At 48.1% G+C, this 57671-nt stretch carries 41 protein-coding genes and 2 CRISPR repeat arrays (1 of these 43 cut by a window edge); of the genes, 32 read left to right on the forward strand and 9 right to left on the reverse strand.

The window, feature by feature from the left end:
- The first annotated feature begins 167 nt into the window (after positions 1–167).
- The 14 genes from DCC85_RS02125 (at position 168) to DCC85_RS02190 (ending at position 15422) form a co-directional block, all read left to right on the forward strand.
- Positions 168–2321 carry a hypothetical protein gene (locus DCC85_RS02125; protein WP_159081752.1) on the forward strand — a complete coding sequence of 718 codons (2154 nt, stop codon included), beginning with the start codon at positions 168–170 and terminating at the stop codon, positions 2319–2321.
- A gap of 163 nt (positions 2322–2484) precedes the next feature.
- Positions 2485–4428, forward strand: a complete 1944-nt coding sequence (locus tag DCC85_RS02130) for a glycoside hydrolase family protein (RefSeq protein WP_159081753.1) — start codon at positions 2485–2487, stop codon at positions 4426–4428.
- Positions 4388–5425, forward strand: a complete 1038-nt coding sequence (locus DCC85_RS02135) for a hypothetical protein (protein WP_108464095.1) — start codon at positions 4388–4390, stop codon at positions 5423–5425. Before DCC85_RS02130 ends, DCC85_RS02135 begins: the two co-directional genes overlap by 41 nt.
- Positions 5426–5537: 112 nt before the next feature.
- Positions 5538–6716 carry a hypothetical protein gene (locus DCC85_RS02140; protein WP_234414302.1) on the forward strand — a complete coding sequence of 393 codons (1179 nt, stop codon included), beginning with the start codon at positions 5538–5540 and terminating at the stop codon, positions 6714–6716.
- 49 nt (positions 6717–6765) lie between these two features.
- The gene (locus DCC85_RS22830; RefSeq protein WP_159081754.1) at positions 6766–6930 is read left to right on the forward strand and encodes a hypothetical protein; all 165 of its coding nucleotides are present in this window, start codon (positions 6766–6768) and stop codon (positions 6928–6930) included.
- A gap of 99 nt (positions 6931–7029) precedes the next feature.
- Positions 7030–8883: a WXG100 family type VII secretion target gene (locus DCC85_RS23250; RefSeq protein WP_234414303.1), complete on the forward strand. Its 1854-nt coding sequence runs from the start codon at positions 7030–7032 to the stop codon at positions 8881–8883.
- Between the two features lie 2 nt (positions 8884–8885).
- Positions 8886–9137 (forward strand): hypothetical protein, encoded by a 252-nt coding sequence (locus DCC85_RS02150; RefSeq protein WP_108464097.1) that lies wholly within the window; start codon positions 8886–8888, stop codon positions 9135–9137.
- 842 nt (positions 9138–9979) lie between these two features.
- Positions 9980–10387 carry an SUKH-3 domain-containing protein gene (locus DCC85_RS02155; RefSeq protein WP_108467667.1) on the forward strand — a complete coding sequence of 136 codons (408 nt, stop codon included), beginning with the start codon at positions 9980–9982 and terminating at the stop codon, positions 10385–10387.
- Positions 10388–10713: 326 nt separating this feature from the next.
- The gene (locus DCC85_RS23255; protein WP_234414304.1) at positions 10714–11691 is read left to right on the forward strand and encodes an EndoU domain-containing protein; all 978 of its coding nucleotides are present in this window, start codon (positions 10714–10716) and stop codon (positions 11689–11691) included.
- A 23-nt stretch (positions 11692–11714) separates the two neighbouring features.
- Complete coding sequence (locus DCC85_RS02165; RefSeq protein ID WP_108464098.1) at positions 11715–12017, forward strand: hypothetical protein; 303 nt, start codon at positions 11715–11717, stop codon at positions 12015–12017.
- 285 nt (positions 12018–12302) lie between these two features.
- Positions 12303–12488 (forward strand): hypothetical protein, encoded by a 186-nt coding sequence (locus tag DCC85_RS02170; RefSeq protein WP_234414305.1) that lies wholly within the window; start codon positions 12303–12305, stop codon positions 12486–12488.
- 21 nt (positions 12489–12509) lie between these two features.
- A complete protein-coding gene (locus tag DCC85_RS02175) occupies positions 12510–13064 on the forward strand; it encodes a hypothetical protein (RefSeq protein WP_108464100.1) in 555 nt (184 codons plus the stop codon).
- 380 nt (positions 13065–13444) lie between these two features.
- A complete protein-coding gene (locus DCC85_RS02180; RefSeq protein WP_108464101.1) occupies positions 13445–13951 on the forward strand; it encodes an SUKH-4 family immunity protein in 507 nt (168 codons plus the stop codon).
- 931 nt (positions 13952–14882) lie between these two features.
- Positions 14883–15422 (forward strand): hypothetical protein, encoded by a 540-nt coding sequence (locus DCC85_RS02190; RefSeq protein ID WP_234414306.1) that lies wholly within the window; start codon positions 14883–14885, stop codon positions 15420–15422.
- Positions 15423–15734: 312 nt separating this feature from the next.
- On the opposite strand, the gene nfi is transcribed toward DCC85_RS02190, so the two are convergent.
- Positions 15735–16418 carry a deoxyribonuclease V gene (gene nfi / locus DCC85_RS02195; RefSeq protein ID WP_108464104.1) on the reverse strand — a complete coding sequence of 228 codons (684 nt, stop codon included), beginning with the start codon at positions 16416–16418 and terminating at the stop codon, positions 15735–15737.
- 148 nt (positions 16419–16566) lie between these two features.
- Positions 16567–17857: direct repeats of the CRISPR family, unit length 32 nt; unit sequence ATTTCAATCCACGCACCCATATAGGGTGCGAC.
- 424 nt (positions 17858–18281) lie between these two features.
- Here nfi and DCC85_RS02200 point away from each other — a divergent pair.
- From DCC85_RS02200 to DCC85_RS02245, 10 genes are all read left to right on the forward strand, one after another.
- A complete protein-coding gene (locus DCC85_RS02200) occupies positions 18282–20708 on the forward strand; it encodes a CRISPR-associated helicase/endonuclease Cas3 (protein ID WP_108464105.1) in 2427 nt (808 codons plus the stop codon).
- A 32-nt stretch (positions 20709–20740) separates the two neighbouring features.
- The gene (gene cas5c, locus DCC85_RS02205) at positions 20741–21460 is read left to right on the forward strand and encodes a type I-C CRISPR-associated protein Cas5c (protein WP_108464106.1); all 720 of its coding nucleotides are present in this window, start codon (positions 20741–20743) and stop codon (positions 21458–21460) included.
- Complete coding sequence (gene cas8c, locus DCC85_RS02210) at positions 21461–23389, forward strand: type I-C CRISPR-associated protein Cas8c/Csd1 (protein WP_108464107.1); 1929 nt, start codon at positions 21461–21463, stop codon at positions 23387–23389.
- Positions 23390–24256, forward strand: coding sequence for a type I-C CRISPR-associated protein Cas7/Csd2 (gene cas7c / locus DCC85_RS02215; RefSeq protein ID WP_108464108.1), 867 nt, complete (start codon positions 23390–23392; stop codon positions 24254–24256).
- Entirely contained in the window at positions 24243–24902 is a 660-nt protein-coding gene (gene cas4, locus DCC85_RS02220; protein WP_108464109.1) for a CRISPR-associated protein Cas4, read from the forward strand. The genes cas7c and cas4 overlap by 14 nt, the downstream gene beginning before the upstream one ends.
- Positions 24899–25930 (forward strand): type I-C CRISPR-associated endonuclease Cas1c, encoded by a 1032-nt coding sequence (cas1c, locus tag DCC85_RS02225; RefSeq protein ID WP_108464110.1) that lies wholly within the window; start codon positions 24899–24901, stop codon positions 25928–25930. The genes cas4 and cas1c overlap by 4 nt, the downstream gene beginning before the upstream one ends.
- A gap of 9 nt (positions 25931–25939) precedes the next feature.
- Positions 25940–26230: a CRISPR-associated endonuclease Cas2 gene (gene cas2 / locus DCC85_RS02230; RefSeq protein ID WP_108467669.1), complete on the forward strand. Its 291-nt coding sequence runs from the start codon at positions 25940–25942 to the stop codon at positions 26228–26230.
- A gap of 187 nt (positions 26231–26417) precedes the next feature.
- Positions 26418–28397: a CRISPR direct-repeat array (repeat unit 32 nt; unit sequence GTCGCACCCCGAGTGGGTGCGTGGATTGAAAT).
- 255 nt (positions 28398–28652) lie between these two features.
- Positions 28653–29579 (forward strand): ABC transporter ATP-binding protein, encoded by a 927-nt coding sequence (locus tag DCC85_RS02235; protein ID WP_108464111.1) that lies wholly within the window; start codon positions 28653–28655, stop codon positions 29577–29579.
- On the forward strand, positions 29572–30282 hold the full coding sequence (locus DCC85_RS02240; RefSeq protein ID WP_108464112.1) for an ABC transporter permease: 711 nt from the start codon (positions 29572–29574) through the stop codon (positions 30280–30282). Before DCC85_RS02235 ends, DCC85_RS02240 begins: the two co-directional genes overlap by 8 nt.
- Before the next feature lie 30 nt (positions 30283–30312).
- The gene (locus DCC85_RS02245) at positions 30313–31047 is read left to right on the forward strand and encodes an ABC transporter permease (protein WP_108464113.1); all 735 of its coding nucleotides are present in this window, start codon (positions 30313–30315) and stop codon (positions 31045–31047) included.
- A gap of 279 nt (positions 31048–31326) precedes the next feature.
- On the opposite strand, the gene DCC85_RS02250 is transcribed toward DCC85_RS02245, so the two are convergent.
- The 3 genes from DCC85_RS02250 to DCC85_RS02260 form a co-directional block, all read right to left on the reverse strand.
- Positions 31327–33645 carry a glycoside hydrolase family 65 protein gene (locus tag DCC85_RS02250; protein WP_108464114.1) on the reverse strand — a complete coding sequence of 773 codons (2319 nt, stop codon included), beginning with the start codon at positions 33643–33645 and terminating at the stop codon, positions 31327–31329.
- 94 nt (positions 33646–33739) lie between these two features.
- Positions 33740–34393 carry a beta-phosphoglucomutase gene (pgmB, locus tag DCC85_RS02255; protein ID WP_108464115.1) on the reverse strand — a complete coding sequence of 218 codons (654 nt, stop codon included), beginning with the start codon at positions 34391–34393 and terminating at the stop codon, positions 33740–33742.
- Positions 34394–34521: 128 nt separating this feature from the next.
- Positions 34522–35559 carry a LacI family DNA-binding transcriptional regulator gene (locus DCC85_RS02260; protein ID WP_108464116.1) on the reverse strand — a complete coding sequence of 346 codons (1038 nt, stop codon included), beginning with the start codon at positions 35557–35559 and terminating at the stop codon, positions 34522–34524.
- Positions 35560–36036: 477 nt separating this feature from the next.
- Between DCC85_RS02260 and pulA the strand changes: the two genes are divergently transcribed.
- Positions 36037–43506, forward strand: coding sequence for a type I pullulanase (gene pulA / locus DCC85_RS02265; protein WP_159081755.1), 7470 nt, complete (start codon positions 36037–36039; stop codon positions 43504–43506).
- Positions 43507–43513: 7 nt separating this feature from the next.
- Here the strand turns inward: pulA and DCC85_RS02270 are convergent, their stop codons facing one another.
- From DCC85_RS02270 to DCC85_RS02280, 3 genes are all read right to left on the reverse strand, one after another.
- Positions 43514–43858, reverse strand: coding sequence for a hypothetical protein (locus DCC85_RS02270; protein ID WP_108464118.1), 345 nt, complete (start codon positions 43856–43858; stop codon positions 43514–43516).
- A gap of 190 nt (positions 43859–44048) precedes the next feature.
- Positions 44049–45797 (reverse strand): methyl-accepting chemotaxis protein, encoded by a 1749-nt coding sequence (locus tag DCC85_RS02275; protein WP_108464119.1) that lies wholly within the window; start codon positions 45795–45797, stop codon positions 44049–44051.
- 275 nt (positions 45798–46072) lie between these two features.
- Complete coding sequence (locus DCC85_RS02280; RefSeq protein WP_108464120.1) at positions 46073–47818, reverse strand: alpha-glycosidase; 1746 nt, start codon at positions 47816–47818, stop codon at positions 46073–46075.
- A 586-nt stretch (positions 47819–48404) separates the two neighbouring features.
- Between DCC85_RS02280 and DCC85_RS02285 the strand changes: the two genes are divergently transcribed.
- From DCC85_RS02285 to DCC85_RS02315, 7 genes are all read left to right on the forward strand, one after another.
- Positions 48405–49712, forward strand: a complete 1308-nt coding sequence (locus DCC85_RS02285) for a sugar ABC transporter substrate-binding protein (protein ID WP_108464121.1) — start codon at positions 48405–48407, stop codon at positions 49710–49712.
- Between the two features lie 104 nt (positions 49713–49816).
- Positions 49817–51109 (forward strand): carbohydrate ABC transporter permease, encoded by a 1293-nt coding sequence (locus DCC85_RS02290; protein WP_108464122.1) that lies wholly within the window; start codon positions 49817–49819, stop codon positions 51107–51109.
- Positions 51106–51951 (forward strand): sugar ABC transporter permease, encoded by an 846-nt coding sequence (locus DCC85_RS02295; RefSeq protein ID WP_108464123.1) that lies wholly within the window; start codon positions 51106–51108, stop codon positions 51949–51951. The genes DCC85_RS02290 and DCC85_RS02295 overlap by 4 nt, the downstream gene beginning before the upstream one ends.
- A gap of 167 nt (positions 51952–52118) precedes the next feature.
- Entirely contained in the window at positions 52119–54176 is a 2058-nt protein-coding gene (locus DCC85_RS02300; RefSeq protein ID WP_108464124.1) for a methyl-accepting chemotaxis protein, read from the forward strand.
- A gap of 141 nt (positions 54177–54317) precedes the next feature.
- Entirely contained in the window at positions 54318–55118 is an 801-nt protein-coding gene (locus DCC85_RS02305) for a prepilin peptidase (protein WP_108464125.1), read from the forward strand.
- Between the two features lie 149 nt (positions 55119–55267).
- Entirely contained in the window at positions 55268–55702 is a 435-nt protein-coding gene (locus DCC85_RS02310; protein ID WP_108464126.1) for an NfeD family protein, read from the forward strand.
- The gene (locus tag DCC85_RS02315; protein ID WP_108464127.1) at positions 55702–56643 is read left to right on the forward strand and encodes an SPFH domain-containing protein; all 942 of its coding nucleotides are present in this window, start codon (positions 55702–55704) and stop codon (positions 56641–56643) included. The genes DCC85_RS02310 and DCC85_RS02315 overlap by 1 nt, the downstream gene beginning before the upstream one ends.
- A gap of 83 nt (positions 56644–56726) precedes the next feature.
- On the opposite strand, the gene DCC85_RS02320 is transcribed toward DCC85_RS02315, so the two are convergent.
- Together DCC85_RS02320 and DCC85_RS02325 are read right to left on the reverse strand one after the other, a co-directional pair.
- Entirely contained in the window at positions 56727–57404 is a 678-nt protein-coding gene (locus tag DCC85_RS02320; RefSeq protein ID WP_108464128.1) for a PspA/IM30 family protein, read from the reverse strand.
- Positions 57405–57447: 43 nt separating this feature from the next.
- A protein-coding gene (locus DCC85_RS02325) for a PspC domain-containing protein (RefSeq protein ID WP_108464129.1) crosses the window boundary here: on the reverse strand, positions 57448–57671 show its 3' portion. The gene runs 1 nt beyond the window's last position; only the last 224 of its 225 coding nucleotides appear in the window; its start codon straddles the right edge of the window (only 2 of its three bases are visible, at positions 57670–57671); the stop codon is at positions 57448–57450.

Consider the following 57671-nt stretch of genomic DNA (forward strand, 5'->3'; position numbering starts at 1 on the left):
GGACCAAGTCATATTTAGATATTCAAGACCGTACCTTCGATAGCTACGGTGATAAAACCCCTATTCCCGAAACTCTAAAAGAATACCTCCCTGGTGGTACTTTTGAGGAATTAATTAAAAATGCGTTAACCAGAGAGTACGGTAACAAACGTCCCTACCGAGACTTTATGTACAACAATCAGAACTCTGAACTGGCGGATAAACCAGTGTACAGCAATAACGCTGTTCCTCCTAAGGGCAGATGGATCGACTATGTTCATGTTATCCAGCCCCCTACCTTCCTTTCTCAAGGGCTTGGAAGGGTCTACTTAAAGGGTGGGACTTATAAGGATATTCCCATCGCGGCGTTTGTCACGTTGACTCAGGACATCTCAGCCTCCTTTGACAGTATCCCTATCAATGCAGTAGAAGGCCAAGAGGTGAATATCGCGGTTAACGTGAACTCGAGCTTTAACAAAGATATCACTACCAACTATGAGTGGACTGTGACGCGTAAGAATAGTGGCAAGGCCCTTACTACAAATGACGGACTGAAGTTTAGCGGAGACGCCGGAGCCCGTAAGGGCCAGATCAAACTCACCAAGACAGCCAATAAGAAGACACTGTATGTCTCCTTCAGGATGCCGAATGAAGCCGTCAGGATTCAGTTCAAAGTGAATGACAAGGGCGAGCAGCCGAAGGAAAACGAATTGAGTAACAACAAGCTGGATTCTTATGTGAAGTTCGTTACTCCTAAGCCGCTTCCATACGATGTCTTGTCGATGCGGATCAAATACCCGCTTCCGCCCAATACAGCTACGCTATTCTTGCCAAATGAAAATGGCGCTGCATGGAACGGAAATGCAACCGGGGCTTTGAATGTATATAACGGAGCACCGGACTTGTACAGAAATTATGAGGTGACCAATAATCCGCCTGTGAATGAACCTAAGGAGAAGATTACCCGTAAGGCTGTTCCAAAGTACACGATTAAACGCGAGGATTTCGGCGACTTGCCGCTTAATAATGGCTGGCTGAACCCCCTTGATCCCCGTAAGCCCATTGTGAGGGACGGTTATATCAAATATAGTGGTACGGTTAAAAGACCGTATAAGTATAAGGAACAGGTGTGCCGTACCAATGCCAAGGGAGAAGAAAAGTGCCACTACGTGGATAGGCCTGGAGTGCAGTCTGCGGATTTTAGCGAAAATATCGTGAAACAAGCCTATGAGATGTACTCATACAACGGCATGGAGACAGTCCCGCCCCTCCCTTACAAAAATACCATTAACCCCACCGCAGGCGGCAAAGCAGGCGACAAGTGGTGGAAATGGAATCTGCTCTGGACGAACGAGTCTTATGAATATTCAGTGCTTCGCTGGATGCACCACTTGGATGAGAATGGGAAGCCGTTCAACTACACGGAGGTGCCTGGTCAGTACAAGCGGACATTCATTCAGCAGGCCAGCGGCAGTGTGCAGTGGCAGCAGGGGGACACCCAGGCTGAAGAATACGGACCGTCTAGACAGGCCGCGAAGCAGCAGTCCACGAAGAAGGATGTCTATGACAAGGCCGTCTTTGCGACAGACCGGCAGCTTCAGAAGTATGCGTATCCGATTAAATCAGGCTATTATTTCAACCCGACAGGAACGTATAGGGTGAAGATCACGACCGTCACTTATAAGCCAACGAAGGATGACACCAAGGATCACAAGGACCTGGTCAAGGCGGTGATCAATTCGTTCAAGTACCAGTCCGACCTGATCTATATTAATGCCAAGAAGAAGCCAGTCAACATTAGCAATGTGGAGCTGAACAAGCAGGGTGTCGGATTCAAGAAGGTGATGGGCGAGATTACCGCCAAGAAGCCGAAGGGCGTGAACGCCATCAAGATGCTGGAAGTGCGGGATCGCAGCTTTGACGAAAAACGATATACCAAGAAGGTAGAAGAGATCCAGCACAGTCAATTGTCGGATGGGGACACCCATAAATACTGGAAGATGGTGCTTGAAGGGTATGATGAGTCGAATACCATTTACAGTCACAATGCGTACAAATACCGCGAATACGTAAGGGATCAAGACGAGAAAGGGAAAGAGCAGCATATTTACAAAATTACAGAGACGACGGATGTATCATTTATCATCAATCCGAAGGGTCTCCCGCTCTATACCCATGCTAATATGCAGAACGGAAATTATACGATCAAGGTATCGATTGATCCGACCAAGCTTCCGTCACAATATGCCTACCATGTGCTGAAGCAGTTGAATGGAATTTCCGTCATGGACTCTATTCCGGTTACTGTAGTTGGCTCGATTTTTGACGATTTGAACAACTAAACATGCAGTATGCTCTTACTGCCCCCATCACACCCTAGACTAGTTTGCTTAGCTGGTCTGGCAGGCAAGTCCAGGTGGAGATGGGGGTACTTTTTTTACTGATTCAAGACAGACCCAAGATTGATGCTATGGCTCGAAGCATAAGATGAAAGGGGAGAAACGAGTGCAGCAAAAGGTAGATCCCAGCCGGATTGATGACCTGGCCGAAGGGATGAAGAAGTTGACCAGCTTCATAGAGACGGAAGTGAGGAGTTCCACCAATGGGGTTCTGACGGTCGCCTCGGCGGCAAAAAATGATTACACCAAGGAAGCTTATGTCGGATCCGCAGCAGGGCTTGCCGAGGAATTAGTCCGGGATATCCGGGCTATGGCCAGCAAGCTGGAGGAGAAGATGAAGGCCAAGGCCAAAGCCTTGAATAGTGTGGCAGAGCAGTATAGGAAGACAGAACGCCTGGCGGGGCTCAAGCTCAGGAAGGGTACGAAGCAGCTTGCCTACAACCTGTCATATAACCCTAAGGTGTATAGCGAATATGTCAAGACCTTGCAGAAACGCTTGAGGGAAATGGGCTATGACATCGAGGTGGATGGCAAGTTCGGGAAGGAAACCAAAGCAGCGGTCAGTGCCTTTAAGAAGAAATATGGGCTTGGTGACAAAGGCAAAGACGAAGGCGTGGTCGGCGAGCAAACCTGGCTGTACTTGTTCGGAACTGTGGACGGTGCGCTAAAGTATGATCCGCATACCTTCAACGAGCAGGTGCGCATGGCACAGATCCGGCTCAAGGAGCTGGGATATGACGTGGAAGTGACAGGGTATTTTGACAAGAAGACGAAGGCAGCGGTCAGTGCATTCAAGAACAAGAACCATCTCGGCAATAAAGGCACGGTTGAGGGCGTCATCGGCACGAACACGTGGGAGGTGCTGTTTGGCGGGGAGGCGCTGGCGAAGAACGCGGAATCGGTAGCTCCTACGGCTTCGGGGGGAAGTGTACCCAGGGGCAAAGTCGTTTACTACAACCAGGAAGATCCGAAGTGGGGCGGGCTGATGTATTCGAGCAGTAACGATAAGAGCCAGACTATTGCTAAGTCGGCTTGTGGTCCAACTTCGCTGGCTATGATCTTGTCTACGATTACCGGAAAGCAAATACTACCTCCTGATTTGAGTAATTGGGCTGTCAAACACGGGTATCGCACCTCGAAAAGCGGCACAAGCTGGGGGTTCTTCAAGGCGGCTGCTAAGCAGTATGACGTACAGTGTGTGCAGACCGGCAGCTTGGATGAGGTGAAGAAGGCTCTTAAGGATGGAAACCATTTGGTCATTGCCTCAATGGGGCCAGGCCATTTTACGGGTGGTGGACATTTTATTGTTCTAACCGATGTAGACACCAAGAACGGTGAGGACTGGTACTCTGTATTGGACCCTAATATGGATAACCGAGCCTATAAAAATGATGGGAAAATTCAGCAGGGAACCAAGAATGACGGTTCGGTTGAAGCGGTTGGCAGTGTATTTAAGGCAGAAGCAAAACAATACTGGATTTTTACTTATAAAGATAAAGCTCCCACAACCCCTCCGCCAAGTAATAATCAGAATGTTCAAAACCCAACAAGCGGCGGCAAAGCCAATACGATTAGTGTAAACGGAGTGAAGTTTCTCCATGGTTCGGAAGGATACAGTGCCTACAAGTACAAGGATCAGGCAGGCAAGTGGACGATTGGCTATGGGCACTTGATTAGACCGGGAGAAAAGTTCAAGGAGCCTATGTCTCAGGAAGAAGCTATCAAACTGTACGAAAAAGACATTCAGAAATTTATTAAGTCTGTTAACGAGTTCCAGAGCAAATATAATTTGAAGCTAACCCAAAATCAGTTCGATGCTTTGGTGAGCTTCACCTACAACTTAGGAGAGAACATCTGGGAGGGTAAGACTACACTTAAGAGCTTAATTGTGTCTGGCAAATATACGGATCAAGAGCTGAAAGAAGCTTTCGGCAGATTCTGTAAGGCAGACGGGAAGAGATCAAGAGGATTATATAACAGACGTATTGATGAAGCGGAGGTTTTCTTATATGGGGAATATACAAGAAGGACAGACCGGCTTCTTCCGTAAGATGGGCCTGATCATACTAGGGTCGGTTTTGGCTGCAGCCCTGGCAGGCTGCAAGGATCAGAATGACAAACCTGCTGCAAGTCCGGCAACTCCTTCTTCTAACGTAACGGCGAGTCAGTCTAGTAAAGATGTTAGTGAACAAGCACAAGAGAAAGGGGATTCTGCTATGAATCCAGTTACGGCTAATGAAAGTCCATCCGATACTCAAGAACATTCTCAGCACCCTGCAGTCAAAGGTGTCTCATATTTAGGGGAATGGGAGATCAGTAAGGACTTGCCAAGCAATATTAGTGCTTTATCCGATGAGGAAATTACCGATTATATAGGGACAAAGCTCGTCTACCACGAAGACCGCAGTGATTTTAACGGGGAACAATTACGGAATCCTGTCTATTCGATTCAGTCTCAGACAAGAGATGAATTTGAAGAAGGCTATAAGGTTAATCTGGACGATTGGAGTCTTAAGGGGGACTCTATTCAAGAGATTCAAGTGTACAAAGATCAAGGTAAGACACAGGAATGGGATGAATATGCGGGAACCACATATTTGATTGACGGTAAGCTTGTTATCTCCATCGAGGGGCAGTTTTTTGAATTGAAAAAAGTGGACCCAGACAGCCAGCCCCCAACAGTCAAAGCAGACCGTATTAAGGCGGGAAGCAAGCTAAGTGGCCTTACTGTAAAAGAGGTTACCAAAAATGAGGACGGCACTGTATCGCAAATCACCTTCTCGGATCATATTACCGTTGAAGGTAGTTATGAATTAGCAGAGACAGAAGAGGGATTGGCGTACCAGCTGACACCGGATACAGCTTATAAGAAGATGCTTCCGGTTTTGGACGAAGCGATGGCATCAGATCCGATCATTGTGCTGATTTCGGGAGATAGCCAACACAAAGAAGAGAAGGGCCATGCAAAGCTCACCATTAGCAATTATAGCATTGCTTTGGCGCAAATTTCGCGAAGTGCTGAACTGGTCAAGCTGATAAAGGATTGATGATATGACGAGAATCATCGTTGTTGTTCTAGTGTGCTTATTTTTAAATGGCTGCGGACAAGCGAAAAATGTGCCATCTGGATCCCAGCCCATTCAAGAACAGAATTCAACAGTGACAGCAAAAGTCCAGCAGAAGAATGCCTCTTCGCCTGTCTCTCCTAACCTGCTCATCGACGAACAAAAGAATGGAGAGATAGGGATGTTCCATTTAGGCATGACACTGGACGAAGTCCGTGGCCGGCTTGCAGAGAAGAAAGTTGAAATTACGAATGAAACCGAGAATGCCTCAGAGCCGGGAGCAGAGGATCAAGGGGAACGGTCCGTATGGACTGAGGGGGCCAGCTTTACCTTCAACAATAAGGAGGAACTGTATAGTGTCGATGTCCTTGACGAGCAGCCTACCTCGCTGGGCCTTCGAAAGGGCGACGCTAAGGAACAAGTGATGAAACTGTACGGCAAGGATTTCACCAAGTTTGAAGCCTTAGATGACGACGGGGCGGACGATGTGTTGGAGTATACGCTGGACGGGCGTTATTTTACAGTGACGCTAAAGGGAGACCAGGTTCTCAACTGGGGCGTATCGACGCGTTCTTATCAAACCTTAGTGGACGCTGAGGCGAAACACAATCAAGAAGGTAGTCCATTAAAAGAACAGTTGATGACGGATTTAAAAGCACAATTATCTAAGCTCAGCAGCCATCCAAAGGATCTCACCGCTGCCGTCATGGTGGCCGATCGGGTTCGCGGGTTGCAGAATATTACGTCGATTGATTTGAGTGAAGAGGAGATTGATTACGTTATCAAGGCCGGGAAGAAGGCGGAGGGCTTGCTTACTGACTCTGTGATTTACAGTGGTTATTCGGCGGGCGGCATTCATTTTATCGCTATTTTATCTCCCCGATCTGCGGAGAACACGTCATTCAAACAGACGATAAACCAAGTTCGGGACAGCCAGGATGAGTTCGATTTCCTGACAGCTATTGTAGATGCATCGGATACACGTTCTTTGCAGATGGGACTCGATGTATATGCCGAGGACTTGAACGGGAAATTGAAGAATATTCCGATCGGTAAGTTAACCGTTAAGGATGAGGATAGCTCTGAAGAGTTTGCTCTTTTTGAAGAAAAATACTCCCAAGATCTCCTCAAGTCCCATAAACGCTCACAAGGGAACGGCAAGAGCATTCCAAGCGGTACCTGGCATACTTATATGTTTGATGGAACACTGCTGAATGAGCTGTCTATTTCTATTGAGACCGGGACGGATTTGGTAGTTTTGCAGAATAAGTAATAGAGTAAGACGGATTTTCTAGAGCCGTGAGAAGCACCTTGTTTGACTATTGCGAACAGAGCTGGGATGGAGGTTTGGGCTAGAAGGTCATAAGCCTCTTCCTGAGAATGGCCAAAAAGGGGATGCCCGAATGACAATCAGTGATTACACTGTTGCTCTGGCACAGGTGTCAAGAACGGCCGAGCTAGTAAAGATGGAGGACACGGAATCCTGATATTTTAAGTGATCACCCTAGACTAGTTTGCTTAGCTGGTCTGGCAGGCAAGGCCAGGTGGAGATGGGGGTACCAAAGCTTGTACGAAGGGGGCTAAACATGCAGCAGAAGGTAACGCCTGAACGGCTTATGGATTTGGCGCTTCAAATGAAGCAGCTGGATCAGAGGATGAGCAGCGCAGCAGTCGGGAAGATTCAGGAGCTGCGTTCCTTGGTTAATGAGACGCGGGCTGATTACAATGAGTCTGGGGTTGGGTCGGCCGCAAGTGCGCTTGAGAGACTGTTAGGTGAGGTAGAGACAGCTTATAAGTCTGTAAGTGAGCAGCTCAGGAGGAAGCAGAGTGCCCTCAAAGCCGCTGCACAGATTTACCAGGATACGGAGAATAAGGCCAAAAGCTCTTTCCAGCCCAAGTATGGAACAGGCAGGCGTACTCTTAAGGATATGTTCTCCAGCCTGATGGATGCCGCGAAGAACAATATGCAGTCCAGCAGTGGTAACTCCGGGTTCAGTTCGTTCATAAAAAACTTCATGGGCGTCCTGCTGGAAATTCAGGAATCCGCCCTAATAAACCAGCTTCAGCCCTATAAGGATGACCCCAAAATCCGTGGACTAATAGAAGTCCTGAGTGTGGGCACGCCTGAACAGCAGGTGGAGGCAAGGAAGCAGCTGGGGCAGATTGCCTTTGCTATTCATGAAATCGCGCGGAACCAGGTATCTTATGACGTTTATAAGACGTATGGAAATGTGCAATATATGCAGGAAGCACAGAATATCGCGAATGCCCAGCGAGAGAAGCTCTTAGAGCTTGGAGTCTCCGAGGAGTGGTACGATAAGGATGTTAACTTATCCGGACAGTACAAGGATACGGTGCTCTCCGCCCTCTCCTATAATCCATACAAGAGTGATCACTCCCCTATGCCGACAGATGGGCGGCTCCTTAAGGTGATAGAATATGGGATGAAATATCCGGAATTTAGAGACTGGGCAAAAGTTAACTACTCGGAGATTGAGCTCGCTGTCCAGCAGGCGATTGAAGCTGAACAAGAGGCCAAGCGGCTTAAAGAGGAAGCGGACCGATTGGCCGAAGAGGAAGCCTCCAAGAATATGCTGGAGAAATCCTGGGATAGCTTTAAGGAGATCGGGTCGGATATCTGGCAGGGAATGACGGATCGGAATAACAAGAAATTTGATTCCATTTACGACTTCGGCAACTATATAACTTCTGGCGCCTTTGACGCTGTCAGCGGCTTTGTAGATGGCATGGAAAATCGCGCGGATAAAGCTTTTGACTCGGGCTATGACTTCTTCAACTGGCTCTCGATGGGGGCGGTAGACACTGTAAATGGAGCGATTAATCCCGATGAGCCTTTCTCCAAAGAACACTGGATGAACTCCCTTGGCGTGGTCATGATGGTGGCCGGGGCCAAAGGTGCCTTGTCCAAGACCAAGACTCCAGTCTTGCCGAAGAATCCTGTAGAGGTAAAGGCAACGCAAGCCTCGAAGATTTTGGATGAGGTGGAGGAGAGGATTGAGAAGGTTGAGGGAACGGGTAAAGTTCAAACTGGAGGAAGGGAGCTTTCGGTTGAGGAATATTTAAAGCGGCTTGATACAGCAGATGCAATGTATGAATCCTTTAGAAAATCGAATGTAGATGTTCAAAGTATTGCTAAAAATACTGGGATGTCTGAGAATAGAGTTCAAAGAATAAAAGACCATTTGTTTTTTAAAGAGCATATTAAAGAACATGGCGTGGGGCGTTTTGAAGCAGATTATGAAATTGCGCAAGCATGGGATAGGCTTCAAAAAGGGATATTTAAACAACAAGATATTGACTTATTGAATCATGAACTTTTTGAATCAAAATTTGAAGGTATTTTTAAAACAGACTATAGGACTGCACACGATAGAACAGTTGATTCTGGTCGTCCGTGGTATCCGCCTGAGGAGGAGTAAATTTGGCATCGTATGTATTGCTACTAAAAGAACACGAAGATGAAGAAACAGTTGTTTACAGATTTGGTCCAAATGAAGATGTAATGGGAAAAATTGAATTGAATAAGACAACTAAGAAGTTTTCTGAGTTAGAGTCGTTACCTGACCCTAACATCCCAAACAAATTTTATTTTGATAGAGCGGCTCAAAGACTTGTGGTTTGCTTGGTTAGAGAGGGTGGCATATTCCCAGAGAGAACTGCATTTGAATCATAGTGCTGAATGAAGCAATAATTGACCAACAACACATATTACCCATGTAACCTCGTAGTAAGACTAATGCCCGCCGCGCACCACGCGCCGTCTAATTAGCGGGCGGAAGATAATGAAGCTAAGCGAAATTTGTGATTCTGCTAAAACTGAAGCTGAATTGGATTGTCATCCAGATAGTATGACGAGATGCGGTAAACTAATCGAGTCGAGTGCATTCGGGAGCTACCATTAATATCTAGGTTGTCTTGTTATTCATTCATGATGCTCCCGATGTGACAAATTTAAGATAGGGGAAAACGCCCTATGCTTCAGTATGTATGGTGTGATTCCTACCTGTAGAGTGTCTAACTTATAAGGGGAAGACAACTTGAAAGGAGACATCAATCATGATGTATCCTGTAAAAGATTGCATTCAGAAGCTAGGGCTAACACATTGAGCGTTTGTTGTCTATTTGACATCTCATAAAGAGGGCTTCATAGTTGCCTTTATCACCCCAACAACATGTAATACAAAAAATTAACCAAACAAAAAATGCATTGAAAGATCGAAAACTCTAAAAGGCTTGTTCCAACTTGAACGATAAGTAGGAATGAGCCTTTTGCATGTTAGGGTGCTCTCCACCCTCTTATAATCTACACAAGAGCGATTACTCACCTACGCCGGCAGACCAATGGCTCCTTATAGTGATTGAATGTTCGAGAAAGGGCATTTAGAAGTGGTTGACGGACCGGAATAACAAGAAATTTGATTCCATTCTGGATTGGTTAAATCATTTTGCGAAAATTGTACAATAACGTTTAATGACTTTATGAAATCAATGGATTAGGGGGGAAAGTAAGTGAATATGAGTAAAGAAACCCTAAAGATATTAAGGGATGCTGGCTGGTATGAGGGAAGAAGCATTGATACAAAAGAAATGGAAGGAAATTTAGAAAGAGTAGGTTATACAGTTTTTCCTGAGGTGAAGAAATTTTTGGAAGAGTTTGGAAACTTAGTGATAAAAGATACTATAAATGATGAGACGCACAATACGAGTGTAAAATTCAATAAGTATGGAGTCTTCAAAGCGGAGGAAGAGTATGCTCAAGAGAAATTAGTTCCTGTAGGGTTGATTGATAGCGATTTTTTAGTGCTTTTTGTTTCAGAAAGTGGAAAAGTGTACTGTAGTACTGGTAAATTAGGTGACAGTGCAACAGAGGCATGGGAAAGACTAATCGGGGGTAGCGGCGTTAAACCGTGGGGATATTTCTAATCTTATGTATCATTCAACAAGTAACTTCTACTAAAATAAAGCTGGGGTTTTATATTATGGTAGTAATATATCTCATAACCCAAAAAACAAACACTTAAAATTGACAAACACGCTTGATTAAACTTTCAAAGGCTTGTTCCAACTTGAATGATGAGTAGGAATGAGTCTTTTGCATGTTAGGATACGGTGCTCTCCGCCCTCTCCTATAATCCATACAAGAGCGATTACTCACCTATGTTGACAGAGCAACGGCTCCTTAAGGTGATTGAATATTCGAGAAATCCTGGGATAGCTTTAAGGAGATAGGGTCGGATATCTGGCAGGGAATGACGGACCGGAATAACAAAAAATTTGATTCCATTTACGACTTCGGCAACTATATAACATCAGGTGCTTTTGACGCTGTCAGCGGTTTTGTAGATGGCATGGAAAATCGCGCGGATAAAGCTTTTGACTCGGGCTATGACTTCTTCAACTGGCTCTCGATGGGGGCGGTAGATACTGTAAATGGAGCCATTAATCCCGATGAGCCGTTCTCCAAAGAACACTGGATGAACTCCCTAGGGGTGGTCATGATGGTGGCTGGAGCCAAAGGTGCCTTGTCCAAGACCAAGACCCCAGTCTTGCCGAAGAATCCTGTAGAGGTAAAGGCAACGCAAGCCTCGAAGATTTTGGATGAGGTGGAGGAGAGGATTGAGGACTCCAGTAAAATTCTTGAGGAACAGATCAGAAAGCGCGTATTGGAGAACATAGGGAAGAGCAAAATCGCCCGGGCAGCTTCAAATTTTGACGAGTACTTGAAGAAGGAGAAGGAATTACTTGAAGAGATAGAAAAGAAAAGGGCGATTGAGAAGGTTGAGGGGAAGGTTAAAGCTAATCTTTTCAATGTTAGTAATGAAGCATTGGATCATGCGAACATAGGGGACTTTACTAGAAATCCAAGGACTGGTGAAATATCAAAAATGAGTGGGGGTGGCCATGGGCAAGATAATATCGATTTTCTTGAGCAAAATGGTATTGAGTATAATATTGAGCTGACGTATCCTAACGGAGTTAGGGTAGGAAATGTTCCAGGGCACAAATCAAAAGGAAAAAGAACTGGAACTGGTCAAGCTTGGTTTCCAGAGACATGGACAAAAGAGGATATTAGAAAGTCTGGTGAATATGTTGCCAATATGCCTGACCATGTGAATGTGGCAGATGGGGTAACTATATTTGGTGAATATAATGGTGTCAGAGTTGGAGTAATTAAAACAAATGGGGAAATTGGGACGATTTTCCCAGACGATATGATGCAACCATAATTTTGGTGGAGGTAAAGAGTACTATGTTTAATGAAAAAGTCCGGGCGGTTTTGGGAGCAAGAGCCTTATTTGATGATAATGATCCTAGAATTGAGCAAAAATGGACTGAATTAATTGATTTGCTGAGTAAAAATGAGGATTTAACATTAGGTTTTTTGAAAGAATGTTCAAAGACTGAACTTTCATACCTTAGTGAAGTGTTTGAAGATGTTGCTTATAATCTACAAAGTAAAAGGTATATAGAGTTACTATATCAACTAGATAAAAGATACCCAGATTTAGAGCTTAAGAGTCATATACAAATCGCTGAAGATTATATGGGGTAGTTTGTGTAGCAATTCTTATATCGGAAATTATCTAGCCAATAATTATATAGAGATTCCCTCGCCTGCGCACCATGCAACATTCATTAAGAGGGCGAGAGATAACGAAGCCAAACAAACTCAGCTTTTCATGCCCGCTTGAAGATTACAACGAATCAGTAAATCATCCATAAAGTATGACGAGATGCGGTCACTATTACGGAGTCAGGATATGCTGTTTTTGGAGGGAATTCGATTGAAGATGGAGTGTGGTTCCGGTGGAATCCTGAAAAACTTAGAATTGTTGATATGCTTGAGGAGGTTAATCACTGGCAGCAATACAAAAATGGTTTGCAAAAAGCAGGTTACTCTCCAGAGGCACTAGAGCTAATGGCAAAACGGGCCATTATTAATACGTATAATTTAGATAATCAACTAAAAAAGGAGTTGTTGCACGATATTAAAAGGGTGCTAAATGGGGAATACGTAAAATGATCTTCTAATTAGGAGGTATATATGGCATTTATTTTATTAGAACGTGAGCAAAAGCCAATCAGATTGCGGGGGAGAAAAGTAATACCGTCAACGATATCAGTTTTGAGCAAAGATACATTAGTAGACGGCGAGTATATTGGCGTTAGGAGTAAAAAGAAGGTAAATCTTCTGAATCATGGAGGGACATTAATTGCTGCTCCTGAATTAAGAGAAGCATATTATATTAGTAATATGACCCCTGCTACATTGGGCGAGGAAGCTTCCCGAATTGATAGTGATGAGGTTTTTGTGGTACCTGAAGATTTTCAAAAAATAAAAAAGTATACATTTATGAAATATACGATTAAAGATGTTTGGAGGGATGTATTTAATTCATTTTGGATTCCTTGCTCTCTTTTTGATCAGCACTGCAAACTGGGTGCAGGTTGGATAAAAGTTTCCACTCAGGAGATTATTCTAATGGATGGATTATTACCTAAACAGACAAATCAATTACAAATTAGGTTGAGTAATAATTCTTTATCGGACTCTAATTATGGAATGATAATAGCTGGTCTGAAAGAGATAGACTTTTAAACCTAAATTAACCTATCCTAAATGGAATAAAAAACAGTATCGTCGATTGGTGACTGCTAGCTTTGATCATTGCCTGGCTCGCTTAGATTTGTATACACGCTCCAGTTATTGAGAAGCTGTTTTCGTGGTATATCAAGCGAAAAGGCTTCTTTTTTAACTTTATAACATAGGGGACTAGGCGGGGGTACTTAACATGGAGATATAAAGTTCAGCCCAAACGATTCCGCTGAACTATTAAATATGCGAACTAAATCATTAGAGTGACAGGGAAGTACCAACTGCAAGCAATTGTTACCTAGAGAGTATACGAATGCGAAAGTGACATAACTGAAGCAGGCACTAAAACAACTATTTAGTATTAGTTAGTGAGGGAAACGACTATGGAATATAATATAGAAGGTATTAGGAAATATTATGATGACTTCCGTATATACCCTTATGACAAGCTAATTGAGCAGGGTTTTGTAGAGAGTGATGCTCTTTTTATGAGTGAGATAGGTATTCCGCACAATTTTCTGGGTTTTACTTTTTTTGCCCTAGAGGAATTTAAAAGTTGTATATTTTCCGATGAAAAGTACATTCAAATAGGTATTTTTAGGCCACATGATTATACCGATAACAAAATTTATGTGCGTTTTGGTAGTGGGAAGGTAGTAAAAGAATCAGAAAATGGTATTGCTCTCCTGAATCGTGATTTAAAGACCTTTTTCTTGTTCCATTTGATTTTTTTTCAAGAGGCTAAAAAGTATAATTTAAAAAACGTAGAGGATTGTAACACGTATGGAACAGAGGTGCGAAAAAAGTTTGAAAAAATTGATCCTGAGGCAATGGAAAATAGTGAAGGCTATTGGTCTACTAAAGTAGAAGAATATGAAGAAATGTGGTGAATTACTTTAGACTGTACAATATAACCGGCAAACTATACGCAAAATAATTCAAACGCTTGATAAACCCCAAAAGGCTTGTTCCAACTTGAACGATAAGTAGAAATGAGCCTTTTGCATGTTAGGGTGCTCTCCGTCCTCTCCTATACAAGACCAATCACTCCCCTATGCCGACAGATGGGCGGCTCCTTAAGGTGATTGAATATGGGATGAAGTATCCAGAATTTAGAGACTGGGCAAAAGTTAACTACTCGGAGATTGAGCTCGCTGTCTAGTGGGCCATTGAAGCTGAACAAGAGGCCAAGCGGCTTAAAGAGGAAGCGGACCGATTGGCCGAAGAGGAAGCCTCCAAGAATATGCTCGAAAAATCCTGGGATAGTTTTAAGGAGATCGGGTCGGATCATCATATGTCATGCAAGATGAACCTAGTGTTATCTGATGAAGAAGTATGGGGATTTTATAAAATTGGACAAATAAGTGCAACAAGTAGCTCTATAATAAGTCTTGATTAGTTTTGGTTTTTCTAGGTTTTCTTTTTGGTGAGCTACCCAGTACCGAATAAACTCATCATTTAACCAGTAACAAATATGACAGATATAAAAAGGTAGTTCGGGTGTACAACTCTAACAACAAGACCTTACAATACAACTAGCAAACCAAATACTAAGTGATTTAAACACTTGATAAACATCCAGAAGCTCTTTCCACTTGTTTTATGAGTAGGGAGGGGCTTTTTGATTGACCCTAATCAAGAGAGATATGTGGCAAAACTTGAAGATGCAAATTCGTGGAGAGTAAAGGTAGATGGAAGGGGAGTTAGGTAACTTCAAGATCAATCGTAGAATTATAGTTCATGATGTCAGTAAAGTTAAGGATGCGGTACTTAGGGCGTTAGAAACATACATACATAGTTCATAGAGAGATTAGCACTTAGTTGAAGAACTTAAAAACTAGAGGTAAAAAAATGGACTTTGATATTCGGAAAATTCGAGAATATTATGATTCTGAATTAATTGTATATGATATTGGAGATCTAGTAAGTATAGGTGTAAGCCTGAATAATGCTGATTTTATGGTCACAATTGGGTTTCTAGAGGAACTTGGTGATTTTGTATTCTATGAAATAGATAGATTTCAGAAGCTAATGATTGAAGGAGTACGATTTATAAAAATCGGTCATTCCTTATTTTCAGGATATGGATTGTATGTAAAAGAGAGTTGCGATGAACTCTTTACCAGCTCCTCTTTCCATGAACCTGAAGTTTATAGGCTAAATAAGAATCTGGAAACATTCTTTTTATTTTATTTGATTAGATACGAAGTGTTAATGCGAATGAGGCAACAAGGGGATTATACTTCATATAAATATGCAAGAGAACTACGTGAGTTGTACGAACAGATTGACCCTGAAGCAATGAAGCAGGTTGAAGGATACTGGTCACATATAATAGAGGATTATGAAACTGGATTATAAATTGTATTGGTGAAGCAGGTCATTTTCACAAGCAAGCTATTACTACTTGATCAAGGTCAACCCAAAAGAAGTAATTTAGCAAGTTCCGCAGGAACATTGATAGCGATAACTTAGGCTGTTTATTTTAGGAAGCGGAAAAGTACCCAACGGTATCCGTAAATTAGTTGATATTTCCTCAAAAGCTTGGGAAAACTTGTTTCGAGGTAACGGATTGCCGTGGGGAGACTGTTACTTGGAATCTCCTAATGTATGAACAGGCTACCCCGCTGCTACGCTAGCTTAATAAATAGTAGCCCCAGCCTTGCTCTGGCTCTACTCCCCTTTTAAACCCGATAGCACCCTGTTTACCAACTGGTCGGCATGGCGGGTTGTTTCCGGCAAGCGATAACTCGGAGCGAGTCTAAGAATCCAGTCACAGGCGGAGTTCAAAGATATACGATGTCCAATAGATACAAAAATGGGCTTTATCGCATCCTGGGTTCTGAGCACATTTCCAATAACCTCATTGCGGTCCACAAGTGGCGAGGACGCCCCGCGAGTGCTCCCCGGTTCTTCATATTCTCCTAAAAGCCTGGTCTTTCCGCATCCTATCGCGGGCACATCAAAGAGCAGCCCCAAATGGCTTGCTAATCCAAACCGTCTGGGATGGGCAATTCCCTGGCCGTCGCAGACAACGAGCTGGGGCGTATTTTTTAGTTGATCGAAGGCTTTTACAATGGGCGGCAGCTCCCGGAAGGAGAATAGACCTGGGATATAAGGAAATTGCACATGATCCTCTACCACGATCGATTCAACCAAATTCAGCGTATCCGATTCAAGAATCACAACAGCGGCGATAAGTTTATCGCTGTGCTCACTGTAAGCCACATCTACTCCAGCTACATATTGAATGCTGCTGTAACAATCCTCTTTGACAACCTGTCTTGCTAATTCCTGCTGTAGCTCGATGGCTTCTGTTTCAGTTAAATTCCATGAATGGTTTAGTACGGGTTGCATATTGGGTTCTCCTTTATCGTATTTGCGCGCCCTTGTGGGGTGCGACGCTGACCGCTAACATTCCTAGGGGCTATGGTTGCCGACTATCAATCACGCATCCCACAGAGGATGGTACCAGACCAGCTACGATCACCGTTTCAATAGAAATATTTTGATCCACGCACCCACGTAGGGTGCGACAGCCACCAGCTGCTCCGAACGGATTGGGTTTGGTGTTTCAATCCACGCACCCATGTAGGGTGCGACAACAACTGATAAGTTAAAAGATAACCAAAATCAATTTCAATCTACGCCCCCATATAGGGTGCACATGGACTACAAAGGACAGGTAATAGTATCTAGCGAATTTCAATTCACGCACCCATATAGGGTGCGACAGCTTCTCTCGTCAGTGGAAAGTTGTTCTGTGAAGATTTCAATCCACGCACCCATATAGGGTGCGACCATCTATGCGATCCAGTACCCACCATTAAGCTGGTATTTCAATCCACGCACCCATATAGGGTGCGACGTCACAGACAACCTTTTCATAAGATTCGTTTGATGATTTCAATCCACGCACCCATATAGGGTGCGACCAAAGGCTGAATTGCTGGAGTATGCCAAAACAAATATTTCAATCCACGCACCCATATAGGGTGCGACTCCTCGTCTGACAGTTCGGCTCCATCCTTTTGCGATTTCAATCCACGCACCCATATAGGGTGCGACTTGATCTAGCGTCTCAAGCTTACTCTCAATGACTGATTTCAATCCACGCACCCATATAGGGTGCGACAAGCTAGAGCTATGGCAAAGCTAAGAGGTTGGCATATTTCAATCCACGCACCCATATAGGGTGCGACAGGTGGTTCCTTCCCTTCTTTTGAGGGGTGGCTAAATTTCAATCCACGCACCCATATAGGGTGCGACTTCCTTATCACTACAGCCTTATCACCGTCTGCTTTATTTCAATCCACGCACCCATATAGGGTGCGACGCCGCATGTGGTCGACCACCGTCATGCGACGCCAATTTCAATCCACGCACCCATATAGGGTGCGACCAAAGGATAAGCCAAAAACTGAAGCAGCTTATTATTTCAATCCACGCACCCATATAGGGTGCGACGGTACTACAAAGCGATTGTCGGTAACCTTACCAATTTCAATCCACGCACCCATATAGGGTGCGACTGCCGTTGTCCGCTTGATGTTTACATCTGACCAGGATTTCAATCCACGCACCCATATAGGGTGCGACTGTGAAAGTATATTATGAGGATATTTTAGTTGGTATTTCAATCCACGCACCCATATAGGGTGCGACCATCATCAAGTGTGGGGATGAATGTTGTTGTTCAATTTCAATCCACGCACCCATATAGGGTGCGACGAAGTACTACAACCTGTTTTATTAACCTTCACAATTTCAATCCACGCACCCATATAGGGTGCGACAGCGAAAATGCATAGGAATCAATCTCATTGCAGCATTAACTCCATACATCTTCATGTTTTTCAATGCGAAAAGAGTCTTAATTCAGTCTTGACTTTTTGCAGACTGAGTAAATCTCCACTCATTTCGACAAATTCTGAGGTGCGAAAGCCCTGGGCTTTTTATGGGAGCTTCACATTCGCACTTCTTCCTCCCATGCATGCTTGGTTTCTGAGTTTAAAATAACCTATTCCCCAAATTATGCCAAGTAGTTTTTCTGTCAGTCGTTTAAAGCAGCCTAGAATTCGTTGAAATTAGTCGTTTTTTTCCTTTTAAATGAAAAGTTTGGAAGGAAATGCTCGGTTCTTGTCGAACAACTAAATAAGACTATTCACCTTATCAGCGTCTATTTTACTGATCACTTAGTCTTAGTTCAGGAGGCTTGTTATGAAGTACATAGCTCATATCAGGCAGAAGGATGGCTCTATTCAGACAGTCATAGAGCACTTGCAGGCCGTAAAGGAAAGCTGTGAAAATTACGGCAGAGTGATAGGGGTTAGCCACTTGGCGGGGTTAGCCGGACTTCTGCACGATCTCGGGAAGAACACAATGGAATTCAGCACCTACATACAAGAGGCTGTGGCTCATCCGGAGGCGCCTCCCCGCAAAGGCTCTGTGGATCATTCCACAGCGGGCGGCAGATTACTATTTGAACGATACCATAAGAATACCTCTACAGTAGAAGACAAATTTGCCGCGGAGTGGCTGGCCAATTGTGTGATTTCTCATCATCAGGGGCTGCGAGACTTCGTTGACTCCAAGCAAACCTCGCCTTTTCTTGAGCGTGTAGAGGAGAAAGTGCTGAAGGAGTTCGATCAAGCAAAACAAGAATTCTTTAATCATGTTCCTGAACAGGAGCTGGACCGCTATTTTAATGAGGCAAAAAAAGAGCTAAAGCACTATTTGAAGCTCATACAACAGCACAAGCTTCCATCTATCACGGCTTCCCTTCTCATTAAGTATATCTTTAGCTGTCTTATTGATGCGGATCGAAGCAACACTAGGCAATTTGAGGAGAACACATCCTCTGAGCCGAACCTGGATCAACATGCCTTCTTTACCAGGAGTTATGAAGCATTACATCAGCATCTCACAGAGTTGGAACGGCAGGGGGACTCAGCGCACCCCATTAATCGACTAAGGCGAGAAATGTCTGATCGATGTGAAGAATTCGCACAACGTGACTCTGGGATTTACACTTTATCTATTCCTACAGGTGGGGGAAAAACATTGGCGAGTTTGCGCTATGCCCTAAAGCATGCGCTAACCCATGGCAAAGACCGCATTATTTACGTTGTTCCATACACGACAATTATTGAACAGAATGCGGCTGAGATTAGAACTATTTTACAAGAGGATGATTTGATCCTTGAGCATCATTCCAATGTGGTGGAGAGGGAGTTCGAATTAGACAACGAAGATTATGATTTAAGGAAGCAGAAGATCAAGAATGCGAGAGATACTTGGGATTCCCCGATTATTTTTACAACCATGGTGCAGTTCTTGAATACCTTCTATGCCAAAGGGACTCGCAATGTAAGGAGATTGCACCAGCTGTCGAATTCGGTCATTATTTTTGACGAGGTCCAATCCGTACCTATAAAATGCATCTCATTGTTTAACGCTGCGCTGAACTTCCTTCATATTCTAGGGAAATCCAGCATTCTCTTGTGCACCGCTACTCAACCTGCACTTGACTTCGTGAAGCATAGGCTGCATATGTCCCCGCAAGCGGAGATCATCGAGCAGCTTGGGGAGGTAAGTCAAAGTTTCAAGAGGGTTCATGTGCACGATCGAACGACATCTCTAGGATGGGGAGCAGAAGAACTGGCGGATTTTGTTCAGCAGCAGATGAACGAAGTGAAGAGTGTCCTAGTCATATTAAATACGAAAATAGCCGTGCGTAGATTGTTCGATCAACTTACACAGCTGGATAGGGAGAATGAACGCGGAGTACGCCTGTTCCATCTCAGTACCAATATGTGTGCAGCGCATCGTAAGGATATATTAGAAGAACTCAAAAGGTCACTCGAAGCCGAAGAGCCCGTCGTCTGCGTAAGTACCCAGTTAATCGAAGCCGGAGTAAATATTAGTTTTGAGTGTGTCGTTCGTTCTCTCTCAGGTTTGGACTCTATCGCTCAAGCGGCGGGTAGGTGTAACCGGCATGGCAAAGACCCGATCCGTAATGTCTACATTGTTAGATCGGCTGATGAATCGCTCACTCGGCTACCAGAAATTCGGATTGGAGCGGAGATGACCCAAAGAATTTTACATGAGTTCAATCAGTCTCCTGAGCGGTATGATCAAGACCTGTTATCTGTCTCGGCTATGAAGGCTTATTTTGAGTATTATTACAGTCAATTTCAGACTGAGATGGACTATCCGGTTGCAGGGCTTCAGAAGAATCTTTACGACCTCCTGGGTGCTAATAAAGATTTTTGCAAGGCCTATGAGAATAAGCATCATAAGCCTCTCGAGACTTTGACACGAGCTTCTCTCGCTACAGCCGAGCAGTATTTTGAAGCCATTAGCAATAGGGCGACTTCTATTGTGGTTCCATACAACGAAGAAGCTGTAGATTTAATTACAGCACTAAATGGAGAATTGGACGGCGGGGAGCTGGGGGGACTACTGCGTAAGCTGCAGCCTTATGTCGTTAACATTTATGATCATGAGCTCAAGGCGCTGGATGCAAATAACAATCTTGATTTATTACTTAACGGGCATGTGCTGGCTTTGAAGCAGCCGGCTTACTCTAAGCAATTTGGGGTTAATTTGGCAGGAAACGGGGAATGGTCCTTTGCAATGATTTAGACATACAGAGCTATCAAGAAAGGAGGAACACCATGCGCAATCAAATCGAGTTTGAAGTTCACGGGAAATACGGGCTGTTTACGGATCCTCTAACGAAGCTAGGGGGGGAGAAGTTCAGTTACCAGGTTCCCACCTACCAGGCGATAAAGGGAATCGTCGAAAGTGTTTACTGGAAGCCGACCTTAATCTGGTATGTCGATGAGGTTCGAGTGATGAACCCCATTCAGACGGAATCCAAAGGGATGCGCCCAATTGAATACAGCGGTGGCAATACATTAGCTTATTATACTTATCTGAAGGATGTGCGCTATCAGGTTAGAGCTCATTTTGAATTCAATCCTCATCGTGAAGACCTTGCGGATGACCGGAACGAACATAAGCATCATAATATCGCCCAACGCGCGGTCAAAGCAGGAGGCCGCAGAGATATCTTTCTGGGAGCGCGTGAATGCCAGGGCTATGTTGAACCCTGTGTGTTCGGAGAAGGAGAAGGGGCTTATGATCAGGTTGCAGAAATTGATTTCGGGATGATGGTTCATGGGATCAGTTACCCGGATGAGACAGGACGGGAGGAACGAGAGACCCGTTTATGGAGGGTCAAAATGGAGCACGGTGTCATCCGGTTTATTCGTCCCGAAGAATGCACTAGGGTGAGAAAGTCCGGGCACGCTTCGGCCAAACTCTTCACTCCCGGGAATATCCAGTCCGTTGATAGTCTGTATAATGAGTTGTTCCCTGAGGGAGGAGTATAAATGAGCTGGCTTGCAAACTTGAATACGACGTATGAGCAGCATGAGCATGCGATCGGGCAGTTCGAGAAGAAGAGAAATGGCCGCGAGTATACGCTAATTCCTGTATCACATACCACCCAGACAGCTCATATTGAAGTTCATCTGGATGAGCGAGGAAATTATTTATACGCCAAAGTTGTAGATAAGGAAGACGGCAGCACGATCATGCCTTGTACGGAAGCCTCCGCCAGCCGGACAAGCGCTCCAGTACCTTATCCGCTATTTGACAAGCTCATGTACGTGGCAGGTGACTATTCACGGTACTGCGGTGAAGTGAAGGGTACACCTTATGAAGATTATCTGAATCAATTAAAGGCTTGGTGCGATTCATCTTATAAGCATCCCAAGGTGGAGAGTGTCTATCATTACATTGCCAAGGGAACTTTGATGACAGACTTGATTAAGGATCAGATCTTATGGGTGGATGAGGATAACAAACTGTTGAAAAGTTGGACTTCTGCTATGGAAGAGAAGCAGGGGGAGAAACCTGATATTTTCAAAGTGATTGCATCGGACCAGAGCTCGGCCTTCGTACGCTTTGCAGTCCAAATTCCTGGCGATCTGGAGCCTAAATTGTGGCGTGATCGTTCTGTTCAGCAGTCATTTATTCATTATTATGAGCAGAACCTGCAAGAGATGGATTTGTGTTATGTCACAGGGGAGCTATTGCCTTATGCAGACAAGCATGCTTCACGTATCCGTCACTCTGGGGATAAGTCCAAGCTGATCTCAGCGAATGACTCATCTGGCTTCACCTATCGCGGACGCTTTCGGACTAGCCGAGAGGTGGCTTCGGTCAGCTATGAAGTGTCTCAGAAGGCACATAATGCCTTGAAATGGCTGATCGAGCGGCAAGGGTTTGCGGTAGACGGTAAAGTCTTTCTGGTATGGGGCACAGAGAAGCTGGATCTCCCGGATCCGTTCGCAGATACTTTCAGCCTTTATGGAGAGGAAGATGAAGAAGGGGGCGCAGGGGATAGCACCCATAAGGAGTTTGCCAATCAGGTGCGGCAAGCTATCGGGGGTTATCGCTTTGACGGGGATTACAAGTCGAATGTTATCGTCATGGTGCTTGATGCGGCAACACCAGGGCGCATGTCCATTGTCTACTATCAGGAGCTTAATCATCGTGTGTTTCTGGACAAGCTCCAGCACTGGCATGAAAGCTGCTCATGGCAGCATCGCTACCGCAAAGATCAGGATAACAAGCCTATTGTTTTTATTGGAGCACCGGCAACCAGGGATATTGCACTTGCAGCCTACGGTTCACATGTCAGTGATAAGCTGGTGAAAGGTCTGATGGAGCGAATGCTCCCTTGTATCATTGAGGGTCGCCCTATCCCAATGGATATTGTACGAAGCGCCATTAACCGAGCCTCAAATCCGGTGGCTATGGACAGCTGGGAATGGGAGAAGGCACTCGGCATTACCTGTGCTGTAGTAAATAAAACCTTTGAGAAAGAGGGCTATGAAGTGAGCTTAAATACTGAAACGACAGATCGGAACTATCTGTTTGGCCGTCTGCTGGCGATTGCCGATGTCTTGGAGAGACGAGCTCTGGGCAGAGATGAGAAGCGCGCGACAAATGCCATTCGTTACATGAATGTTTTTGCCCAGCGCCCGACACGCACTTGGTCCATTATCCAATCCAATATTCAACCGTACCAAGCAAGACTTGGAACAGAGCTGCACTACTATAACCGTTTATTAGATGAAGTTGGAGGCCGGATTCAGTTCGAAGACTTTACAGATAAGCCTTTGAATGGCTTATATTTATTAGGCTTTTACAGTCAGCGCAATGATTTGTATACGAGCAAGAAGGATAAGAATGACGGAGCTGAAGAACAAGCCCAGATTCCATCCAATCCAGAGGAAGAAGGAGAGAATTAAATGAGCGTACTGGATCATAAAATTGACTTTGCTGTAGTGTTGTCTGTTCGTAATGCTAATCCTAATGGAGACCCGCTTAATGGAAATCGTCCTCGTCAGAACTATGATGGCCACGGAGAGATTTCGGACGTATGTATCAAGCGCAAGATCCGTAACCGACTGCAGGATATGGGTGAAGCGATACTAGTACAATCCGATGAGCGTCGCAGCGACGGATATCGAAGCATCAAGGAGCGAGTGGATGCGAATGCCGAGGTAACGGAGTTTGCTAAGGGCAAGAAGCAAAATAATGAACTTTACGCTGCTGCGGCTTGCAATGCATGGATGGACGTACGCAGCTTTGGGCAAGTCTTTGCCTTTAGCGGTTCTGAGGTATCTGTAGGTATTCGAGGTCCAGTATCTATTCATACTGCAGTAAGTGTAGAACCGATTGATATTACCAGCATGCAGATTACGAAGAGCGTTAATGCCGTAACTCCTAAAGATCCTAATAAGAAGAGCTCAGATACCATGGGGATGAAGCACAGAGTGGATTTCGGAGTCTATGTATTCTATGGAAGCATCAATACCCAATTAGCGGAGAAGACCGGATTTACGTCTGAAGATGCGGAGAAGATTCGTGAAGCTTTGCGCACATTATTTGAAAATGATACTTCTTCAGCTCGCCCGGATGGAAGTATGGAAGTGCACCATTTGTACTGGTGGGAGCATTCCTCCAAGCTGGGTCAGTATTCGTCTGCCAAGGTTCATCGTTCCCTTGAGGTGAAGCTGAAAGATGGAGTATCCGAAGGCAAATCGATTGACGATTACTCGATCACTGTAACTCCGCTTGAAGGATTGCCTGTCCAAGAATATGCAGGACTATAAAGAGGATGATTACCTGCTGCTGTCCGGCATTCAGCATTTTAATTTTTGCAGAAGGCAGTGGGCATTAATCCATATTGAGCAGCAATGGGAAGAGAATGTTAAGACAATAGAAGGTACCTACTTACATAGAAAAGCGGATCAGCCGATGATTCGCGAGAAGCGGGGAGACAAGCTGGTTGTTCGGGCTATGCCGGTTCACTCAAGAGAGCTTGGCATTACAGGGATATGCGACGTGGTTGAATTTGTACGCGATCCTGATGGGGTCCCTCTGGCAGGTGAGGAAGGATTATTCCTTCCTTATCCTGTGGAATACAAGCGAGGGAAGCCCAAACGGGATGATTCAGATCATTCCCAATTGGTGACTCAAGCCATCTGTCTGGAAGAGATGCTGCTCTGTGAAGTCTCTAAGGGCTATCTATATTATGAGGAGATCAAGCACCGGGTAGAAGTAATCATCACCCGGGCTGACCGGGAACGAGTAAAGGCAAGCTGGGAAGAGATGCGTCAGTATTTTAAGAATAGACATACTCCAAAGGCTAAGGCCGGGCCGCATTGCCAGAGCTGTTCCCTGAACCTGGTGTGTCTACCGGAAATCCTGAATAAGAGATCGGTCTCCAGCTATATTGAAAGCAGGTTGAATGAGTGAAAAAGCTGCTAAATACATTGTTTGTTACCATGCCAGACACCTATTTGTCGCTAGATGGCGAGAATATTGTGGTCAAGCAGGAAGAAGCGGTGTTGGCCAGATACCCTCTGCACAATTTAGAGGCGGTATGTACGTTTGGTTATGCAGGGGTTAGCCCGGGGCTTATGGGGGCCTGTGCATCGCGAAATATCGCGCTGACCTTCATGACGAGCAGTGGGCGTTTCTTAGCCCGCGTAATTGGAGAGAGCCGAGGAAATGTGGTCCTCAGAAAAGAGCAATACCGCATCTCAGACGATGAGCGGAGAAGTGCTCTCGTTGCGAGGAATATGATTGTCGGCAAGCTTTATAACAACAAGTGGATTTTGGAACGTGCTACCCGGGACTATGCTCTTCGTATGGATGTCGAGCGAATCAAGAAAGTCACATTCTCCTTGACGGAAAGTATGAAGCTTCTTCGTGAAGTTGAAGATTTGGAAGTGTTACGGGGGATCGAAGGGGCTGCAGCCGTTCAGTATAACTCCGTTTTCGATGATCTGATTCTGCAGCAGAAGGAGCATTTTTACTTTCACGGACGGAATAAGCGGCCGCCGCTCGATAACGTGAATGCACTGCTATCCTTTGCCTATACCCTTTTGGCTAATGATATGAGATCAGCTCTTGAAGCTGTAGGATTAGACGCCTATGTAGGGTTTCTGCATAGAGATCGGCCTGGACGAGCTTCTCTGGCCCTCGATGTAATGGAGGAGCTTCGGGGTGTGATGGCTGATCGTTTCGTCCTTTCCTTGATTAATAAGAAGATCATTAACGAGAAAGGTTTCTACCGCAAGGAGAACGGTGCCGTCATCATGGATGACGAGACTCGTAAGAAGGTGCTGAAGGCTTGGCAGGAAAGGAAGCAGGAGAAGATTGTACATCCCTATTTGAATGAGAAAGTTCCCTGGGGATTGGTACCTTATGCTCAAGCGCTTTTATTAGCCAGGTTCATCCGAGGTGATCTCGATGAGTATCCTCCATTCTTGTGGAAGTAGGTGTATCGCGTGCTGGTGCTTATAACCTATGATGTCAAAACCTCAGACCGTGAAGGAAGAAGACGGCTGTCTAAGGTTGCTAAGAAGTGCATGGATTACGGACAAAGAGTACAAAACTCTGTCTTCGAGTGCATTCTAGACTCTACTCAGTTCCGACGCCTGAAATATGAATTAGAAGAGCTGATCGATGAGACTGAAGACAGCTTGCGTTTCTATAACTTAGGGGATAACTATAAAAAGAAGGTAGATCATGTCGGAGCTAAGCCAGCTTATGATATGGAGGGGCCGCTCATTCTCTGAAGTGAAGTGCGAATGTGAAGCTCCCATAAAAATCCCGGGGCTTTCGCACCTCAGTTTTTGTCGAAATGCGCAGAATGGCATTCGATTTGCCCAAAGTCAAGATTGGATTAAGACTGTTTTAACATTGGAAATTGTGAAAAGGCATGGAATTGATGCCGAAATGGGATTAATTCTGTGTATTTTCGCTGTCGCACCCCGAGTGGGTGCGTGGATTGAAATATAAATCAATTATAACTCTGTCTTTTGATTTTTACAAGTCGCACCCCGAGTGGGTGCGTGGATTGAAATTGGAACAGTATTTACCTGGTAGTTAAAACTCCGGTCGCACCCCGAGTGGGTGCGTGGATTGAAATCATCTTAACGGATAATTACCACCCTGCACATTTAAAAGTCGCACCCCGAGTGGGTGCGTGGATTGAAATTAATCCAATATTTATAAAGAACCATCGAAGGTAAAACGGTCGCACCCCGAGTGGGTGCGTGGATTGAAATAATCTGATAATCTCCAGGCTTCAAATTATCAACATGTCGCACCCCGAGTGGGTGCGTGGATTGAAATTTTAAAAACTTTTTGCACAAGAAACAAATCATCCAGTCGCACCCCGAGTGGGTGCGTGGATTGAAATATATAATCCGCCAGAATTCATAATGAAATACAGGTCGCACCCCGAGTGGGTGCGTGGATTGAAATTGGAACAGTATTTACCTGGTAGTTAAAACTCCGAACGTCGCACCCCGAGTGGGTGCGTGGATTGAAATAGATCATAAAATTTGAGATCAAAATCCATAGGTAAACGTCGCACCCCGAGTGGGTGCGTGGATTGAAATAATCCGTGCTGGCATATCCAAATTCGCACAATAAACAGTCGCACCCCGAGTGGGTGCGTGGATTGAAATACCTTTAATGTCATAAATTATAGGTCGATCATCATAGTCGCACCCCGAGTGGGTGCGTGGATTGAAATCGCAAAAATCCTAAACCCAATGCGCCAATAAACTGTCGCACCCCGAGTGGGTGCGTGGATTGAAATTTTAAAAACTTTTTGCACAAGAAACAAATCATCCAGTCGCACCCCGAGTGGGTGCGTGGATTGAAATTATTAAGGAGGGGTAGTATGTCCTATCAAGCAAAAACGTCGCACCCCGAGTGGGTGCGTGGATTGAAATCCCCTATTATCGACCTCATAAATGAAGCCCCCGGAGTCGCACCCCGAGTGGGTGCGTGGATTGAAATATTGAAAGGTTCTCCAGCAGCCGCCCGATCCAATGTCGCACCCCACGTGGGTGCGTGGATTGAAATGTTTTATTTTCTTGGACAATATGCGAATAAGCTGCGTCGCACCCCACGTGGGTGCGTGGATTGAAATCTCCTCCCCATCTCACATATATCCTGTATATTACAGTCGCACCCCACGTGGGTGCGTGGATTGAAATATATTTCCGGGTGCAGGAATCCAACAGGGATACCGTCGCACCCCACGTGGGTGCGTGGATTGAAATATAATTCGCTTTATGAGCTCAGAAGGGTTAACAGCGTCGCACCCCACGTGGGTGCGTGGATTGAAATATAAGCGTCGTGGTGAACCTTGAAAGGATAAAGGTGTCGCACCCCACGTGGGTGCGTGGATTGAAATTTACCTCTGAATCTATAATCTCTCATATCTTGTAGTCGCACCCCACGTGGGTGCGTGGATTGAAATCTTTTCCTGCATCGATCTCCGCCTCCAATATCCGTTGTCGCACCCCACGTGGGTGCGTGGATTGAAATAGAATTGACGCATCATATGGCACACAATCTACAACGTCGCACCCCACGTGGGTGCGTGGATTGAAATCCTTTTTGTTTGGCGTTAACATGGCATACAAAAATGTCGCACCCCACGTGGGTGCGTGGATTGAAATATCATCATTGGATCGCATTATTGAAGCTTTAAAGTCGCACCCCACGTGGGTGCGTGGATTGAAATTTTGGGCTGAGGGCTTAACGCCGGAAGAGATCGCAGGTCGCACCCCACGTGGGTGCGAGGATTGAAATAAGTAAAGCACGTTCCTTATCTCCCGGCTTAATGGTCGCACCCCACGTGGGTGCGTGGATTGAAATAGCCGGGAGATAAGGTGGTAATCACCGATGCAATGTCGCACCCCATGTGGGTGCGTGGATTGAAATTATGGTGTAGGTCGCGACGTCGGATGACTCACGTCGCATCCCACACGGGTGCGTGCATTGAATTAATCCAAAAATAACAAATCTCTATTTACTAGTATTTTTTATCATATATTCACTTCGTTGAAAGAGGTACAATACGATTTGTTATTTATAGGTAAAATGGATTAAAGTACAATAAATGCTATTTATATCTGATTGTATACTTTGGCAAATGTATGCTGCCTGGTGGTTAATGTAATTAGGAGGTTGAGAAGAGTGGACTTTATTGTTGAGACAAATAAGCTGCATAAGAAATACGGGGTGTCGATAGCTGTAGACGATATTTCCTTACATGTGCCGCGGGGGAGTATTTATGGTTTCCTTGGTGAAAATGGAGCTGGCAAGACGACTACCATCCGCATGCTGATGAGGCTGATTGAGCCAACAAGCGGGGAGGTTTTTTTATTTGGTGAGCCGCTGGAGAAGAACTATCCGTCTATCTTTTCTAAGATTGGCACGATCATCGAAACTCCTGGCTTATATGACAACTTGAGTGCACGCGATAATCTGAGAATCTGCTGTACGTACATGGGGGTGCGCGACGATGGAAGGATAGAGCGAACCTTAACTACGGTAGGGTTAGAACATACGGGCACAAAAAAGTTTAAGGATTTCTCCCTAGGAATGAGACAACGATTAGGCATTGCAAGAGCGCTTATTCATGACCCTGAGCTGCTTATATTGGATGAGCCGACGAACGGACTGGACCCATCTGGAATTAAGGAAATTCGTCAGCTATTGAAGCGATTGTGTGAGGAAGAAGGGAAGACGATCCTTATCTCCAGCCACATTTTGAGCGAAATTCAGCAGGTAGCTACTCACATTGGGATTATACATAATGGAAAACTGTTAGCGGAAGATCGACTGAGTCAGTTGGAGGAAAGTTTTGAGCAATATACAGATCTAAAGGTAGATGATGCAGAAGCGGTACACAAATTTTTGCAAGAGCATATGAAGCAGCTACAATCCCAAGTGCTATCCTCACAGCAACTAAGAATTCATAGTCCGATTGAAAACACAGCTGCACTAAACAAACAGTTAATAGATCATCAGTTTTCAGTCTATGAAATACACACCATAAAGCAGACACTAGAGGATTACTTTTTGGCCCTCATTTCGGGAGAGGGTGGGAAACGTGATTAGAGCAGAACTTATTAAACTTAAAGGCTCTAAAGCCTTCTTGTTAAGCTATATTATATTGCTGGCTGTTATACTGCTGGAATTCATCCTAAGCGCTGCTTTTTACAGTTATTCAATTGATAAATTGGGATGGGACTACTATTTTACAAATATTGTTTTCCTGGTTAATATTGCAGCCGCATTTATTAGTTACTACATATTAACCGGTCATATTTTTGCACGAGAGTATCAAGAAAAGACGCATCTATTTATGTTTACCACGCCAGTCACCAGGGTTAAATTTTATTTTAGTAAATTGATTATTATTTATGGATTTATTATCGTTTCCCTATTTACCGTTCTGATTCTATCTATATTATTAGGCCTGTCCATTACAGATCGGCCATTAACGCCGGCCATCTGGGGATATCAGATCCAAGTGTTTGCTAAAATGTGTGTGATGCATGCGATGTTGATCCCGATCGCCTCTTTCTTTGCTATACGCTGGAAAAGTTTTATGGTAGTTGTACTCTTAGTTTGTACGGTTATATTTCTGAGCTTTTTGTGTAAAAGTGAATGGTACCCGTGGATTGTGCCCTATCTGTTGTCCCCCAATGAGGAAAGTGCAACCAGACACGTCAATATTCCTGTAGCGTGGTTGAGTTTATCCATAACTTTTCTTCTTGGATTGTTTCTATCCATATGGACATATCAAAGAAAAGACTAAATGGGGCGTTTTTGTAAAAGGAGGGTTACTATGCTTGACCTGATTAAAGCAGAGTGCTTAAAGCTGAAAGGAACTAAAATTCTCTTTCTAAGTGTGTTTATTTTAGCGGCAACCGTTTTTATGATTTTTAGTACTTACGCTATAAATCCTAAGCTTTCCATAGACCGTAATGGATGGAATAACTACTTTATGAGTGTTGTTATTCTTATTAACTTTCTGACAGGGTATATGAGCTACTACATTTTGACTTGCTATATCTATGCGAGGGAGCATCAGGAGAATACCCACATTGCCCTTTTCTCAAGCCCTGTTCATCGGAGTCGCCTTTATTTCAGTAAGATACTTGTAATTTATATGTACATCGTGGTTAGCCTGCTAATGGCATTTGGACTGTCTGCAGTACTGGGTTTGTTTATTACGGCCAGACCGCTAACTTTTGAAGTCGTGATTTATCAGCTTGGGGTCTTTGCTAAAATGATGCTTATGCACGCTATGCTCGTCCCGATCATTACGTTCTTCGCTATTCGATGGAAAAAATTCGTGCCCGCCATTGTGGGGATGTGTACGGTTATGTGTTTGAATTTTGTTTTGGTTAATATACCGGGGAATACTTTTTATCCATGGACTGTACCCGTATTGTTTTCTCCACATGGCACAATGGGAAGAACATTTACGTATGTTCCTGGAGGGATTATCAGTTTATGCTTCGTTTTTGTGCTGGGGCTTTTTTTGGCATTGCGAAGTTATGTTCGTATAGAAAAATAGCGACGCATCACCTGCAAACCCGATAAATCCGCAAACTAGCGACCGCTCCCCAACCCCACACAGCATAAATAGAGTGCCCCTCTCTGCGAATCGAAGAGAGGGGCACTCTTCATTAACCCTTCGAATAGTTTATGAGCTGAATCTTAATAGTTTACGAGCTGAATCTTATAAGTCCTTAACGATCAGAATTCATCCTATGAACTGTCTCAGTGTCTTACTCACTTGTAGCTCTTCAACCTAACCTAACCGATCTAGCTAAACCATAACACCATTAAATTGTTACGCGTTCACCGCACGGCTCTCGGCCTGGATTTGTCCGAAGCCGCTCACCGTATAATTCCGGTCATAGATGCGGATCGCTGCTGGGGTCTCAGTCTCGTTGACCACGGTAATCTCCTGGTCCGATACATTGACTTTCAGGCGGGCGCCGCGGAACATCACCTTGAAGGAGAAGGAGGTCCAGTGGCCCGGAATGAATGGCTTCAGCACCAGCTCATCGTTCTGGACACGCAGCCCGCCAAAGCCTTGGATTACAGACATCCAGGTGCCGGCCATGCTGGTGGTATGGCAGCCGTCCTCGGTGTCGTTGTTATAGTTGTCGAGATCAAGCCGCGCGGTGCGCAGGTACATCTCATAGGCCTTCTCCCGATAGCCAAGCTCGCAGGCGAGAATGGAGTGCAGGCAAGGGGAGAGAGAGGACTCGTGCACGGTAATCGGTTCATAGAAATCGAAGTTGCGCTTCTTGGTCTCCAGGTCATACCGGTCGCCCAGGAAGTACAGTCCCTGCAGGACGTCCGCCTGCTTGATGTAGCAGGAGCGCAGGATACGGTCCCAGGACCAGTTCTGGTTCAGCGGCAGGTTCTCTGGCGGAAGCTCCTTGACCGGGATGATCTCTTTGTCGAGGAAGCCGTCCTGCTGCAGGAAGATGCCACGCTCTTCATCGACCGGATAGTACATGTTCGCAATAATGTCCTTCCAGATGCTGCGTTCCTCGTCCTGCAGCTGCAGCGTCTCTACCAGTTCCTCATACCGGGCAGGCTCGTTCTTCTCCAGGTAGTCCAGCACCTCCAGCGTATATTCCAGCGTCCAGGACGCGATCCGGTTCGTGTACCAGTTGTTGTTAACGTTGTTCTCGTACTCATTCGGCCCGGTCACGCCGAGCATGACGTATTTGTCCTTGGAGGCGGAATAGTTCACGCGCTGCTCCCAGAACCGGGAGATCTCCACCAGGACTTCAAGGCCGTATTGCCCTAAGTAGCTCTTGTCTCCGGTGTAATTGACATAATTGTAAATGGCATAGGCGATCGCCCCGTTGCGGTGAATCTCCTCGAAGGTGATCTCCCATTCGTTGTGGCATTCCTCGCCGTTCATGGTAACCATCGGGTACAGGGCGCCTTTGGTGAAGCCGAGCTTGCGCGCGTTCTCCTTCGCCTTCTCCAGATGCTTGTAACGGTAGATCAGCAGATTGCGGGCGATGCTGGCATCCGCCGTGCTCAGATAGAAAGGCACACAGTAGGCTTCCGTATCCCAATAGGTGCTGCCGCCGTATTTTTCGCCAGTGAAGCCCTTCGGCCCGATATTCAAGCGATCGTCTTCACCGCTATAGGTCTGATTCAATTGGAAAATATTAAAGCGAATCGCCTGCTGCGCCGAAACGTCTCCTTCGATAATAATGTCGCTTTCCTTCCACTTCTCGGCCCAGGCATCGCGCTGCTCCTGCAGCAGAACCTGGAACCCAGCTTCCAGCGCTCCCTGAAGGGCCGCTTTTCCGGCGTCTACAAGCTGTCCAAGCCCGTAGTTGCGGGAGGTTACATTAGCTACATACTTGTAAATGGTGATCTGCTCATTCTGGCCCGCTTCCACGGTGAACTGGCTGCCGACGTATTTCTCCTTCTCCAGGGGTCTTGGGTCAATCTCAAGCTTCTCTCCATGCTTGGCGGCTTCGTAGGACATCACGGAGGTTACGTGAAAATCCAGCTTCTTCGTCTTCAGCGTCAAATAGGCGCATTCTGGATTCGCTTCCTTGGCCACTTCGTTCCAGAATTTCTCCTCGTAGTTGGAGTCCTTGTTCTGAACGTCTCCATCCAGATAAGGGGTGAACTTGATGCGGCCGGAGAAGTTCAGCGGCGTGACCGAATAGCGGATCGCTCCAACCTCATGGCGCTTGACGCTGACGAAGCGGATGGCTTCTACGCGAACCTGCTTGCCGCCTTCGAGCTCTGCCGTAAAGCTGCGGGAGAGCCAGCCTTCTCTCATGTTCAGCTCGCGGCGGAAATCCGTAACCTGACAAGCCGCCAGATCCAGCTGAACGCCTTCAATTTCGACATCGATGCCGATCCAGTTGGTGGAGTTCAGGACCTTGGCAAAATACTCCGGATAGCCGTTTTTCCACCAGCCGACCCGGGTTTTATCCGGATAGTAGACACCAGCCATATAGCTGCCCTGAAGGGAACGGCCGCTGTAGGCTTCTTCAAAGTTGGCACGCTGGCCCATAAAGCCGTTGCCAATGCTGAAAACGCTCTCGGAAATCTCTTGAGTAGAAGGATCAAATGAATCTTCGATAATGGACCATTCGTCAATTTTCAAATATTGCTTCACAATCATCGGCTCCTTTAGTTATGTTCGGCGAAACTTATATAAAAAGGCACGCATAGCGTGACGGGTTACCTATTCGTATTCATGTTTAAATGGCTTATACCTCGGCCAGCAGCCGCTCTACGGTAAATTCCGCGAGGGAAGGGACAACGGTGTTGGCCCGGCCGAGCGTGGCAGGCGAGCCGATACCGACACTGCGCATACCGGCGCGGCTGGCAGCTTCAATGCCCGCTTCGGCATCCTCGAAGACGACACAGTGCTCCGGCTGAACGCCGACTGCCTCCGCACCAAGCAGGAACACCTCAGGATCGGGCTTGGCAGCACTCGTCTTGGTTCCATCAATAATGGCGTCAAAATAAGGCGTAAGCCCGGTATTATTTAGAATCAGCATCGCATTCTTGCTCGCGGAGCCGAGGGCTACTTTGAGCCCATGCTGTTTGCAGGCCTTGAGAAATTCCAGTGCTCCAGGCAGAATTTCCGAGGCATCCATGCGCGAGATGGACTCGACATACCAGCGGTTCTTGCGCTCGGCCAGCTCCTGCTTCACCTGCGGCTCCAGCATAAGGCCGCCGACCTCAAGCAGAATATCGAGCGATGCTGCCCGGCTGACGCCCTTCAGACGCTCGTTATGCGCCTCGGTGAATTCGAAGCCAAGCTCGGCAGCGAGCCGCTTCCAGGCGAGATAGTGATATTTTGCGGTATCGACAAGCACACCGTCCAAATCGAATAGACAAGTTTTGATTTCAGACATCATAGGTTTCCCCCTTAGCTATTAAGCGCAAACGTTTGAACAAACGGCGAAAAATAAATGAAGCATCGCTGCTTCAATTATTTTTTCTCACTGCCCGTACCGGGTCCTGTATTCCTTACTTAGGGCAATCACTTCTTCTGCACGGCGAACATGGACGATTCCCGAACCATCAAGCGGTGGGGAATGATATGTCTTGTCGGCAGAGACTGCTTGCTGTCTTCCTGCTGAATGCTCTGAATCAGTACTTGAGAAGCGGTATAACCCAGATGGTAGATTCCGATATCAATACTGCTAATCGGCGGCGTAGACAGCTCCGCGATCGGAATATTGTTAAAGCTCACAAGACAAATGTCTTCCGGAACCTTGAACTTCAGCTCATGCAGCCCGCGCAGTACGCCCAGCGACACCATGTCGTCGACCACGACCAGCGCTGTTGGACGATGCGGCAGACTCATGATGAAAGACATTGCCCGGTAGCCGCTCTCCTGAAGGAACTCACCTTCTACAATCCACTCTTGGCGGGTCTCAAGTCCGGCGTCACTCAGCGCTTTGCGGTAGCCTTCCATCCGGTCTTTGGAGACAACAAGATTCGGCGGACCGCTCACGAAACCAATGCGCTCATGTCCCATGGAGATGAGGTGCTTGGTGGCGTCATAGGCGGCCTGCACGTTATCGTTATCCACTGTCATAATATCATCATAGCTATCGCTGCGGCCCACGAGGGTGAACGGATAGTTATTGCTGTGCAGGAAGTCGATCACGGGATCATCCTTCCGGGAATACAGCAGAATAGCCCCGTCCACTCGTCTGCCGCGCAGGAGCCGGGTCAGAGCTTCAAGCTCTTCCTTCTCGCTTGCTCCAGAGCTTAGCAGCACATCGTAGCCTGAACGGTTGGCCTGTGTAACAATTCCTCGAATCAAATCCATATAGAACAGGTTGGAGAACAGTTCTTCTGCCGGCTTCGGCAGGAGTACACAGATGCTGTTGGTTGTCTTTGATACCAGGCTCTTCGCCATGATATTGGGATGATAACCGAGCTGCTCCATGATTGCCTTGACTTTTCTTGAGGTTTCGACACTGATTCTGGGATGATTGGACAGTACCCTGGACACGGTGGAGGGCGATACTCCGGCCTTCTTGGCGACATCCTTGATAGTAACAGCCATGAGAAACCTCCTTTATGGAACCGTTTGCTTTCACATTGTAATCTTAATCTAAAGGCTGGAGAAAGTAAATAGATAATCCAGTGAAACCACAGTATGAAAGGCTAATTGTTCATAAAAAGCTTAAAGATTAAAGCCGTTAGACAGAATGTACACACCAATAGGGAAAATAAGGATAAAGCAAATATTCTCAGGAATCACGAGTAATCAAGAGGAAATAGGAGAAATACAACTAATAAGGATAGATGCAAACGATTTACAAAACCAGGAGATCAGATATAATGCAAATTAAATAAAGCGCTTACTTGGTTGAGGTGGCTCGAGTGCAGCTTAAACCAAGGAAAGAGCTAACCTCAAGATTCAAACGTTTGCGCTATGGAGGAATGGACAGACGTTCTTTTTTGCGTTTGGGGAGACCATGCTTACATTCATGCACGGTGTGAGGAGAGGGGATTACTTGTGTTCATGGGAAAAAGGCGAGTGAAGTGGTTTTCAATGTGGATGGCGTTATTGCTGCTGCTAAGCACGATCGCGGGTTACAGTCCGGCATATGCGCTTGAGGGCACTGCCGAGCTTGACCCGGCAGTGCTGCAGAGCCCAGTATTTCAGGAGGACGGCTCAGTTCGTGTCACAGGGACTTCGGATTCAAGTCAGCTGTTTATCGCTGGGAACTTTAATGGCTGGCAGGAATTCAAGGAGATGGCTCCAGTGGGCAGTTATGCGGATGGGGACACCACCAAGCATGTCTTTTCATACGTTATTTCAACAGCGGAGATTAGCGGGAGCAACGGTCTGGTGCTGTATAAGTATGCTCCTCAGCCAGCCTGGCACAATGACGAAGGACAAGACAACAGCTTTACGGATGCTCTGAACAAGAATCCTCTTCAGGATGGCAACTCCGCTGTTCAGGTTCTGAAGATTGAGTCCTCCGGAGCACCTTGGGCCGCTGGACAGACCGTTCAATTGAAAGCGCTTCATGGACAAGCGGAGGGCTCGCCGAAGGATGTGAGCGCAGAAGTGGAGTGGACGACAGATCACGCTATGGTGAAGATTGATTCTCAGGGTAAGGCAGTGATTGATGCTGCAGCTCCTTCGGGACCCGTGCAGGTGACTGCAGCTTACCAAGGAATCACGGTTCATCAGCAGTTTGAGATTGCCGGAACTCCCGATCCGGCTGAGCAGTTCACTTATCGGATTCACTATTATAGGCATGACGGCAAGGCCAGGGATTGGAACCTATGGATCTGGCTTGACGGTAAGGATGGCCAAGGCTATTTCTTCGATGAAGGGCAGGACGATCACGGCTTTGCTGTGGCGAACGTGACGCTGCCTGCGTCCAAGATCAACCTGATTACCCGGCTCAGCACTGCTGGCAATGATTGGCAATCTCAGGAGATGACCCGTTCCTTCCGTATGCCTCAGGGACAGCAGCAGGCGGACCTCTGGCTGCTGCAGGATGATCCGGCCGTATACAGCCAGCTGCCGGATACCTCTCCTAAGTTCCGCGCAGTACAAGCGGATGCTGTCGATATGCTGAATGCGGAGGCTAGTGCTGAAGTGACCGAGGAGGATGCGGCGACCGCGGTGCTGAAGGACGCGGTCACAGGCGAGGAGCTTAGCGTATCCGCGGTCAAGACAGGCGATCACAAGCTGAACGTGCAGCTGCTGCAGCCTGAGCAGTTTGATGTTACGCATGAATATATGCTCTCTACCCGCCATTTGGGAGAGACAAAGGTAACGATGCGCAAAATACTGGACGATCCGAAATATTACTATAACGGGGACGACCTGGGTCTGACTTACAGTGCTCAGGAGAGCGTCTTTAAAGTATGGGCGCCTACGGCGAAGAAAGTCAGCACGGTAATCTACGATACCGCCGGAGCTTATAACGAGAACGGAACGGTGCAGGATCATTCGGGCGGAAGCGAAAACAAGATGACCCGAGGCGAACATGGGGTCTGGGAGGCCACGGTTCCTGGCGACTTGAGCGGCAAGTTTTACATGTACAAAGCTGAGTTTGCCGATGGGGCCGTTAACTATGCCGTAGATCCTTATGCCCGGGCAGTATCGGCGAATGGACAGCGCACGGCGATTGTGGATCTGGCCCGTACAAATCCGGCAGCCTGGAACCCTGAGGAGAAGCCGGCCATGGTCTCACCGAACGATGCGATTATTTATGAGCTGCATGTCCGTGATTTCTCGGTCAGCCCCGATTCAGGCATGACGAACAAGGGGAAATTCAAAGCCTTTACAGAGAGGGGCACGAGGACAGCGCAGGGTGCCTCAACCGGAATTGATCATTTGAAGGAACTGGGGGTTACTCATGTTCATCTGCTGCCTTCTTACGACTTTAAGACGGTGAATGAGCTGACGGTGGATGATCCGGCTTCCCCGAATCCGAAGTTCAACTGGGGCTATGATCCGCAGAACTATAACGTGCCGGAGGGCTCCTATTCCACAGATCCGGCCAATCCCAGCACAAGAATTGCAGAGTTCAAAGAGATGGTGCAGGCCCTCCATGACGAGGGCATACGGGTAGTGATGGATGTGGTGTATAACCATACTTTTTCTATAGAGGAGGGGCCATTCAATAAGCTTGTGCCGGGTTATTATTACCGGACCAACGAAGCCGGACAGTTCACCAATGCAACCGGCGTAGGCAACGAGGTGGCCTCGGAACGGCCTATGGTCAGCAAGTATATTCAGGACTCGGTCATGTACTGGGCCAAGGAGTATGGAATTGACGGCTTCCGGTTCGACCTCATGGGCCTCGTCGATGTGAATACGATGTCAAGCCTGACCTCCAAGCTGCATGAACAGGTGGACCCTTCCATAATCGTCTATGGCGAACCGTGGGATATGTCTGGCACGCCGCTGCCTCAGGATCAGAAGTCCATCAAGGGATCGCAGCGGGGCAAGAGCTTTGGCGTATTCAACGATGACCTCCGCGGAGCGATCAAGGGAGACAGCGATGGAGCTGGCAAGGGCTTTGCCACTGGCGCATCCGGACAAGAAGGCGCTGTTCTACAAGGCGTTCGCGGCGCGGTGGACACCTTCGCAGATACGCCCTCCGAATCGGTAAGCTACGTGACCGCCCACGACAATTTGAATCTGTGGGATAAAGTGATTGCCACCATGGGCCTTAACGATCAGCTGGGCATGCTCCATATGAAGGATGGCGTGCTTGCAGATGGAGGCAGTGTGGAGGAGGCGGCAGCCAAGGCTGCGCCTTATCTCGGAGTAGGCTCGGGCAACGAGGTGCTAAGCCACGAAGCGGTGAAGCGTTCTCTGCTGGCGAACGGCATCGTCCTTACCTCTCAGGGCATTCCGTTCCTCCACGCAGGAGATGAGCTGCTGCGGACCAAGTATGGCGATCATAACAGCTATAAGAGCCCTGACGTCATCAACCAAATCCGCTGGGATAACAAGGATCAGTTTGGCCAGGTGTTCGACTATTACCGGGGACTGATCGAGCTTCGCAAATCACACCCGGCCTTCAGGCTGAATACGAAGCAGGCGGTAGAGCAGCATTTTCAGGTGCTTAAATCCGATGGCAACGTAGTGGCCTTCCAGCTGAAAAATTATGCAGGCGGCGACAGCTGGAAGAATATCGTTGTCATTTACAACGCGAATCTGGATACCCGCACAGTCTCCCTGCCGGGTGACGGCACCTGGAACATTGTCGTCAATGACCGGGCGGCGGGAACGAAGGTGCTGGATACCGTCTCCGGTGGAAGCTTTGCAGCGCCGGGACTTGCAGTCACCGTCCTGTATGATGAGGCTGCGGCCGAATATACTCCGGTAGCGACTGAGATTACGCTGCCTGCAGCTGAACTGGGGCTGGCTCCCGGTTCATCCAAGCTGCTGTCCGCTGTGGTTAAGGACCAGCATGGCAAGGTGATGCCGGGAGCCAAGGTGAGCTATGAATCTTCGAATCCGGGGGTGGCCAAAGTTAGCCCGAACGGCTTGATTCAGGCGCTGAAGGAGGGGACGGCGGTGATTACCGCGGTCTCGGGAAATGCCAAGAAGACGGTCACCGTGCATGTAGGCAAGCTCGAACCTGCGAAGATCACGATTACTGGGGCAGACACTGTATACCCAGGGCAGTCCATGAAGCTGACGGCAACGGTGCGTGATCAATATGGCCAGCTGATGACGGGACCGTCTGTAACGTGGGCGAGCTCTGCTCCGTCCATCGCCAAGGTGGGCTCAGCCGGCGATGTTACGGCGATTAAGCCGGGAAGGGTTACGATTACGGCAGCTGCCGGCAAGGTCAAGGCCGAGAAGCAGCTGACCGTTCAAGCCTTTGTGCAGAAGACCGTACAGCTGCACTACATCCGGCCCGATCAGGATTATACGGATTGGAATCTGTGGATATGGGGAACGGGCGGCGTCAGTGATGGCCAGGTTGATTTTACCGTAAAGGACGGCGTGGCTGTTGCCAACATCAAGACGGCTCCAGACAGCAGCAGCGTAGGCTTTGTGCTGCGCAAGGGAACGGACTGGAACACGGCGAAGCAGGATATTCAGGATGACCGCTATATCTCCATTCCCGCAGGACAGACCTTTGTGAAGGCTCGTGTAACCAGCATGGTCAAGGAGATTGCCAGCGTGCCTGCCTTGAATGGACCTGTCCTTGAAGATGGCAGCATTAATTTCTATTTCAGGGATGACGCTCTGTTCCGGGACAACCGGATGCAGGAACTGGAAGGCGTGAAGCTGCGCCTGGCAGCAGAGGGCCAGCAGCCTGAGGAATTTGAGATGACTTATGATGCGGCTGGAGAGTATTTTGCCTATACCGTGAACCAAGCCAGGGAAGGGACCTACCGCTATTCGTTCCTGGTAACCAAGAAGGGGCAGACCGAGGAGGTGCTTGATCTGTGGAATCCGCTGCAGGAAGGCGGTAAATCCCTGCTTGTGTATGAGAAGCCGCAGCTGAACGTGGCAGCTTCCATTCTGCCGAACGCTTTGAACTTGCGCATCTCTGCTAGGCAGAATGCTGTGCTGAAGCTGGATGTCGGCGGAGAGGGAGCAGTTAAGCTCCGGGAAGCTTACGCCGATCTTACTCCGCTAGGAGGAGAGGCTAAGGCGGTGATCGATCTAGAGCTGATGCAGCGCACCATCTCCGTGAAGGATACGGTAGCTCCCGGACCGAAGCAGCTGCGTGTGACCGTAGTGGATAAATACGGCAATAAGCACACTGCAGCAGCCGAAGTAACTGTAGTGCCGCAGCAGCCTGCCTGCCCGGACGATTTTGACTGGGATGAAGCCAGAATATATTTCCTGCTGACCGATCGCTTCTTTAACGGAGACACAAGCAATGACAATTCCAAGAGTATTCCAGGCAGCCTGGATCTGAATCAGCCAGAGGCGTATCACGGCGGAGACATCCGGGGGATTATTCAGAGGCTGGATTACCTGGATCAACTGGGCATCAACACGATCTGGATCACCCCGATTGTCGATAACATTGATTATGATGTCAGACACGGGAAGACCGGGGTCCAGTACGGCTATCATGGCTACTGGGCTCAGGACTTCACCCGGATGGACGAACATTTGGGCGATACCGAAGACATGAAGGACCTGATTGAACAAGCCCATAAGCGGGGCATGAAGATCATGGTAGATGTTGTGCTGAACCATGCCGGCTATGGGATGAAGCTGACCGATCCGCAGCTGGGCCTTCCAGGCTATCCTTCAATGGAGGATCGCGAGCGGTTTGCGGATATGCTGCGCAGCGGGGGAAGTGATACGGTGCAGGGAGAGCTGGCCGGACTGCCGGATTTCATGACCGAGGACCCTGCGGTGCGGGAGCGCCTGATCCAGTGGCAGGTCGATTGGCTGGATAAGGTGAGAACCGATGCGGGGGAGACCATTGACTATTTCCGCGTAGATACCGTTAAGCATGTGGATCATACGACCTGGATGGCTTTCAAAAATGCACTCACGGAGATCAAGCCTGATTTCAAGCTGATCGGCGAGTATTTCGGCGCCTCGGCAGACAATCATGGCGATTACTGGGGCCAGGGACAGATGGATTCCCTGCTGGATTTCCAGTTCAAGGAGAAGGCCAAGGAATTCGTGAACGGCAATCTTGAGGCCGTAGAGAAATATCTGGAGCAGCGGAATGCTCTCCTCTCCAATGATAAGACACTGGGCCAATTCTTAAGCAGTCATGACGAGGACGGGTTCCTGTCCGAGCTGGTAGGCGGGGATACCGGGAAGCTTAAGGTAGCAGCAGCGCTGCAGATCACAAGCAAAGGCCAGCCGGTTGTCTATTACGGAGAAGAGCTTGGACAATCAGGCAAAAATGCGGGGGATATGGATCAAGGCCAATTCAGCGGCAACCGTGACGATATGCCATGGGATAAGCTGGATGCCAAGGACCCGGCAGCTCTGGCGATCCATGATCATTATGCCAAGCTGTTAAATATCCGTGAGCGGCATTCGAAGGTCTTCGCCAAGGGCTCGCGCAGTCAAATCGGCGGCTCTGATGAAGAGAAGTACCTGGTCTTTGAACGAACCTACAACAAGGATACCGTGCTTGTTGGGCTCAATGTTGATTCTACCGGGCAGAAGATCACCTTCGGGACCCCATTTGCGGGTGGAACGAAGCTGGTCGATGAATACAATGGGCAGAAATACACCGTAGATGCTAACGGAAAGATTACGCTGACCCTTCCGGGAAGGGATCAGGGCGGCACCGTCATTCTGGCGAAGGATGGGAGCGCCGTGCCGGAGCCGAATACGCCGCCAGGATCGGCACCTTCCGGCAATACCTCATCGCCTGCCGCTACCGATGGCTCGCAGCCTCCGGTCCTGGCTAAGGATGTTCTGCGGATTGCAGAGCCGAAGGCGGTAGGCGGCGTGATCGCGGTCATGCTGGAGCAAGGCTTGCAGGAGCTTCAGCTTCCGATCAGCGCAGCGGCCCTGGATGGGCGCACCCATCTGCGCGTGACCGGTGAAGCCTTCCGCGCCGAGCTTCCGGCCGCCGTCCTGGAGCAGGCCAAAGCGCTGCTGCCTGAGGCTAAGCGCACAGGAGCCTGGCTCGCAGTTCGCGTAGAGCGGGCTGAAATGGCGCAGCCTCAAGGCCAGGCTGACGGCTCGCTTCGCGTCATTCCAGCCGGGGCGGCTGTACGGTTCAGCCTTGCATTGGTGCTGGCGGATGGCAGCCGTCAGGAGCTGGAGCGCTTCACCAGTCCGGTGGCGCTGAGCCTTCAGGCTGACGCTGCCTCGGCCTTAGATCGCTCCCTGCTCAGCATTTATTCCCTTGGCGCTGACGGCGCCAGAGCTTATGCCGGAGGCGCATGGGTAGACGGTCAGCTTACGGTGAAGGTCGGTCAGCCGGGCATCTATGGGGTGCTCGCCTATGACAAAACCTTCAAGGATGTGCCTGCCGGACACTGGGCCGCGCAGGCGATCAAAGCTATGAGCGCCCGCCATGTTGTGAAGGGCGTGGCGACGGACGCTTTTGCGCCAGAGCGTGAGGTCACGCGGGCGGAATTCGCGGCCCTGCTGGTCCGCGCGCTGGGCCTGCCTGACGCTGCGGCGTCGGCAGCGAAGGGTGCGGGCGCCTTCAAGGACGTGCCGGCCTCGTCCTGGTACGCGGAGGCTACAGGGGCGGCCAGCCAGGCCGGCCTGGTGAAGGGCCGCCCGGACGGCACCTTCGGCGCGCAGGAGCGCATCACCCGCGAGGAGATGGCGGTGATGCTGGTTCGCGCCTACGCGGAGCTTGCGGGCGGGAATGCCGCGGCGCTGAGCCAGCAGCCGGCGGCACCGCGATTCGGCGATGCGGCCAGCCTGTCGCCGTGGGCGAGGGACGCGGCCGTGCAGGCGTCCGGCCTCGGCCTGATAAAGGGCCGCCCGGGCGGGCAATTCGCGCCCAAGGCCTATCTGACGCGGGCCGAGAGCGCGCAGCTCCTGGCCAATCTGTTATTAGCTAGATAGCCCCTAACTATGCGAAGAGGCATTCTTCCTGTAAATGCTCAGGAAGGAATGCCTCTTTTTTAATAGGATCATAGCTGATAAATACAGGGAAAAACTTAGGGGAGACTATGAAGGAGAGCGATTCGCCATTCCGGTTCTGATAGGATACGAAGTAATCTCCGAATTCAGGTACATATTCGATGTCTTTGAAGGTTAAGCCATCATCTCTGTACATCATGAATACATAGATGCGGGAAGACGAGAGGGCAGTTATCTTTTGAATAGCCGGAATTTGCTCTAGAAGGAAGAATGCGAACAGAATGAACAGAATGAGCATCACTCTTTTCAATTTGCTAGGACGTTTGTCCTTCATTATTCACCATTCACCCTCCTATATAGATTGAATGCCCTAACAACACGATAAATGATCCAGCAAGGTTGTTCAACTTAAACTTAACGGGATGGAATCGCTGTACGCCCCGAATGCAAAGGGAAAGCTGGCCCCGATCCATGATCAGACGCCAGCCTCTATGCTCCTTCTTATGGCTTACCCAAACTGATGTCTAGCTCTCTACTTGGAACTGGTCGGCATAGGCCTTGAGCTTGCCGGAAAGCTCAGCAAGCTGGCCGGAGACGTCGGATAGCTGTTCTGCCGCTTTTTTCTGTTCTGCTGCACTTGCTGCGGCTTCTTCTGTCATTGCCGAGGTCTCCTGTGTCACTGAGGCAATATAGCTCAGATAATGCTCGACTTCCTGTCTGATGGTGTGCATGTCCGTAGTTTTGTTCTCCAGCCGACCAGCCAGTTGCTGCACTTCGGCCGATATCCTGCTGACCTGTCCAAATGCCTGCAGGCAATCTGCAATCTGCTTCTCCTGATCCTTCACGGCTTCAATATTCTCGTCAAATTGACTGACCATACGGTGAGTCTCCTGGACAAAGGACTCCAGAATTGCATCAATTTCTTGAATGGAATGCTCCGACTGCTTAGCCAGCTCACCCATTTCGCCAGCAACCACCGCGAAGCCTTTACCTGCTTCACCAGCTCTGGCTGCTTCAATGGAGGCATTAAGGGACAGAATTTGGGTTTGTTTCAGAATCTTATGAATCTGCCCGCTGATTGATGCAGCCAGCTCGGATTCAGCGGTTAGCGATTTGGATATCTCCTGGAGCTGTTGAACCTGTCTGGCATTCTCTCGTCCTTTCATAAGCAGGTTCTCATGTTCACGGGTAACCTGAACTTCAACGGCAGACAACCGGCTTGAAGTATCGATAAACTCATTAACATAGGAGCCGACCTCATCCATGATTTGGCCGAGTTTTTCGGAATGCTTGACCGATTGCTCTGTCTCCTCGGCCTGCTTCATGGCCCCGCTGGCAATCTCTTCAATTGCGCGGGACAGCTCTTCGGTCTGGCGTTGGTTCATTTGGGATGTTCGAGCAATATGTTGCGAAGATTGCTGTAAGGAGCTTGATCCTTGTTGAATTCCCACGATGATCTTTGTCAATTGGGTGACCATTTGATTAATCAAGAGGCTGATATCGCCCAGCTGATCCTTCGTAATATGTCTGGATACCACTTGCAGATTACCGCTGGCAATCTGCTCCAGACTTGACTTCACCTCGCGCACCTGCTTCACGATTCCTCTAGCCACAAGCAGCATCATGAACAAGGAGAGCACAAGCACTACGGCAAAGATAGGAAGGATCATACGGTAGGAATCAGCTACGGTTTCGGCGGATAGCTGGTTTACGGCCTTAGCGGAAATATCAATGCCCAGATAACCGATAACTTGACCGCTTGAATCCTTTATGGGGGTAAATGACGATAGCATCGGGCCCCAGGTCGAGTCATTGACGATCCCTGTGGTAACAACTTCTCCGTTTAATAAGCGAGCCTCAATCTTGGGATCAAAGTCCATTTCATCCCCATAAGAGCTGTAATTCTTGTCATCCCACGCAGCTCCATCTACTGTGTAGATCCAACCCTGAGGGGTATGGTTATACATATAGACATACAGTGCGCCGGATTGCTGATTCACTTTAATCAGTTCATCTCTAAGGTGTTTGTACTCAGCGCTTTCTTCAGTAGAAGAGGCGTTCAACTTCTTGATTAGCTCTGATTCTTGTCCAAGCAGCTGCGCAGTATTCTCCACCAATTGCTGATTATTGTGCTGTAAAGTGGTTAGAGAGGAGTTTTCGCTAGAAGTTTTTGTCGCCCACATTATTAGTAATCCCATGACTAGCAGTGGAATTAGAATAATTAAGTACAATTTCAGTCTTAAATCAATCCTGATCTTCCTATTGACTTTCATACCTAATGTCCCCCTTGTGATGTCATTAATCTACTACACTAAAATTTGGATTTAACCAGTGTTCTATTATTTATATATCGACAAATAATGACATGAACTTAAGGCGCCTCTGGACGAAATCCATCATTGCTTTATTAGTACTACTGCAAAAATGCACTAAAAAACACCTCCAGAATTCGCCCTCATTTGAATGGGACTGACCCCATAGCGTGAGGGAATCTGGAGGTGTTTTTAATGAATACTCGTATATAAAGTTCCGTTAAAAGGATTTAGATTTATTCCGCCGGGTACAGCACGGCGTATCCGTAAGGCGCAAGCTTCACGGTCAGCTTGCCGCGCTGAGCTTTCCACGTGCTGCCCGTAAAGGCATCCGTCCATGCCTTCTCTTCAACTGGGACGGAGAGGGTCTGGGTGGTGCTGTCATTGTTCAGCAGCACCAGTACGCTCTCATCGTCCAAGCGGCGCTCATAGGCGAGCTTTGTGCCTTCGCGCTCGGCGATCAGGAACTGAAGACTTCCCGTGCGCAGGGCAGGGTGATCTGCCCGGACCTGAATCAGTTTTTTGTAGAACTCGAACAGCTGAAGGTCCTGCTTCTCAGGGTCCCATTCCATGCATTTGCGGCAGTCGGGATCATTTGCGCCGTCCATACCAACCTCGTCTCCGTAGTAGATGCATGGCGTGCCGCTGTAAGTGAACTGGAACAGCGCTGCCAGGCGCATTTTGTTCTTGTTATCTTCACAGAGGGTCAGCAGGCGAGCGGTATCATGGCTGTCCAGCAGGTTGAAGGCAACCTCTGTAGCTTGCAGCGGATAGCGGGACATCTGCTTGCCAATGGCGTTGGCGAAGCCCTGGGCATCCAGTGTGCCGCGTACGACGAAGTCCAGCACGGCCTCGGTGAATGGATAGTTCATGACTGCGTCGAACTGGTCGCCCTGAAGCCACGGAGAGGATTCATGCCAGATTTCGCCCAGGATGTAGGCGTCAGGGTTAACAGCCTTTACAACGCGGCGGAAGTCCCGCCAGAACTGATGGTCTACTTCGTTGGCTACGTCCAGCCGCCAGCCGTCGATGCCAACTTCCTTGATCCAGTATTCTGCTACCTTCAGCAAATATTCCTTCACCTCGGGATGCTCTGTGTTCAGCTTTGGCATCAGCGGCTCGAAGCCGAAGGTGTCGTAGGTTGGAATGCCATCCCGAACCTCAAGCGGATACTCGCGGATATGGAACCAATCCTTGTAATTGGATTGCTCTCCTTTCTCCCGTACATCGACAAAGGGAGAAAAGGTACGTCCGGAATGATTGAATACCGCATCGAGCAGGACGCGGATGCCGCGGTCATGGCATGCCTTAACCAGGCGCTTGAGCGTGTCGGTATCGCCAAAATGCGGATCAATCTTCATATAATCTTCCGTATCATATTTGTGGTTAGTTGTCGCGGCAAAGATAGGGGTGAAATAAATCCCTGTAATCCCCAGCTCTGAGAGGTGGTCCAGATGGTCAATGACTCCCTGAAGGTCTCCGCCGAAGAAATTGTCGCGTTCAGGTTTGCCGCCCCAAGGCAGAACGTTCTCCGGATCGTTGGAAGGATCTCCGTTAGCGAAGCGCTCAGGGAAGATCTGATAAAATACTGTATCTTTTACCCAGGCAGGGACTGTAAACACATCCGCCGGATTAATGAACGGGAAATCGAACAGGCGGTCAGAGTTCTTCGGCCGTTCTTTCTGGAAGTCATTCTCGGTCATCCAGATGCTCTCCGTCTCATCCTTAAGCAGAAATCCGTATCTCATACGGCGGAACAAGGGTTTTGCTGTACACTCCCAATAGTCAAACATCGAGTCGGAGATCATTTTCTCCATCGGAACAAGCTCTTGCGTTGAACTCCAATCATATTTATCCCCGGTCCAGGCATAGACCTCGGTAATATCATTCTTCTTGGTGCGCAGGCGCAAATGAATGGTTTCCTGATCATAGGCATAGGCCCAATTCAATTTCGGACGATGATAAACCGCTTCCAACAGCATGAATAATTCCCCCTAATCGTAATAAATAAAAAAGGCACATCCAGGCTAAGAAAATGCAGCCGAGGATGTACCTAATGAGTAACATTGCCTTCAAATTAGATAGAACGCCCCATTCATGATGAATAGGTGATGCGTTCCTTGCTGAACAGGATTATAGCACTGTTCAAACCATTGCACAAGAGACAAGCCGCGGTCTTTTCCTTTATTTTCTTGTTTTTAACATTAGGTTATGCATTTTCCAAAATGAGTTGTTGTCACATAAAGCCATGGAAGAACATGGTCATAAAGCAATATAGCATATGTAATGCTTGGTGTTTAAATTGAGTTAAATTGCGATAAAGCAAGATAACAAGAGGAAATCAAAGGAAACAGGCAATATTTGAGTGAAAACGATATATGCAAACGTTTTTACAATAACACAGGTATGATGTATGATGACATCAGGAATGAAGCGCTTTCCATTCCGATAAAACGACTAAATCTAGAAAAAACAACGAGAATGAACAACATTTTTTGTTTTTTCTGAAATCGTTTGCGCAGAGTTCCTGCACCGTTTCTTATATAACATTTGGAAGGGGTTTGTCTAATGAAATTAAAGAGATTTATGGTTCTGCTGGCTGCATTCACTTTAGTGATCTCCATTACTGCCTGCGGTTCAAAATCTAACAACAACTCTGCGGCGCCAAGCGGAAATGCCGGGGCGAAGAACGCTGCTACCGAGCCAGCCGGAGGCGGAGGAGAGCTGAAGCCAGAGGATGGCGCACAGCTGACCGTATGGGAAAGTAAAGAAGAGAGAGTCTTCACCGACGAGATCGCCAAGAAATTCACAGAGAAATACGGCGTTCCGGTAAAGATCGAAGAAATTTCCCCAGCCGACCAAGTGACTAAGCTGTCTCAAGACGGACCTTCCGGATTGGCAGCCGACGTAGTCATTTTCCCGCATGATAGTCTCGGCCGGGCCGCAAATGCAGGTCTGCTGCTGCCAAACGACACCTTTGCTGAAGAAACTAAGAAGAACAATACGGAACTTTCTATTAATGCTGTAACTTATGATGGCACACTTTATGGTTACCCTAGAGCCGCAGAAACATACGCGCTTTATTACAATAAGTCCCTTGTCAAAGAAGCGCCTAAGAGCTTCGATGATGTAATTGCTTTCGGCAAGACCTTCACCGATAAGTCCAAGAACAAATACGCTATTATGTGGGAAACAGGGAACATGTACTTCAACTATCCGTTTATCGCCACCACAGGCGGGTACATCTACGGAGATAACGGTACAAACAAAGACGATATCGGCATCAACAATGAAGGCGCAATTGAAAGTTTGAAGACGTACGTCAAGCTGAAGGAAATTCTTCCTGTTAAGAGCGGTGACATCAACCCGGATATCAAGCGCAGCTTGTTCAATGCTGGCGATGTTGCGATGGATATTAATGGCCCTTGGGAACTGGGCGGCTATAAGAAGGCACTCGGAGACAAGCTCGGTCTTGTACCCCTCCCTTCAATTGATGGCAAACCGGCGATCTCCGCCTCCGGTATTAAGGGCTGGTATGTCAACTCCTTCACACAGTATCCGAATGCGGCCAAATTGTTCGCAGAGTTCGCATCCAACAAGGATGCACAGCTTCTGTTGAACGAGAAGGTAGGTTCTGTGCCGACAAACAAGGAAGCGCTTGAATCTGACCAAATCAAGAACGACCCTTATGTATCTGCCTTCGCAGAACAGACCAAGAACTCTCAGCCAATGCCTTCCATCCCTGAAATGGGTAACGTATGGAATGCAGTGAATGCGGCCCTTCCTGAAATCTGGGATAACAACAAGGATCCTAAGCAAGCCATGGACAAAGCCGCTACCCAAATTAAGGATCTGAACAACGGGGCAGGCGAATAACCAACGGATGAAGTGCCGGGGATAAGGTAGATGAATGTGCCCGCCGTGTTGATGCGGCGGGTTCATTCCCTTGAATTCCCATAGGAGAGGAGAAGGGAAGGCTAATGGACCGACATCGCAATAAAGCCACTATACTGTCGATTTTAAGCATGGGATTGGGACAAATATATAACCGCCAATTTATTAAGGGTGTCATATTTCTATTTGTAGAAGCTTTGGGAATCATCTATTTTAGTGGAACTTTAGGCCGTGCTTTATGGGGAATTGTTACCTTGGGGGATGTTCCTAGAATTCCAGGAAAAACCGAAGGGGACCATTCAATTTTTATCATGGTGCAGAGCTTGATCACCCTGATGCTTCTTGTCCTATTTATTATCTTTTATGTCATGAATATTCGCGATGCCTATAAGACGGCCAAGAATCGCGAAATGGGGGTCAAACCCAACAGCTTCAAGCAGTCCGTACGCTTTGTCTTAGACTACAAATTTGCACAGGCGTTCTTGACGCTCCCGGCGATCGGAATTTTGTTCTTTACCATCATGCCGATCATCTTCATGATCATGCTGGCATTTACGAACTACTCTGCACCGAATCATATTCCGCCTGCTAGGCTAGTCGACTGGGTAGGCTTTGAAACCTTTAAGAATCTTGTTGCTTTGAAAACCTGGAGCCATACGTTCTATGGGGTGTTAACCTGGACGCTGATCTGGGCGGTTCTCTCCACAGTAACCACGTACTTTGGCGGTATGCTGGTAGCGCTGCTAATTAATCAGCAGGGCATTAAATTTAAAGGCTTCTGGAGAACAATTCTTATCATTCCTTATGCGATCCCGCAGCTGATCTCGCTGCTTGTAATGAGAAACATGTTTAACGGCCAGTTCGGTCCGATTAATCAGTATCTCAAATATTTCGGCCTGTCCGGCCTGCCGTGGCTGACGGATCCATTCTGGGCTAAAGTGACAGTCATTGTGGTCAACATGTGGGTTGGTATTCCTGTCTCCATGATTCTAATCATGGGCGTGCTCACCACCATTCCGCGCGATATGTATGAAGCTGCCGAGGTAGATGGAGCGACAGGATATCAGAAATTCCGGATTGTAACGCTTCCGATGATCCTGTTCTCGACAGCGCCGACTCTGATCACCCAGTTTGCTGGCAATATCAACAACTTTAACGCGATCTTCCTGCTCACCAACGGTAACCCGGTTGTAGGGGATTATCAGTATGCCGGGGCAACGGATCTGCTCGTAACCTGGCTGTACAAATTGACGTTGGATCAGAACAAATACAACATGGCCTCAGCGGTAGGGATTATTATCTTCCTGATTATCGCCTCGTTCTCTATCTACAATTACCGGAGAACCAAGTCATTTAAAGAGGAGGATATGATCCAATGAGCGGCTTGAAATTTAGAAGAACAGTTAAGCTGACAGTAAGTTATATTATATTGGCGATTTTAGCCATTGTGGCCGTCTATCCGGCCCTATGGGTCGTACTTGGTTCGTTACGTCCGGGAAAATCGCTCTACAGTAAGAGCCTGATCCCCGAAACCTTCACACTGGATCATTACCGGGAACTGTTCACTTCCGATACGGTTCTGTTCGGCACATGGTATATGAACACGCTCAAAATCGCGATACTCTCCATGATTATCGGGGTGTTCTTAACTCTCCTGACAAGCTATGCGGTCTCCCGCTTTCGCTTCAAAGGGCGCCAGACAGCATTGTCTACCGTACTGATCTTGGGGATGTTCCCGGGCTTCATGAGCATGATTGCCATCTATCTGCTGCTGAAGGAATGGCATCTGCTGGATACTCATCTGGCATTGATTATTGTGTATGCCGCAGGGGCGCCGCTTGGCGGAACCTTTATCGCGAAGGGCTTTCTCGATACGATTCCGCGAACCCTGGACGAGGCGGCCAAGATTGATGGGGCGGGCAACTTTAAGATTTTCACCAAGATCATTCTGCCGCTATCCCGCCCCATGCTGACGTATATCGGCTTAACCCAATTCGTCGGCCCATGGGTTGATTTCATCTTCGCCCGCCTGGTCCTGCGGACGAAGGAGAACTGGACGCTCGCCGTAGGGTTGTACGACATGGTCAACTCGAATCAGAACACGAACTTCACTGTGTTCTCGGCGGGTGCGGTGCTCATTGCCATCCCGATTACCATACTGTTCATGTTCCTGCAGCGTATGCTGGTGGAAGGCCTGACTTCAGGTGCGAGCAAGGGGTAAGTTCTTGCTCACTGTAGGAGACCTTTATATTAGAGGTTTATCTTAGGTCATAGAAACGGAAGACGAGAGTCCCGGTGCCATGCACCGGGACTGTTTTTTTTTCAGGAAGACAATTAAGAAATTCATACATAGCTAGCACCTAGGAATAGAAGAAGGGGGAAAGAAAGATGAAGTTCTGGAGTCAAAGCGGTTGGAGATCTGTGGGGATGAAGCTGTTTATTTTCTTATTTGCGGCGGTCGTTGTGCTCACCGGAGTGCTCGGGCTAGTCTCTTATCAGGTATCCAAGGGGATTGTCCGTGAGCAGGTCAGCTCCGCATCGGCTCAGGCGGTAGCGCAGGCAGCCGATAAGCTGGATTTCCTGCTTACGGAATACGAATCGTCATCCCGGCAGCTTGCCGTAGACCAAGTGTTGAGAGAGGATCTGAAGAGTGTAACCACGACAGGGATAAGTACGGTGCAGAAGGCCAAGGCAGAGGAGCGCATCAAGCGCAGGCTCGACGGGTTAACCGGCTCCGATTCCAGATTGGTCGGGGTGAAGCTGGTATCGCCAACCCTGGATTCATCCAAGTCCTACCAATCTACCGGAGGGAATGGGGTCCGGTCAGATGGGGAAGTCCAGGCCAGAATCAAACGTATTGTGGAAGCTGGAGGCAAGCCGGTATGGTTCCCGACCATGCCCAAAGGCTTCTTCAACAATACGAACACGCCTGAATTTGCGATGGGCCGGCTGCTTCGCAATTTACAGCATCCGGAGGCCGATTATATTCTGCTGTATCAGCTCGAAGAGACTTCACTAGGCGATATTCTATCGAATCTCAAGATCGGCAAGAAGGGCGAGGTTCGGCTGCTCTCAGCCGAGAATCAGGTGGTATATGCCCCGGATGCGGTACTGCTCGGGACTGAATCAGCCATTCAGGTCAGCCCTGATCAGGTCAAACGGAAGGAGACCGAGTTTACTTACCAGGAAGGCCAGGGCGGTGCAAAGCTTGCTGTATTCCAGCCGCTGAGGACGAACGCCTGGAACCTGGTTGGTTACGCGCCGGAAAGTGATTTCTTAAGCGCTGCGGACAAGCTGCTCTATATCACGCTGCTTATCATTCTCCTTGCGATGCTTGCGGCGGTCATGCTTGGGGTAGCACTGGTCCGCATGGTCGGGCGGCCGCTGAATCAGCTGTGCGGTCTTATGGAGCAGGCTGAGCAGGGCAATCTGCTGGTGCGCACCGACTTCCGGCGGAAGGATGAGATCGGCCGTCTGGGAAGCGGTTTTAACCGGATGATGGGCCAAATATCAAGCCTCGTGAATCGTACACAGGAGACGGCGGTAGGCGTACTATCTACGGCAGAAGAACTGGCCGGAGCTTCTCGCAGCACTTCTCATACCGCCGAGGAAATTGCCGAGTCTACTCGGGAAATTGCGGCTGGTGCGGGTGATCTGGCTCAGGAAGCGGATCAGGGGCTTCGAATTATAGAAGCGATGGAACAGCAGATGCATCAAGTTCACCAGGCTAATCATGCGATGAACAATTCGGCAGGGAAGGTCATCGAAGTGAGCGAACAGGGCTCTGCTTACATGACTGACCTGGTGGAGAAGACCGGGCAAGCTTCCTTGATGGCTGAACGGATTCAGGAATTCTCAAGCAAGCTGAACGATAGCACCGCTTCGATTCGCAGTATTCTGCAGCCGATGGTGGAGATGACCAAGCAGACACAGATTCTCTCCTTGAATGCTTCCATCGAGGCATCGAGAGCTGGCGCCTCGGGCAAAGGCTTCATGGTGATCGCGGAAGAGATTCGCAAGCTGGCCGGCCAGTCCAGTGAATCCATTCAGGATGTGTCAGCAATGACGGATGCCATTCAAGAGACGATCGAGCATACGGTGCAGGTGCTGAAGGAAGTATCCCCGCTCTTTGGTGAGCAGCTGCAAGCCGTTCAGGAAGCCTCTTCTTTCTTCCAAAGCGTCAGAGGGGAGATGGACCGCTTCCTGGAGCAGATTCGTCAATCAGCTGCCTCGGTTGACGCCCTGTCTGCCACGCAAGAGCAGCTCGGGCAGATGATGTCAGGGGTAAGCGCGGTGGTTCAGCAAACCAGCGCCTCTACCGAGGAGGTCGCCTCTATGTCCGCCGAGCAATTCAAGGTCAGCGGACAGCTGGTCCGATTGTCCGAGCAGCTTGAAGAGCTTGCCGCCACACTTCAGACCACACTGGCCGCTTTCAAGGAATTCTGAGAGATTACGGCAGGATAAGCGTTTAACTCCTGCAAGAAAAATATTACAATGGGTGGTAACAGGAGAAGCTGGATTCTACCCATGGGCGTTCGGAAAAAAGAATGCCGCTGCTTCTTCTGCAAAACTCTTGAAGAGTAATATATGAAAGCGAAGCAGCTTATGAATCTGTTTATTTCACTGTCATTGTTCTTGCTGGGGCTTCCCCTCGGCGCAAGCTTATATCATATCGGGCTACGGCTGGCTGCAGGGAAAGTGGGATCCCGCTCACCGATCTCTACGTCCGGCAGGTTCCGCTTAAATCTACGGAATCTGCGCCGGACTATCCTCAGCTTTAGAAGGAAGTATGAGGCAGGATCGTGCCAAGGATCATGCAAGGGATCATGCCAAAAGTCCGGCGGGGCTCAGGCAGGGCTGTATGTTGTCACCGCAGTGGTGACAGGAAGCCTCTGGATGGGAGTCTATCTTAAGTTTGGCTGGAGCGGGAGAACCCTGGTCGGGCTGACGCTGGCAGGCCTTGGGGTTCTTGTATCTGTGACAGATTTCAAATCCAAAATCATTCCCAATAAAGTGCTGCTATTTTTTGCGCCTCTGCTGTTTATAATGGTGCTGGTGTTCCCGTCGGCTCCACTGTGGAGCCATCTGGTATCGGGCATCATCAGCGGTGCTGTCCTCGTATTGATTGCTTTGCTTAGCGGGGGCGGAATAGGAATGGGGGATGCCAAGCTGTTTGCGCTGTGCGGTTTCGTGCTGGGACTTCCTTTGGCTTTTCTTGCCTTGCTGCTGTCCTGTATTTTTGCGATTGGGGTATATAGCGTTGCCGGGTTTGTCCGAACTACGAGGGGGCCGTTGTCCATTCCTTTTGGCCCAGGTCTTGTCCTTGGCACACTGGCGGCTTACACCTTTGATTCACAGCTTCTGAGCGCTTATTTCTCACTTTTTTAAGTTACATCCTATTTCAAGCAGAAGTGATAACAGGTCTGTATCTTGAGAATACAGGCCTGTTTTCGCGGAAGATCGGTATTTTTTTGATACCTTTTTTACGTAGCTTCGTAGTATAGTAATATCAAGTGAAAGGTGGTGAACCTGCCCTCATGCATGCTTGGGTGATTTGGCTGATTGCAGCCGGGATTCTTCTTGTTCTAGAGATGATGACACTTACCTTCTATTTATTATGGTTCAGCATCGGTGCGGTCGTAGCAGCCCTGGTGGCCGCTATAGCTCCTGACGCATACTTGCTGCAGGTGATTGTTGGCTGCGTCGTTTCGCTGATACTGACCGTGTTTACCAAGCCGCTCTCCCGAAGATTTCGGGCAGCTCGCGGTTTTGAGGATGCGGGGATAGAGCTGATTGGTAGAAAAGGCATTGTGACAGAACCGATCGAACCGGGCCAATACGGCATTGTGAAGATCGGTGGAGACACCTGGAGTGCTACATCCAGCGAGTATCAGGCCAAGGATGAGTGGGTCAGGGTCATTAAGCGGAGCAGTACACGGATTGAAGTTGAGAAATGGGAGGAGTTCTATTAATGCCAGTGCAATGGATCGTAATTGCGGTTGTTGTCTTTGTTGTTGTTGTATTCATCGCCCTTACTGTCAAGATCGTACCGCAGCAGCGGGTTGGGGTAGTAGAGCGGCTGGGTAAATTCCATCGGCTGCTGAATCCGGGGTTGAACATTCTGATTCCAGTGATTGATCAGGTACGTCTATACCATGATTTGCGAATTCAACAGGCGAATGTTCCGCCTCAAACGGTGATCACCAAGGATAACGTTCAGGTGCAGATCGACTCGATTATTTTCTATCAGGTGGTAGGACCAGAACAAGCGACCTATGGAATTTCTGATTATGTCTATGGGGTTCGGAATATCTCAACCGCAACGATGCGCCAAATTATCGGTAAGCTGGAGCTGGATGAGACCTTGTCCGGCCGGGAGAAAATCTCTACAGAGATCCGGATCGCGCTTGATGAAGCTACCGAGAAGTGGGGAGTGCGCATCGAGCGGGTGGAAGTGATCGACATCAAGCCTCCATTGGACATTCAGGAAGCGATGGATAAGCAGATGAAGGCTGAACGGAATAAGCGTGCTATCGTCCTTGAAGCTGAAGCAGCCAAGCAGGATATGATCCTGCGTGCCGAAGGGGATAAGCAGAGTAAGATCCTGAAGGCAGAAGGGGATAAGGAAGCCCGGATTCGGGAAGCGGAAGGTCTTGGACAGGCGCAAGAGCTTGAAGCGCTGGGTCAGGCGAAGGCTATTCAGGCCATTGCGGAAGCCGAGAGAGCACGGATCGAGAATCTGCGTGCTGCCGGGCTGGATGAGTCCGTTCTTGCTTACCGCTCCTTCGAAGCTCTTACTGAGATTGCCAAGGGCCCTGCGAACAAGGTGTTCATTCCATCTAATGCGGTGGAGACACTGGGCAGCCTGGGCGCGATCGGCGAAGTATTTAAGGCCGGAAAGAGTGAGAAATAACGAACTAAACAGACTTATACAACACATAGATAAGACCCCCGGGGCCACTGGTCCCGGGGGTCTTTGCATCGGTCTATCAAGAGTTATTTATCGCTGTCAGCCTTAGCTTCAGCCAGCTTACTCTGGAGCCGGCTGAATTCGGCGTCGATCTCGGAGCTTCGTCCGCTATGCGCGACGTACCCCGCACCGGAGTAATGCCCGCGGGCCTCAAGCTCCGCTTCCCAGCCGGTGACCTTCTCTTCCATCCGCTCGAAGCCTCTCGCGGCAGCGCCGCTGTCAATGCCGCGGCTGAAGTTCGGGCGGATCATGCCTTCCTGATCCCGCACCTTCTGAGCGCGAGCTGCCAGATCCTCGCGCTTCTTCTTAAGCTGCACCAGCTCTTCCTGTGCGGCTTCGAGCTGGAATTCCAGCTCGGTGATGCGCTTCTCGGCGTCTGAGCGCTGTGCAGCATAAGCCTCGCTCTGCTCAGTGTGCCGCAGCTTGGCTTCGACGGCCCGCTTCGCGGTCAGCTCATCTCCTTCGGAGATGGCGGAGAGGGCCGCTTGCTCGCTTTGCTCAGCCAGGCGCAGCGCCTCATCGCTTTGCCGCTCCAGCACCTTCACGGTAATGCGCAGCTCTCTAAGCTGGGCCTCAGCTCCGTGAATATCCTCTTCGAGGTTGCGCAGATACTGTCCGGTCATGAGCACCGGATTCTCCAGCTTGTTCAGCGCCTCGTGAACTGCGGCTTTGGTGATGTTAGCAATACGGTCAAATATACTCATAGGGATTCGCTCCTTTTATAGATTCAAATTTGGTTTGGGACTATTAGTAGTGGGAATGGTAGTCATCAAAGTCAAAGCTGCCATAAGGCTCTTCAGGTACAAGCAGGCTTGCGATCAGGTAAAGGGCAAACACCGTGCCGAAACTGCAGAATGCGGCAATGACGGTGATAAGCCGGACAACAGTTGGGTCTACACGCAGCCAATTGGCGATACCGCCGCACAGGCCGCTAAGCTTCTTGTCGCTTCTGGATCGGTACAATTTATTCA

This window comes from Paenibacillus sp. CAA11 (genome assembly GCF_003060825.1).
In the GTDB taxonomy this organism is placed as follows: domain Bacteria; phylum Bacillota; class Bacilli; order Paenibacillales; family Paenibacillaceae; genus Fontibacillus.

Coding starts and splice junctions, on each gene's coding strand:
- DCC85_RS02135 (WP_108464095.1), top strand. CDS start 4,388: ATGGGGAATATACAAGAAGGACAGACCGGCTTCTTCCGTAAGATGGGC.
- DCC85_RS02165 (WP_108464098.1), top strand. CDS start 11,715: ATGTTTAATGAAAAAGTCCGGGCGGTTTTGGGAGCAAGAGCCTTATTT.
- DCC85_RS02315 (WP_108464127.1), top strand. CDS start 55,702: ATGCCAGTGCAATGGATCGTAATTGCGGTTGTTGTCTTTGTTGTTGTT.
- DCC85_RS02305 (WP_108464125.1), top strand. CDS start 54,318: ATGAAAGCGAAGCAGCTTATGAATCTGTTTATTTCACTGTCATTGTTC.
- DCC85_RS02295 (WP_108464123.1), top strand. CDS start 51,106: ATGAGCGGCTTGAAATTTAGAAGAACAGTTAAGCTGACAGTAAGTTAT.
- DCC85_RS02260 (WP_108464116.1), bottom strand. CDS start 35,559: ATGGCTGTTACTATCAAGGATGTCGCCAAGAAGGCCGGAGTATCGCCC.
- DCC85_RS02300 (WP_108464124.1), top strand. CDS start 52,119: ATGAAGTTCTGGAGTCAAAGCGGTTGGAGATCTGTGGGGATGAAGCTG.
- DCC85_RS02275 (WP_108464119.1), bottom strand. CDS start 45,797: ATGAAAGTCAATAGGAAGATCAGGATTGATTTAAGACTGAAATTGTAC.
- nfi (WP_108464104.1), bottom strand. CDS start 16,418: ATGCAACCCGTACTAAACCATTCATGGAATTTAACTGAAACAGAAGCC.
- pgmB (WP_108464115.1), bottom strand. CDS start 34,393: ATGTCTGAAATCAAAACTTGTCTATTCGATTTGGACGGTGTGCTTGTC.
- DCC85_RS02290 (WP_108464122.1), top strand. CDS start 49,817: ATGGACCGACATCGCAATAAAGCCACTATACTGTCGATTTTAAGCATG.
- DCC85_RS02175 (WP_108464100.1), top strand. CDS start 12,510: ATGGCATTTATTTTATTAGAACGTGAGCAAAAGCCAATCAGATTGCGG.
- cas8c (WP_108464107.1), top strand. CDS start 21,461: ATGAGCTGGCTTGCAAACTTGAATACGACGTATGAGCAGCATGAGCAT.
- DCC85_RS23250 (WP_234414303.1), top strand. CDS start 7,030: ATGCAGCAGAAGGTAACGCCTGAACGGCTTATGGATTTGGCGCTTCAA.
- DCC85_RS23255 (WP_234414304.1), top strand. CDS start 10,714: ATGACGGACCGGAATAACAAAAAATTTGATTCCATTTACGACTTCGGC.
- DCC85_RS02285 (WP_108464121.1), top strand. CDS start 48,405: ATGAAATTAAAGAGATTTATGGTTCTGCTGGCTGCATTCACTTTAGTG.
- DCC85_RS02320 (WP_108464128.1), bottom strand. CDS start 57,404: ATGAGTATATTTGACCGTATTGCTAACATCACCAAAGCCGCAGTTCAC.
- cas5c (WP_108464106.1), top strand. CDS start 20,741: ATGCGCAATCAAATCGAGTTTGAAGTTCACGGGAAATACGGGCTGTTT.
- DCC85_RS02280 (WP_108464120.1), bottom strand. CDS start 47,818: ATGCTGTTGGAAGCGGTTTATCATCGTCCGAAATTGAATTGGGCCTAT.
- DCC85_RS02180 (WP_108464101.1), top strand. CDS start 13,445: ATGGAATATAATATAGAAGGTATTAGGAAATATTATGATGACTTCCGT.
- DCC85_RS02200 (WP_108464105.1), top strand. CDS start 18,282: ATGAAGTACATAGCTCATATCAGGCAGAAGGATGGCTCTATTCAGACA.
- DCC85_RS02170 (WP_234414305.1), top strand. CDS start 12,303: ATGCTTGAGGAGGTTAATCACTGGCAGCAATACAAAAATGGTTTGCAA.
- DCC85_RS02245 (WP_108464113.1), top strand. CDS start 30,313: ATGCTTGACCTGATTAAAGCAGAGTGCTTAAAGCTGAAAGGAACTAAA.
- cas4 (WP_108464109.1), top strand. CDS start 24,243: ATGCAGGACTATAAAGAGGATGATTACCTGCTGCTGTCCGGCATTCAG.
- DCC85_RS02270 (WP_108464118.1), bottom strand. CDS start 43,858: ATGAAGGACAAACGTCCTAGCAAATTGAAAAGAGTGATGCTCATTCTG.
- DCC85_RS02125 (WP_159081752.1), top strand. CDS start 168: ATGTACAACAATCAGAACTCTGAACTGGCGGATAAACCAGTGTACAGC.
- DCC85_RS02310 (WP_108464126.1), top strand. CDS start 55,268: ATGCATGCTTGGGTGATTTGGCTGATTGCAGCCGGGATTCTTCTTGTT.
- cas7c (WP_108464108.1), top strand. CDS start 23,390: ATGAGCGTACTGGATCATAAAATTGACTTTGCTGTAGTGTTGTCTGTT.
- DCC85_RS02155 (WP_108467667.1), top strand. CDS start 9,980: ATGAGTAAAGAAACCCTAAAGATATTAAGGGATGCTGGCTGGTATGAG.